The following is a 57,671-nucleotide window of genomic DNA, read 5'->3' as shown; positions in this document are numbered from 1 at the left end:
CCACCCAAGTTTCGTATTTTAACATCCACCTAAACATTGGCAAAGATTTTCCTACCAATAAAGATAGGTTGACCGCCCAACAAACCCCAAAGCGACAACATATCCGTGCTTATCCTATAAGCTATTATCAGTATCCTGTCAATCAGCTCATCAAAAAATTTAAAGACCATGAAAATTCACAATCATTGTTAGCATTGTACGCATTGATTGCCCACTTACCAAAGCCTGACTATTGCCATGCAGGTAATACGGTCATTTTACCCATACCAACGACCCAAGAACGCATGCGTCAGCGTGGATTTGACCCTGTTGCAATCTTGGCCAAATTTTTGGCGTGGCACTGGCAATTACCACTTTGGCAGGGTGTGGCTCGCCATGATGGCAAGCGTCATCAGCGTGGGCTAACTCGTCATGAGCGTTTAGTTAATACTCAAACAGATTTTTATTTATGTCAACAAATTCCCAATCGTCAAATCATTATATTTGATGATGTCATCACCACAGGGGCAACAGTAGCAGCGGTGGCAAATTTATTAATACGGCATCGTCAAGATATTCGACTGATTGCAATTTGTATGGCACATGGTTCTGCTGATTTCGGTTTTGATACTCATGACAGATAATAATCCATCCACCGCTTTGATAACGACTAATGAAGGTGGTTTTGGGCTGATTGAGGTATTGATCTCACTTTTATTGTTATCCGTGGTGGCACTTGGACTAATCACAGTACAGGGACGACTGCTTGTGCAAACTAAGCATGCTGATCTTCGTTTACAAGCAGTTCAGCTGATGGCAAATGACTACCATGCAGTTCGGTCATTTACGCCAGAGCAAAAGCAGATTTATATCCAAACACTTCAAAGGATCGCACAAACAGCACAAAGCCGCTCAGAATCAGACATGAATAGTTATCGTATCGCAGCTTATGCTACCACTATCCGTTGTCGCCCAGAGTGCCATTTGAATGAACAAGCCCAATCTTTGGCGATACAATCAGCACAAGCTGCTGCACGGGCAAATATCATACTGTCGGTCACCGATTGTCAGTTGGGTCATTGCTGGGTCGCTGGATGGGGTATGCAAGCTTTTGAATTAATCAAAACTTGTTCTAACGATGAGCTTGGGTTAAATATTAGCTCATTAGACTGTGCCATCATGGATGGTCTATGAAACCAATATTGACAAATCAGCAAGGCATGACTTTGATGGAGCTGGTGGTTGCCTTAGGTTTGGGTTCATTCATTGTTTTGATGGCAGTGAATTTTTATGCTTTATCAGCCAAAAATAGTGCCTATACGCACAGTATTGCACAATTTATAGATCGTGAGACTTTGGGCATCACGGCCATGACCGAGCAGCTTAGACTGGCAGGCATTGGCATCATAGATATGCCAGCTGTGCTTGTTCATAAAGAACAGTTACTTGGCATCAGTAGCAGCCAAAGTATTAATCTTAATCATCAGCTATCCCAAACAGGTGGCTTACCAAGCCACTATCCTAAATCCTCCGATCAGCTTACCATACATTATATTGCGCCTGCGGATATGTGGGATTGTGAAGGGAGTGTTGTTCTTGGACCCCGTCCAGCTCGCCTAAAAAATGGTAAGATGGCTATGGTAGATGGTCAAGTTGTTATCGAAAGATATTTTGTACAAACAGAAACAGACGGTTCTTTATCCTTACGCTGTGATGCAGGGCGATACATCACCGATGAAATCATGCGTGATGGCACTCGAAATCGACACGGTATCAGCGCACCTTATATAACTGCAGTGATTGATGCTCAGGTCAATAAGCGATTTGGCACCGATAAACCAAACCATATTCGTGGGCTTGGTAAAGGAGATGTGATACTGTCAGATATTGAAGGTTTTTGGGTGAGACTGATCGTGGCTGATGGATCAACCAGACATAGCATGACGATTGAAAATTATCAAACACATTGGTATGGTTATCCCATTATTGGTGTACAGCTTGCTATACTCAGCCGCAGTTCACCTGCACCACATGCAAGCCAGACACACAACTTTTTAATTTTTGATGAAAGCATCTCGCCGCCGAATGATGGTTTACCAAGAAGATTACATACGATGAATGTCAATTTTGTCAATGCTTCTTTGAATCAGACCAAGATGAACCAAAATAACGCCAAAATCATCCATGAATAAATCCACCAACCAATTTAATCATTTAAAAGTATTATCAATAAAAACTTATGATAAATTGCAATCAGGCTTTGTATTGTTAGTCGTTTTGGTTGTGCTACTTTTCATCAGTGGGCTGACGGCACTCATGATGAGCCAAAATTCTGTGGATGTACGCAGTGTACTTTATCACCAAAATCAATACAAGCTTTTTATCGCAGCTGATAAGGCGGTGATGAATCTATGGCAGTTGTCTCCCAAACATCTTGTTCATATGGCTCAGACTGATACATGGCTTGCCTCACTATTATCCGATAAGAATGATTTGACAAAAATTTATACAGCTCAAAGCTGTAATGACTGGCAAACATTTAGTATCAGTACGCTTGACGATCCGCCAATACAATGCCATCACACTGCACCTATTGTAAGTTGGCAAGCTACTTATATAGAGCCAATTGGTGCCAATCATTATCTAAATACATTGCTCCAAAATACACTGTCAAAAAAATCAGCCCATGATATTCAAAACCCCGATCAACAAGCAGTGAATGATGACACAGCTCACTATGAAATTTTTCACTTAAGATTATATGCCATCGCCGCTCAAAATTCACAAGATATCATCCAGTGTCAAGAACCGCTATATCAAACACGCATCACCACTTGCCTAAATGACCACGGGATTATTCATAAAATCAGCGTTGCTGAATGGTTAATTTGGCGTCAAAAAATTCAAAAGACCGATTCATCTGCCGAAGCGGCCAATGCTATTCGTATCATGCCTTTGCGAACCTATGATATACGCTCAATGCGTGAATAGATTTAGAAGAACTGATGGTTCACAAAAAATTACCGTAGCCACTGTAATTTTTATTTGGCTGTGGTAAAATAGTCAAGATTTTTTGTGGATTTGTTGATGTTGCTATAATTGTAAAATATTGTAACAATACTAACGCATTTCTATCATATAATAGATAGCTAATACAATTTTGACCTATTTATTTACATAAACGCATAGAAATACCATAAAAATAGGGGTGGCATTAAGCGATTAATCGTATTAAAATGTAACCATTAATAACTTAGATATGCCTTTAGGTTGTTCGGTGTATCGATTTTAGGAGAAAGTGATGAAAGCTATTAAATTATCTGTAGTTTCTGCTGCAGTTCTACTGTCAACTTCTGCAATGGCAAATGTTGTTACCAATACTGGTGCGACCGTTGTTGACGGTACTCGTACCATCTTTAGCACACTGGTTAAACCTGCAGCTGTGAGTGCTGAGGTTGGTACTTTGGGTTATGGTGCTAACATTGGCTGGGCAGTGAATGATACTGTTGAGCTACAAGCAGGTTGGGCTGGTGGCAATATCGCAAAATCTATCAATGATAACTTTAATGCCAATGGCGTTAACTATCAACTTGAAACTGATTTTTCTAACCCATACTTGGGTGCTCAAGTGCGTCCTGCTGCCAACTGGTTCACCGTTGGGACAGGTATCATCGTACCTAAGAACGACATCAAAGTCCGCTCAAATAACACAACCGATGGTGTTTTCCGTGTTGATGGTAAAGACTACAAACAAAGTGATGTAGGTCAGCTTACTGGTAAGCTTGAGCATCGTAACAAATTAGCACCTTATTTGACACTGGGTTTCCGCCCAAATCTACACAGTAACTGGGGTGTATTTGGTGAAGTTGGTGCTGCCTATTTGGGTAAAGTAGATGCTACTGTTGATGCACAAAATCCAACCAAATCAGTAACTGCTACTGATAGCAAGACCCAAGCGACTGTCATTAAAATTGCAAAACAAGCAGAGCGTGACATCGAAGATAAAAAATATGCCAACTGGTTCCCAATCGCTAAAGTTGGTGTTACTTACCGTTTCTAATTTAAGCTTAGGCTTGAATCAAAAAGGCAGTGCTTATGCATTGCCTTTTTATTCGCTGAAATTAAAATAGAGCAGTTAGCTTGAGCTTAGGGTGGTTATAAAAGTAATCGTCATTATTTTTTATTAAATTGATTGAATTGGGCCGAATGTCAGTCAGATAACATGACATATCCGCACCCATGCCAGTATACAGCTGATCTTGAATCAGTTTGATTCGGCACTCTTTTAATCGCCATAAGATATTAATAAGCTGTTGCCTATCAGTAGAGCTAAATTGAGTAAGTAGATAAATTTCATTGGGATGAAAGTATCGTTCAACCACACTGTATTTAATATCGTTAACTTCTATGTCAATGGCACAAGGTGTTAAGCTGATGATGAGAGCGACTTGATTATCTGAATGGCTAAAGCTGACAAAGTAGCGTATTTTATTTGAGTTAATATAATAAGGGTGTGCATGGTCATGAAATTCACCAACAATGTCAAAGCGGTGCATGGTGATTTGTAAAAGTGAACGCACACACGCAGATTGAGCCTTTTTTTGTTTAAGTCGCTGACGGCTTGTTTGTACCATTTTTGCAAATGCGATGATGACTTGTGGTGCAGGTTGTAAAAAAATGGTAGAGTGAATCTTAAGCATGATGATCAAAAAATAAAAAGCTCAAAACAGGCTGACCCTGATTTGAGCTTGCTTGACTGGTTATCATTAATAAGACAGTTCAGCACGACGATTTTGTGACCATGCTTCTTCATTTGTGCCAAATGCGATAGGGCGTTCTTCACCAAAACTGATAATCTCAACGCTGGCTTGATTAATGCCTTTACCAAGCAAATAGTTGCGTACCGCCACCGCACGGCGTTCCCCCAGTGACATATTATACTCACGACTACCACGCTCATCGGTATGACCTGCAACCAAAACACGAGCTGTTTGATTGGTGGTTAAAAATTGTGCTTGTTCGTCTAAGATGGCAGCAGCTTGCGGTTTAATCTCATCAGAATCAAAGTCAAAATAAACCAAACTGGGTAGCGTGCTTGCCAGAGCCTTAACGGTCTCATCATTATCTACCAAAGGTGCAACACCAGTGTAGATAACGCCAGTGTAACCTGTGGGTGCATTAGGAGCAACCATAACTTGACTTGTTGATTTATTGGCACAGCCTGTCATAAAAGTTAGTACCGATAAAGCGGCGGCAGCGGCGGCAATTTGAATATGTAACATCATAAGGATACCAGATTTTGGCTTGTCAATTATTGTAACGGTTTATAGTGATTGTCAATTAATAAGGGCAAAAAAGTACTTATCAAGTAATAATCTTTCTTATATGTGAATATAATGACAAATTTATCACATTTTTACAAGGATTTTTTATCAAGATTAGGATATGTCCCAGCTTAATTATTAGTGATAAGAGCATGGATTATTTGGTCATTGTTAAATTTATGAGTCCTAAAATTGCCAAATGATTAAAATTTTGCTAACATGATAGCCCCTTTGGTAGGCTTTATTTGGTATTGATGAGCAATAATAATATACCGAGTTAAATGGAATACCGAGTTAAATGGATTAACTTAACATACGCCAAAAACTTAACAACGAAAAGTAGATGATTATGACAGATACAGCACAGTCCCCCAAAAAAGTTTATCTAAAAGACTACACGCCGCCAGTATATGCAGTTGATAAAGTGGATTTGGATATCCGCTTGTTTGATGATCATGCTGTCGTTGGTGCCAAACTTAAAATGACACGAGCACACGCAGGCGAGCTTCGGCTTCTTGGGCGAGATTTAAAGCTTAAAAGCATTCACCTAAATGGTCAGGAATTAGGGTCGCAGGCGTATCATCTTGATAAGGAAGGCTTAACAATTTTAGATGCACCAGATGTCGCAGTGATTGAGACATTGGTTGAGATTTCACCACAAACCAACACAACACTTGAAGGGCTATATCAAGCAGGAACAGGTGATGATAAGATGTTTGTGACACAATGCGAACCTGAGGGTTTTCGCAAAATCACCTTTTTCCCTGACCGCCCTGATGTGTTGACAGAATACACCACACGCCTAGAAGCACCAAAGCATTTTAAAACCTTGCTTGCCAATGGTAATTTGGTTGAGTCAGGAGATGTGGATGAAAATCGCCATTATACCATTTGGCATGATCCTACCAAAAAACCCAGCTATCTATTCGCCGCTGTCATTGCCAATCTAGAAGTGCTTCAAGACCACTATACAACCATTGAAGGTCGAGAAGTTTTGCTTGAGGTGTATGCCGATGCTCAAGATATTGATAAATGTCATGTTGGTATGCAAGCGCTAAAAGATGCGATGAAGTGGGATGAAGATAATTATGGTCGTGCTTATGATTTAGATCGCTATATGATTGTGGCGACAGGTCAGTTTAATATGGGTGCGATGGAAAATAAGGGCTTAAATATCTTTAACACCAGTTGTGTATTATCAAGCCCCGAAACAACAACTGACGAACGCAGTTTTTTGGTTAAATCGGTGATCGCTCATGAGTACTTTCATAACTGGACGGGCAACCGCATTACTTGCCGTGATTGGTTCCAGTTATGCCTAAAAGAAGGATTTACTGTATTTCGTGACCAAAGTTTTTCAGGTGATTTTCGCTCAAAAGCGGTTCAGCGTATCGAAGATGTTGCTGTATTACGGGCAGCACAGTTTGCTGAAGATGCAGGTTCGTTAGCACACCCTGTTCGCCCTGAGAGCTTTGTTGAAATTAATAACTTTTATACAATGACCATCTATGAAAAAGGTGCAGAGATTGTCCGTATGATTGCCAATTTCTTGGGTAAAGAGAAATTTCGCCAAGGTTCGGATGAATATTTTGCTCGCTATGATGGTCAAGCGGTAACCGTTGAAGATTTCTTATCTGCGATGTCAGTGGCAGATGCTCGAGTGATGGATTTTTTAGCGTGGTATCGTCAGCCAGGCACACCAGTTGTATCAGGTGGCTATCGTGTTCTTGGCGATAAAGTTATTATTAATTTATCCCAAAAAATCCGCCATGTACCTAATTATGATGCACCCGTTGCACTACCAATCCCCGTAGATACGGCAATTTTTGATAGCCTAACAGGTGAGATGTTGGCAAGCAGAATGTTGCTTTTGACAACAGATAATGCACAATTTGAATTTGATCACATTCAGCTGTCTGATGGTGCTCATCCTGTGGTATCAGTGTTGCGTAATTTTTCAGCACCTGTCAAGATTGACTTTGATTATACAGATGAAGATTTGGCAAGTTTGGTGGCGTTTGAAAGTGAGGGATTCAACCGTTGGCAAGCACTGCAAATACTGATGAATCGATGGTTATCCGGTAGCGTAGAGGACGCCACTTTAATCATTTCAGTTATCCAAAAAGCTGTTGATGAATTGATTGAAGATGATCCTATGCTGGCAGCACGATTATTTGATATTCCAAGCCAAAAAGAGCTTGCGATGGCTTATGATGAAAATTATGACCCTATCAGTGTTAAAGCTCGCCGAGATGAATTGATTGGCAAAATTGCTGATGGTTTGCTAGAAAATGCCAAGCTTTGGTATCAAAAATTACCATTACAAGCGTATGAAGACACACCGCAGGCACGAGGTCGCCGTTTATTGCGTAATGTTTTATTGAATTTGCGTTTGACGGCAGGCGATGAGATGGCTCATCAAGATGCTTATCATCAATACGATAATGCGTCTTGCATGAGTGAGCGACTGGGTGCTTTGATGGCAATGATTGAGCATAATTTGGATAAAAAAGACAGCTATCTTGATGATTTTTATGCCAAATTTAGCCATGAAGATTTGGTGATTGATGCTTGGTTTGTCGCACAAGCAACGCCAGATAGTACCAGTGTCTCTCAAATAGCCTCACTCATGGAGCGTACCGATTATGATTGGAACACACCAAATCGTGTACGCACGACCTTAAGTGCTTTGGCTGCCAAACCTGTGCAACTTTGGACAGCTGAGGGTCTTGATTTGTATTTGTCATCGGTTGTACGCTTAGATGGTAGCAATCCGCAGTTGGCGGCACGCTTGCTTTCTGCGTTGGCTCGTTGGAATACTTTGACAGCTGATAAAAAAGCGATGGCTCAAGAAAAACTGGCTGCAGTTACCTCTCAGGTTTCATCAAAAAATGTGCTTGAATTTTTGCAAAATATGCAAACGGTAGCATAAGTATCAGTCATTTTAATTCGGGCAGGTAACCGCTTGCCCGTTTTATTATTTGATGATTTTTATTCTCATCAGGATAGTCTTTTATTAACTTAACTAAACAAATATTAACTCAACAAAGAATGCAATCTTATCTTAGTCATAAAATCACTTGATAGCCATGTCTGATACCCATGCTGTTCGACCGCCGTTATATTATCGTTTGGCAACCGTGATGCTTGCACCCATTTATCGGCAAATGGTTATCAAAAAATCCAAAAATAAGCCAACGCTTAAGCGGGAGTTAAATGAGCGTTTTGCTAAGCACTATCAGCCGCCACCTGTTGGCAGGCTAGGCGTTATTTGGTGTCATGCCGTTTCTTTGGGTGAGCTAAATACAGTATACCCATTATTGCTTAAGCTTTTGAATCACGGTTATGGGCTGTGGGTAACGAGTACCACCCAAACAGGTTTTGAGCGTGCGGCTAAATTATTTGATAATGAAATCCGATTGGGGCGTGTGGCACATAGTTTTGTACCTGTAGATACGCCTTCGGTGATTGATACTTTTTTAACGCATGTCAAGCCCGTTGCAGCATTGTTCATTGAAACAGAGCTTTGGGCTAATACTTTATATGCCTGCCGAAAACATGGCATCAAAACATTAATGATTAACGCACGCTTAACCCAAAAATCTTATCTAGGATATGCCAAAATTGCCAAAGTAAGCCAAACGATGATGGCAAATCTTGATGGTATCATTGCTCAAGATGCCAGCTCTGCAAAGCGATTTGGACAGCTGGGCAGGGTTTATATTGTCCAAAGTGATTCGTTAAAATGGACAAGTGTCAGTACGCTAAGCGATGCCCAGTTGGCAGCCGTTAACACCCTAACAAGGCAGCTTAATCAAGCATGTAAAACATACATTTGGGTGATGGCAAGTTCGCATGATGGTGAGGAGTGCATTGCCCTAAAGGCACATCAGCAATTTTTACAAAAATTCCCCAATGCACTACTCATCCTTGTGCCAAGACATCCTGAGCGATTTGAAGTCGTCCACCAAATGTGTTTACAAGGTGGTTTTTTGACTGCTCGCCGTTCAATGGGTGAAACCATTAGCTCAAAGACGCAAATTTATCTTGCCGATACGATGGGGGAGCTACTTTCTTGGTATCAAGTCGCTCAGATTGCGGTAGTTGGCGGCTCGTTTGTGCCAATTGGAGGGCATAATCCCATTGAACCTGCCAGCCTTGCCACACCTGTTATTATGGGTGCTTATGATGATAATTGTAAGGATTTGGTTGAAGCACTAAAACAGGTTGGTGCATTGGTACAACTGCCAGATGAGCCTAATATTTCAGAGCAATTATTTAAAAGCTTATTGCAGGCATCTTTATCTCAATGGACGGGCAAATCAGGTGCTGTATTGGTACAACAAAAACAGCGTGCTTTACAAGAGCAGTTTTTATTTGTGCTGCGTATGATTTAGCCATATGTTATGCAAAAATAATCATGTTATTTTTTAAACCATCTAAATGATATAGTGTGTAATCAGGGTAGGCATCTCCTAAGACATCTTAAGACTTTACCGAATTGGATGGGTGTGATTTGATTATTAAAGCTGTGCTAAACTTGAACCAACATCGACGACTATCTTAATCACATATCATCACTCATGAATATTATTTTATTAAACGATAACGATTTTATCACCGCCGACAGTGCCGTTATTCATAATCAGTCAACCATTGTACATCTAAAAACGGTATTAAATGTACACCATGGCGATTTTATAAAGTTGGGAAAGCTGGGGGGCAATATGGGTCATGGCAGGATTGTCCATATGGATGAAAATCAGGTGATATTATCAGAGATTACTTTGACCAAGTCGCCACCTTGTAAACTTAATCTTGTGGTTGTTTTGGCACTACCACGCCCAAAAGTTTTAAGAAGGCTGGTGATGGATATGACAGCAGCAGGTGTTCGCCATATGGTCTTTATTAACAGTTATCGTACGGATAAGTCCTATTGGAGTTCACCATTACTGTCACGATTGGATGAATTTGTCATCGAGGGTCTGCAACAAGGCATAGATACAATAGCTCCACAGATAACACTTGCCAAACGGTTTAAGCCATTTGTGCAAGATGACTTGCCAAGCCTTATCGGTGATGGCGGTGCAATTGTGGCACACCCTTATGCCGAAGAACACTTTGGTAAACTCACCCAAAACCAGTTACCACAAGTTTTGGTTGTGGGGGCAGAAGGTGGATTTATTCCTTATGAAATTCAGCTTCTGGACAGTGTAGGCGTTCAAGCTGCCAGTTTGGGCAAGCGAATTTTACGCACTGAAGCTGCGGTCAATGCGTTACTGGGTAGATGGCTATAATCAATCACTAAAGTATCATTAACGGTGCTATTTTTGATAAAAAGTGCGTGTTGTTGATAAAGATGGTGCAATTGATATGGGTGATGGGGATATCATCTGTGGCGGTGGTGTTAAGTGTGAAGATGAATTTAATGCAGACAATGAGATAATGTCATCAGCCATTTGCCTGCCCAATTGTTGATAACCTAAATGGGTAAAATGTACCCCATCTTTGGTAGCTTTGCCACTTTTCATCCACTGCTTCATTGAGCAGCTGCCACCCATGGCCGATTGCCAATCCCAAAAAAGCGTGTGTTTATTTTGGGCAGTTTGACGCTGCACTTCTTGAATGGCATGTAAAGTTGGTGGGCGTACACCGCAGCTGCCTGCTGTATTTTTTAGCACCTCAGGCGACGAGACAATCATAATCGCTGAATGTGGCGATGCTTGACGAATTTGTTCAATACGCTCATCTAATACGGTAGCGATGCGTTCGGCACTAAGATTGTTATAAGCTTCATTTGTGCCATAGGCAAGTATGATTAGCTCAGGTGCAATGGTTGCCAACTCTTGTTGCCATGCGTTTTGATTCCAGCGGCTCCAATGTGATAGCTCTGCACCATTGATACCAAGTGATGAGACAATGGCACCAAGTTCATGTTTTGACCTACCCCACCAGCCACCAATGGCGGTATTTGTCATACTGCCTTCAGCAGTGAGCGTAAAAGGCAATTTGGCATCAAAAGTTGTGGTTTGCCAAGTATCGTTTTTAATCGGTGCTTCAAGTATCAGATGATTGCCATCTGCATCACTGATTTTAAATAAGCCATCAGTGGCACTTTGGCGAATGCTGACGGTCATTGATTGCATAGGCTCTTGATTTTTTGCTTTAATAGTCAGCGTACTGCCTGAAAAATTTGGCTTAGCGATTAAACCGCCTAATGTATAATCCTCATTTTGATTGCGGCGACTTGAGATGGGTGTCCATTGATAATTATCATAGCCATAGCGTGCCATACGCTGACCGCTAAAATACATCGGCATCGCCCAGCCCATACCACCGTTACCATAGCGACTTTGTAACTGACTACGTAGTGCTTCGGTCATGCTGTCGCCTGCAGTATGTGAGTCGCCCAGCTGTACGATATGAATGCGGTTATTATTGAGAGCTTGAATGAGCTGATCGGTATTTGGATCTTGATAATTGGTTAAATAATTTGCCGATGTGCTCATTGACATGGCTAACACAGATAACGCAAAAAATTGTTTCATAAATTTGCCTAATAGATATTATGGTATGATGGTGATTTGATCTTGTACAGCTTGGGCGATTAACTTTTGTCCTTTGACACTAAAATGAATACCATCAGCGGTACGCATTTTAACGCTTTTTCCATCTTGTATCAGATAATCATTATAAATATCATCGCTTGTGCCTAATAGCTTGCGTGAATCAATGATAAGTACATGATGGCGTTTTAGTTCATCTTGCATAATCTGATTTAGATAAATCATCTGCTTATTGAGCTTTTGTTTTTTCATATTTGGCGGTGTGATCCAAATGACTTGCGTATTGTGATTTTTGGCACTGTCCAAAATATCCATCATACGCTGACGGTAGCCCATCTCCCATTCTGGCGTTTGGAATTTTAATTGACCGCCATTGACCAAATCAGGCATATCCCAAGGGTCATTAGGCCCCAAAAATACAACCAAAATTTTGATATTGGCATTGATGGACAGTGTCTCTTTGATGGTTTTTGGCCAATTAAATAGGCTTGGATAAGCCAAACCTGTACTTTGTTTGGCAAGATTGACGGATTTGATGTTGTAATTTTTTTGAAGATATTGCTGGATATGCGGTGCGACGCCTTGCATCATTGAGTCGCCAGCAAAAAAAATCTCATCACCTGAATGTATTACATAAGGATTGTCAGGTTTGGCCTCTGATACGCCAACATTATCCATCTGTACAGCGGGCGTAGATTCAAGGCTTTTTGCCATCATTGCCTGATATTTGGGGGTATAAGCCAAATTGTCATTAAAATAATCAACAATTTGCTGATTTTTCTGGTTAATAGCACTGGTTAAATCACCATGCCAAGCATACAGTTTATTGCCGATATCACCACCCATTTTCCAAGCAGGATAACGATCAAGTAAGCTTAAAGGGCTGCTTTTGTGATAAGTTTGTAGATAATATGCATTAATGGAATTTTGCATTATCCATGCACCAAGTGTGGCAAATAAGCACAGCACTATCAGCAAATAGCTGTAACTTTTGCCGTGAAAATAAGGCTTGGGGCGCAGCTTTAGCCGAATATGCTTAGGCTCAGGGTATTGCTTGGTTTGGGCGACCTTTGAGATTGGTTGATTAGAAGTTTGCATAAATAAATCCTGGAATGCCTGACGGCGCAAAAATAACAACAATCATCAAACAAACAAATAAAAGACTGATTAGGATAGGCTTGGGCAATAGACTACCAAGGCGAATAATATTAAGAGTTTGGCGTGTGTAGATGGGGTAGATGAACCAAGCTATCATAAAAAGTGCCAGTATAAACAGCGGATTACCACTCCAAGCAATGTTGGTATGGTTGTATGCCAATGCCTCAAAAATTTGTATTGCCTCACTCCAGCTGGTTGCACGAAAAAACACAAAACAAAATGCCACAAAATGAATGGTCACAAAAATCCCAATCACTTTACCTAGCCAACTGTGGCGATATAGTGCATTGCGTGCATGTTTGGCGTCGACAGCATAAATATTTTGGTAGAGTTTATCGGTACAATTTAACCAAATGATGGCAAGCCCATGCAACACGCCCCAAAGTAGAAAATTCACACTAGAGCCATGCCAAATGCCTGATAATGCCATGGCAATTAATAAATTGACTTGGGTTTTTATAAAGCCCTGGCGACTGCCCCCTAAGGGAATATAGATATAATCACGAATCCATGTAGATAAACTAATGTGCCACCTATCCCAAAAAACACGAATATTATGTGCGATTAATGGTGCTTTAAAGTTGACAGGCAAGCGAAAACCAATCAATAAACCAAATGCTACCATCATCTCACTGTACCCCGAAAAGTCCAAAAATAGCTGTAGCGTATAGCCATAAATTGCGACTAATACCTCTAAGCTATGATATTGCATGGGATTGGCAAAGATGGGATTGACCCAATGGTCAGCCAACCAGCCTGCCAGCCACCATTTTTTAATGAGTGCTAATAAAATCAGGCAAAGTGCGATGGTGGGAAATAAAATACGGCGTGGATTTTGGCTGATGATTTGTTCGCTCATACCACAAGGATTGCCCTCAATATCAGTCAGTCCTGATACCGACTTGGTGCGTGCGATAGGACCTGCACTGATTGTCCCAAAAAAGGATAAGTGGTGCAACAGTGCCATAAAACTTAACTGAGGTACATCATATTCATCATAATAACGACTGACCATATAACTGATGGCTTGGAATGAATAATAAGAAATACCGAGCGGAAAAATGATATTTGCCATCACCCCTGATGAATCCAGCTGCATGGCATCAAGGCTGTACTTAATCCCTTCTCGGAAAAAATCATAATATTTAAAAATGCTCAACTGAATCAGTGTGATGGCAATCCCTAAAATCAGCCAAAATTTCTTGATTTTAGAGCCATTCATCATCTTTGTGATGAAAAATACAAATATTGTATAGCCAAATAAAATCTCTGTCGCAAGCGTACCTGCCATTAGATAAATGACCGTATAGCTAAATAGGATAATGAGAAAATTTTGGAATTTTGGTGTTTGGCGAAACAGCCAATAAATTGCCAAAAAACCAATGAACATTAAAGTAAATTCTAAAGACAGAAAAGAAAACATGGCTCAATTCTATAAAAACCAAGAAAATCACTTATTTTAACACATTATGATTTTATGATTCATACATTTAAATATGCTTGCTAAGTCTGATATCAAGCAGGATTTTTGAAGGCGATGATATGCAGATATCGCCCCATGGCACGAAAAGGCAGCTGGCGTGAGTATTCAAGTTCCATCGCAACCACATCGTCGGGGTTATTTAGGCCACCACGCTTCAGGGGTGCATAATCTGAAAATACCCGAATACCTGAGCGAATACTGATTTTATAATAATGAGCAATTAGCCATGCTTCGACGGTATCGGGGGCGACAGGGTGATTGGGCGTTAAACTTTTATCATCAGCAGGGCGAGGCGTATTAAGCTGATAAAAATTTCCCATGATTAAATTACGATAAATTTTACTGGCAGGATTATAAAAACACAAAGACAGCATGCCACCATCTGCCAAATACTGATCAAAAAAAGTCATGATTTTTTCAGGCTCGCCCAACCACTCAAGTAGTGCATGACATAAGATAATATCAAACTGCTCACCTGCCAAATGATTTGACAATGCCTGATAAGGGCAAGTGATAAACCGTACTTGATCATATACCCCAAGCGATTTGGCATGATCTTTTGCCATATCTAGCATATTGGTTGAAATGTCATTGACCGTTACATGATGATCTGATGCCAAAGATAGGCTAATCTGAGCCAGTCCTGCGCCCACATCTAAGATGCGTAAAGGGCGATTGAGCATAAGCTGATCCATCGCTTCGCTTAAATCTTGCTGAAGCACGGCTAAGCGAATGCGTCCTTTAAGACCGCCATATACTTTTTTGGCAAAGTGTTCGCTAATGGCATCAAAATTTCTATCGTTGGTGATGGTCATAGTTAATTGATAAATAAAATAAAGCAACCAAATGTAAAGGTTGGTGTGCGTGATTTGTTGATGAATTGTGTTATAATAAGGGCATTTTCGCCAATCAAGTATTATAGCACAGCGTGCTTTTCTTCGATAAATTTTATAAATTGGCTTTTGAGTGATGAGCATCTTTATGAAAAAATCTACCATCCAATATTTAAGCTTACCAACTGCTGCACTATTAACGCTGGCTGGTTGTAGTCATGACAACCACCGTGATGATGAGATGGCGGTGGCTGAGCCTGTCGTTCAGCAGATTGATGACATTTGCCAAGCACCAGCCATGCAAGCAAATCTACAAAATGGTATCAAGCAGTCCATTCTTGATGCCGTGATGAGCCAAATGACGGATGCAGACCCCAACCAACGCCTCGCCATACAAAATACCATTGGTCAGCAGCTGAATACTTTACAAATCACCACCCAAAATGCCACGAATTTTGCCGATAGCTGTATGGCGGATGTACATATAACGGTAAACCCCCAAGATTTGGCGAATGCAGAATTTGCTTTTGCTCGTTCAGGGGTAACTTTATTACAGCGTGCTAGCCAAGATCAAGTTGAGTTTTATAATGGCACAATTGTCGCCAAACAAATAACTTATCAAATGGTCAATGGTAATGTGGTGATGTATGGCAACAATCATAATGCCATTCTTCTGATTGCCGATATTTTGGCAGCTTCTACAAGCAGTTTGCCACAAGTATCCATACAATCTGATGTTACCGCACGACCACAAGCAATTGAGCGACTGCCAGAGGCACCAATAGCTATGCCATCAAATCCTCAAGAAGATTCTAGTGTAACGACGTACATTGAACAAAAGCCAGCACCTAACGCACAGGTGTCATCTCGCCCACGCAGCGAGATGTCTTCAAATAATTCAGCACAGACACCCACACAAAACTCGGTAGGGCAATCTTCTGCAGCTGGTAGCACCCCTCGTGTGGATCGTGATAGTCAAGCCAAAGCCAATACCGAGCGTACCACCGAGCGTTCTGCAAATAAGACATCTCAAGACTTACCACACCCACAGCCACCAACGGCGAATGCCAGTAGTGATGGCAAAACAAGTATCAGTATCGTTGAGTCAAACGAAACCTATTGATTGCCGTTTGACCCTGAAATCAAAAAACCCTTTTGACCATCAAAAAGGGTTTTTTGATGGCTATAACGGCTTGGATGAGCTGTTGAAATGGATACGCAATCTATAAAATTTATGTTACAATCAATGAGATTTTTAAGTTTTTATTTTATCACAATCAACATATAATGGAGAGATTTATGACCTTGGCTCGAAATAAGTTTGCTCAAGTCATGCCAAAGTTTGCCGCTATAGCCATCGCAGCTTTGGCGGTTGGCTGTAGTCAACCCACCCAAACAATCTCACAAGCACCTGCCGATACCTCAAATACATCCACCGAAAAAATCCCCAAAACCATTGCGATTACCGCCATCGTTGAGCATCCGTCATTGGATGATATTCGCTTGGGTGTGGTGGATGGTTTGGCAAGCTTAGGTTATAAAGACGGTGAAAATTTGACCGTTAATTTCCAATCTGCCCAAGGTAATATGGCGACTGTCGGGCAGATTGCCAAGCAGTTTGTGGCGGATACACCTGATGCCATCGTAGCTATTACCACACCGAGCGCCCAAAGCTTGGCGGCAGCGACTACAAGCATTCCGCTGATTTATACGGCTGTCTCTGACCCTGTGGCTGCCAAATTATTAAATAACAATCATCAAGCTACCCAGCCTAACATTACAGGTTTATCCAGTCAGCTGCCCATTGAGCCACAAGTTGAATTATTTCAAAAAATCAAGCCTGAAGCCAAACGCATTGGCTTTGTTTTTAGCCCTGGTGAAGCCAATTCTGTTGCCGTCAAAAATAAGTTAATTGAAATTTTACCAAAATATGGCATGACTTTGGTGGAAGTGCCCGCCAATCGATCAAGCGATGTGGGCGATGCGACGCGTTCATTGGCTGGCAAGGTGGATTTACTTTATACATCACTAGATAATGGTGTGGCATCAGCGATGGAAGCGATGGTTTTGGCTGCTAATGAGTTACAAATACCTGTGATTACCTCAGATGAATTTTCGGTACGCCGTGGTGCGACAGCTGCTTTGGGTGTGAACGATTATGATTTTGGCTTGACAACCGCAAAATTGGTCGCTCAAGTGTTAGATGGTAAATCCCCAAATGAAATTAAACCTGAAGTGATGAATACTTTGACCTTATTTATCAGCCCAAAACACGCAGCCAATCAAGGCGTAACGGTGGATTTGACAACACTGGGTGAGAGTATCAATGTTGACACCACGCCAGCGCGTCAGCCGAATAAATAGCATGTTCTTAGCCAAAATATGCGGCATTGGGTGTGAGTCTATGGGTCGGTGTATTTTATAAAGTATGATTGATAAATTCTTAAATGAGAAAGTTTTAAACAGTAAAGTAGCTGACATGGATTATCTATAATTTGTTAATCCCATGTAAATAAATCTTACCAAATATCTTGGCAGGATAATCTGCAGTGTGATAAACTGCATAAACGCTTAATTGAAATGATTTAAATTAAGCGACTTGGCATGACAGGAGTTGCTATGAATAACTTTTTAAAAACGACCCTTTGGGCAAGTTTGGTGGCACTAACCTTGGCGGCATGTGGTGGTGATAAGCCTACCGCTCAAGCTGATTTGGCTACCAGCCAAGCCAAAACAGTGGCAATCACCGCCATTGTTGAGCACCCTGCTTTAGATGCCGCTCGCCAAGGTGCGTTAGATCAATTGACTAAGGAAGGTTTTAAGGAAGGTGAAAATCTGACCGTAAATTTCCAATCTGCCCAAGGCAATATGGCAACGGCAGGTCAAATTGCCAGACAGTTCACCTCGGATAATCCCGACCTTATTTATGCCATTGCCACACCGTCAGCACAGGCTATTGCAGCGGCAACCCAGGATATTCCTGTGGTATTTTCGGCTGTCACTGATCCGATCGAAGCTCGGTTGGTTGCAAACCTAGAAAACTCAGGTAATAACATCACGGGCGCGTCAGATGCGCTGCCTTATGAACCCCAAATTGCCTTAATCCAAGAGCTTGTGCCAACTGTTAAAAATGTTGGTTATGTTTTTAGCCCAGGCGAGGTAAACTCAACTGTGGTACTTAAAACGCTCAAAGAAAAATTAGCACCGCTTGGTATCAATGTCATCGAAGCACCTGCCCAAAAATCTAGCGATATTACTCAAGCTGCCAACTCATTGGTTGGGCGTGTTGATGTGATTTATACTTCAACAGATAATAATGTCATTAATGCTTATGAAGCGTTATATCAAGTTGCAAAAACCGCCAAAATTCCATTAATTTCAGCAGATACCAGTACTGTTGAGCGTGGTGCTGTGGCTGCACTGGGCGTCAATTATACCGATCTTGGCAAAGAAGCTGGTAAAATCATTGCACGCATCTTAAAGGGTGAAAAACCTGCTGATATTCCTGTTCATATCTCTGAAAATCTAGACTTGTATATCAGCAAAAAACATGCGGCTGAGCAAGGTATCATTTTACCACAAGCGGTCATTGATCGAGCTACCAAAGTGGTTGAATAAGGTTTTTTGATAATAACCAGTTTGGCAAAAAGATGCTAATGATGCTTGATGTCATAAGCCAAAGTAGCCATTTTTTAAACCCAAGCCGATTGATAGACTGCCACGCTTGGGTTTGTTTTTTTGGTGAATTTAATCCTACAATAACTTGGACTTTGTTATAATAGGCATTTTAACTTTTTGGGCGGATATGGCTGATGAATTTGATTGCTTTTTTTGGAGCACTGGAGAGTGGTCTGATTTATGCTTTGATGGCACTGGGTGTGCTGATTTCCTTTCGCATTTTAGATTTCCCTGATCTAACCGCCGATGGCAGCTTTCCGTTGGGCGGTGCGGTTGCAGGGATTTGCATTGTCGCAGGCATTAATCCTTGGCTGGCTTGTGTTTTTGGTATGATGGCAGGTATGGTAGCAGGTATGATGACAGCTTGGCTGCATGTTAAGTTGGGTATTTTACACCTACTTGCTGGTATTTTGATGATGACCGCCTTGTATTCGATTAATCTGCGAATTATGAATGCCCCAAACCTGCCGCTACTTGGACAGCCGACAGTATTTACACCATTGATTGATGGTGGTAATGGATTTTGGGTGCGTGTGGCAGTCATTGCAGGGGTTGTATTGGTGGTAAAGCTGGCTTTAGATTGGTTTTTTATCACCGAAATGGGTCTGTCAATGCGTGCGACAGGTTCAAATCTGCGTATGGCACAAGCTCAGGGCATTAATACGCCATGGATTATCATTCTTGGCATGGCGATTTCAAACGGTTTGATTGCACTATCGGGTGCTTTGTTTGTGCAGACCCAAGGATTTGCTGATGTTTCTATGGGTATTGGTACGATTGTGATTGGATTGGCTGCGGTCATTATTGGCGAGGCGGTTTTATCTGCCAAGCGAATTTTTTGGATGACTTTGGCGGTGGTGATTGGTGCGATTTTATACCGTTTATTTATCCAAATTGCACTTTCTAGTGAGCTATTGCGTGGCATCGGCTTTAAATCTCAAGATTTAAATTTAGTGACAGCATTTTTGGTGATCATTGTCTTGATGTTGCCAAAAATTAAAGCCAAGCTATCACCAAAAAAACACTAAGGAGTGTACCATGTTACAAGCTACCGATCTTCGCCTAACCTTTAATCTTGGTACGCCCATCGAAAATCCTGCACTGCGCGGACTGTCGTTATCAATTGCTGATGGCGAGTTTGTGACAGTGATTGGTACCAATGGTGCTGGTAAATCCACTTTCTTAAACGCCATCAGTGGGGCGGTGCGTGTCGATAGCGGCAGCATCAAAATTAATGGTCAAGATGTCACTCGCTTAAAGACGCATCAGCGTGCCAAACAAGTGGCGCGTGTTTTTCAAGACCCCATGGCAGGTACTTGTGAGGCACTCACCATTGAGGAGAATATGGCACTGGCTTACAAGCGTGGCGGTATGCGTGGCTTAGCAGGTGCGTTAAATCACAAAAATCGTGAGTTATTTCGTGAAAAGCTATCCATCTTAAAACTTGGGTTGGAAAATCGCCTAACTGATCGTATGGGACTTTTGTCAGGCGGTCAGCGTCAGGCGGTCAGCCTGTTGATGGCAAGCCTACAGCCCTCAAAAATTTTGCTGCTAGATGAGCATACGGCGGCACTCGATCCAAAAACCGCTGCTTTTGTTTTGGATTTGACTGATAAAATTGTCAGTGAAGGGCGTCTGACTACGATGATGGTGACGCATTCCATGCAACAAGCACTCACGCATGGCACTCGTACTGTCATGCTCCACCAAGGTCAAGTGATGCTGGATGTATCAGGGGATAAAAGGCAGGGCATGAATGTTCAAGACTTATTAAATATGTTTGAAAAAACTCGTGGTGAAAAGGTGGAAGATGATCGCTTGATTTTGGGCTGAGAGTTGTATGGATTTAGTTTGTATAAGCTTGGTTTATCGTCTGATAAGTAAACCTTTAAAGCAAAACGAATTGATATCACCACACATGACATCAATGATCATGATTATGATAACAGGGTAAGCCATTAACCCTGTTTTTTTATTGTTAAGAAAATATATTTTTATTCATCCGATGAATATCATAGGGCGATACTTTTGTGATTTAGACTATCTGATTAAAAAATTATTATATGAGTAAAATCAATAATTTATAAAAATAGTTGTGGATAACTTTAGCCCACTATTGAAAAATCTAGCACTATCTACCATATAATAGCCAATAATGCAATGTATATTTATTGATATTTTGTCATTAATAAATCTTAATGAATATATAGTGCCAATGATTATATTTAAGGATAATTATATGAATTTTGAGAAATATACTCGAACACTGCAAGAGGTTATTCGTGGGGCACAGCAAAGCAGTCTTGGGCATCATCATACTGCAATTGCCCCTGTGCATTTGCTGAGTGCTGTGGCTGATAATCATACTGCACTGTCCATCATTGAGGCGAGCGGTGCAAATTTAGCACGGCTACAAGATGAGATTAAGACACTGCTTTCTTATCAAGCGGTGATCAATCAGCCCACAGGACAAGTGAATTTATCACCTGAAACTATCAAGGTCTTACAGGCAACAGAAAATTATGCGGCCAAAGCAGGCGATGAGTTTGTACCGATTGAATGGCTGATTTTGGCACTATTTGAGAATAAATCACTCAATAAAGCCTTTGTATCATCAGGTGTGACCGCCCAAAATTTACAAACAATTATGAAAAATATTCGAGGAGATGAGGCTGTGACCAATCAAAATAGTGAACAAAATCGACAAGCATTAGATAAATATACCATCAATCTTACTGAGCGTGCGATGGCAGGTAAGCTTGACCCTGTGATTGGGCGTGATGATGAAATTCGCCGTACTGTACAGGTGTTATCTCGCCGTACCAAAAATAATCCAGTGCTTATCGGTGAAGCAGGTGTTGGTAAAACTGCCATCGTTGAAGGGCTTGCTCAGCGTATCGTTAATGGTGAAGTGCCTGAAAGCCTAAGAAATAAAAGCGTGCTATCGCTGGATATGGGTTCTTTGATTGCTGGTGCGAAATATCATGGTGAGTTTGAGGAGCGACTAAAAGCGGTGCTAAATGAGCTTGCCAAACAAGACGGCAATATCATTTTATTTATTGATGAGCTACATACCATGGTGGGTGCTGGTAAGACCAGTGGTGCAATGGATGCTGGCAATATGCTTAAGCCTGCACTTGCTCGTGGTGAGTTACGCTGTGTGGGTGCAACAACTTTGGATGAGTATCGTCAATATATTGAAAAAGATCCAGCACTTGAGCGTCGTTTCCAAAAAGTCTTGGTAGATGAGCCGACTGTTGAAGATACCATCGCCATTTTGCGTGGTCTAAAAGAGCGTTATGAGCTACACCATGGTGTCAAAATTATGGATTCGGCCATCATTGCTGCCGCTAAGATGAGCCACCGCTATATCACCGATCGTCAGCTGCCAGATAAGGCAATTGATTTGATTGATGAAGCTGCCAGCCGTATCAAAATGGAGCTTGATAGTAAGCCTGAAAGTTTGGATAAGCTAGATCGTCGTATCATTCAGCTAAAAATGCAGCTAGAAGCTGTAAAAAATGAAGAAGATGCTGGTGCAAAATCACAAGTCAAATCACTTGAGCAGCAAATTGATGACGCACAAAAACAGTATAGTGAGCTTGAAGAGGTTTGGAAAGCTGAAAAAGTAGGTGTTGAAAAAAGTAAACAGCTTCAAGCCAAGCTAGATACCGCACGCATCACCTTAGAAAAAGCATTGCGTGAAGGGGATTATGCTCGTGCTTCACAGCTACAATATGGTGAAATCATTGCACTTGAAAAGCAATTGGCAGAAGAGCAGACAGATGAGCCAGAACATGCACCCAAGCTACTTCGTAATAAAGTGACTGATAACGAAATCGCTGAGGTTGTGTCGCATGCCACAGGCATTCCTGTTGCCAAAATGCTTCAAGGTGAGCGTAATAAACTGTTGGCGATGGAAGATGTATTACATGAGCGTGTCATCGGTCAAAATGAGGCAGTGGCGGCGGTCGCAAATGCGGTACGACGCAGCCGTTCGGGCTTGTCAGATCCTAATAAGCCAAGCGGTTCTTTCTTATTTTTGGGACCGACGGGCGTGGGTAAAACTGAGCTGACTAAGGCATTGGCAAATTTCTTATTTGACTCTGAAGATGCGATGGTTCGTATCGATATGAGTGAGTACATGGAAAAGCACAGTGTTTCACGCTTGGTGGGTGCACCTCCAGGTTATGTCGGTTATGAAGAAGGAGGTGTGCTGACCGAAGCGGTACGCCGTAAGCCGTACAGCGTTGTACTCTTTGATGAAGTTGAAAAAGCACATCCAGATGTCTTTAATATCTTACTGCAGGTGCTTGATGATGGTCGATTGACTGACAGTCAAGGTCGTGTGGTGAACTTTAAAAATACTGTCATCATTATGACCAGTAACTTAGGCAGTCATGCGATCCATGAGATGACAGACTCGCCTTATGAAGACATCAAGACTGCGGTAATGGCGTCGGTCACTGGACATTTTAGACCAGAATTTATCAACCGTATCGATGAGATTGTTGTCTTTCATGGTTTGGGTGCAGATCAAATGACGGGCATTGCTGAAATTCAGCTTGATCGTTTGCGTACACGCCTTAAAGAGCGTGAGCTTGGCCTTAGTGTGAGTGATGAGGCGATGAATCATTTGGTATCGGTGGGTTATGATCCTGTCTTTGGTGCTCGCCCATTGAAGCGTGCGATTCAGCAAGAGATTGAAAATCCATTAGCACAACTTTTATTATCTGGTGAGTTCACCACGGGAGATACCATCTTTGTTGAGTGGTTGAATGATCAATTCACCTTTAATAAGCTGCGTTATAGCTGATTTGTTGATCTAGCCTATCATCAAAAACCATCGGCAAACTGTCGATGGTTTTTTATTTGTATTGTAAATGACCAGACCAAGAAAATATTTGACCCATATGCTTACCCTGTTGCTGTTTTTCTTGCCAAGTCAGATGATGATTTTGAAGACACAGTAAATTTGAAACCCGTGTACCATAATTTGAGCTTTGAATAAAAATACTGGATAATAACCGCTCCAAATATAGATCAACACCTGTATTGGGCAATTGATTATCCTTGGCTTTTTGTGTATCTTCAAGCACTTGCCACACCGCTTGGCTTAACTTTGGCGTGATGATCAAACCATCAAAATCAAGGTTTTGCCTGACTAAAGGTAGAATTTCTTGATAAAAATGCATTCTTAAATGTGTGCATTTAAACCATTCATCACTGATAAGACCATGTGATAAGGTATACACGCCATGCCAGTAAGGTTGGTGCTACGCCTTTGTTGCTCATGTAGGCAGCTTGAGTGCGATCACCGACAATGAGATTAAATCCTGCATAATCTGTTTGTGATGGTTTTAAGCATGTCAAAAATTGTAATGGTGTCATTTGTGAGTCAAGATAATTTTGCACCAATGTGCCATGCGAGGTGGCGTACAATTTTTTATCCTGTCCATCACGAAAATTGGTCAAAACTGCCCAGCGACCTGATAGATTCACACCCATCCAAGTGCCACCCGCCTGCTTGTCTCGCCCTGCAATAATACCATCACAGGCGTGCAGCGGTAAGGTTGGACGCGCATAAAATTCATCTCGATTTGAGATTAATAACAGTGGTGTCTTAGGTAACACCTGTCAAGCCAAAGCAACAATGCACATTGGCTAGTCCAATACTCTGAGCGTTGAGCCTTTTAAAGTTGGTCGATCTTCATCGGTTTTGGGCGATTGATGATTGGCATATTCGCCAGGATCAAAAAATGCACCATGCTTGGGGTCTTCTTTGGCATATATTGCCATCAAGGCTGCCATGGGTATCCAAATATCAGAAGAGACACCGCCAAATCTGGCAGTAAAACTAATGGCATCATTATGAATTTGTAGATTGTGCGTGGCTTGATAAGAAGCGGCTAGCACCAAGCGACCATCTTGGGCATACTCAAGCGGTGCAACAACATCGTCATGTGTCGCATCAATCATCAGATAGGGGGTAAAATCGTTATCCTCTATCCATTCATGAAAAGCACGTACGATATAAGGGCGTTTTGGGGTCATAATCATTCCTTAAAAGAAATACTATTAATAAAGCTTGGTCTGGCAAATTGCTGTTCTTGATAGTGTATTAACGGGCGTATGAGATGTGTCGGAAGATGAACGCCCATTTTATTTAGTCGCCAAAGTAGTGGCAGTAATAACACATCACACCATCCAAAAGTATCCGACATAAAATACGGTTTATGCCCAAACAGCGGTGCGATTGTTACCAGTGAATCGCTTAATGACTTTCTGGCGGCTGTCGCAGCCTGAATATCAAAGCTGTCAGAATGGGTCAGTAGAGTATAGCCGTGCTTTAGCCAGTCTTTTTGTAGTCGCCACGCCAGTTGACGCACTTTGGCTCGCTCACTTGGTGCATCAGGCATCAGCCGTGGGACTCGGTGGCGTTCTTCAAGATACTCAAAGATGACATTATGTTCATATAGTGAAATGTCTCGATTGACCAATATGGGCAGGGTGTGATAAGGATTTAGCTCAATCAGCTCTTCAGGGCGCTCCTCACCAATGAACACAGTTTCATAATTTAAGTGTTTTTCTTCAAGCAATAGCCGTACGATATGGCTATTAATTCCATGATCAGCATAAAGAATAAATTGTGTTAAAGAAAGATGAGGTAAATTTGCCATGTGTAGCGATGATATAAATGAGCCTCTTAGTGTATCAAAATTTTTGCTTTAAGTGTGAAATTATGTGCTTAGACCTAACATCATTATTTGTATAAAAATAAAAAAGACCGAATATTTTCGGTCTTTTTTGGCAGATTTTATTTGACATCTTTCCAGAATTCTTTATTGAGCAGATAAACTGGAATTAATAAAATTAATAAGAATAAAATAACAAAAGCACCATAAATCTTACGGTCATGGCGAACAGGTTCAGCCATCCATGCCATGAAGTTGACCAAATCGCCAACACGCGCTTCATATTCTTCTTTGCCAAGTTCTTCTTGTAGATTATGAAGAACATGAGGCATGGCTGCATTTGCAAGTACTAGGTTATTAGCCCCCCAAGGACGGCTTGGGTCTTCATAGAATGACAGTAAATAAGTATAGACCCAGTCATCACCACGCAGGCGAGTCTCTAAAGACAAATCAGGCGGTGCAGCACCAAACCATTGGCTTTGTAGTTCTGGGTCAATCCCTGCATTAATATGGTCACCAATGGCATCACCTGTGACAAGCAAATATTTTTCAACCAATTCAGGTGGGATGTTTAAATCTTGAGCCAATCTTGAATGACGCACATATTGGGCTGAGTGGCAACCTGCACAATAATTCATAAACATGGCAGCACCGCGTTGCAGTGAGCCTTTGTTGGTTAAATCAATTGGAGCTTTGCTACATTCTAAGGTAACAACCGTACCATCAGCTTCGGTATATTCACCACAACCATGACCACCAGAGGCTAGGGCGTTGGTACTGGCAAAAGCACCAACCGTTGCCAATACCGCACCTGCACCAAATTTGATCAGTGAATTAAGTACTTTCATCAGTGGCCTCCGGTAACGCGTTCTGGTGGTTGTTTACACTTCTCAATCGATGTATAAAATGGCATCAATAAGAAATATAGGAAGTAGAGTATGGTACAAATACGACCAATAATTGTTGCAGTTGGGGTTGAAGCTGTACCACCCAGATAGCCTAGAGTAACAAAGCTGACAACAAAGATTGCTAATGCAATTTTTGATAACATGCCTTTATAACGAATAGAGCGTACTGGTGAGCGATCTAACCATGGTAGAACAAACAATACGGCAATAGCAGCACCCATAGCGATAACACCACCAAGTTTATGAGGTACTGCACGCAAGATGGCATAAAATGGCATATAGTACCATACAGGTGCAATGTGTGGCGGTGTTTTTAGTGCATTTGCAACCTCAAAGTTTGGCTTTTCTAGGAAGTAGCCGCCCCCCTCAGGTACAAAAAATACAACAGCAAAGAAACAGATAAAGAAGACAACAATACCGACCATGTCATGCACAGTATAGTATGGATGGAATGGAACGCCATCAAGCGGTACACCATTTTTGTCTTTGAGTTTTTTGATATCAATACCATCTGGGTTGTTTGATCCAACATGGTGCAATGCCACTAAGTGCATGAATACCAAACCAACCAAAACTAAAGGAATGGCGATAACATGCAAGGCAAAGAAGCGGTTTAGAGTGATACCAGAGATCAGATAGTCACCACGAACCCATTCAGCCAAAGCATCACCGATAAACGGAATGGCAGCAGGTAAATTCAAGATAACCTGAGCACCCCAATAAGACATATTACCCCAAGGGAGTAAATAACCAAAAAAGCCTTCAGCCATCAAGCATAGGTAGATGCCCATACCGATCAGCCAAACCAGCTCACGCGGTTTTTTATATGAGCCGTACAATAAACCACGGAACATATGCAAATAAACAACGATAAAGAATGCAGATGCACCTGTTGAATGCATATAGCGAATTAGCCAACCACCTTTAACATCACGCATGATATATTCAAGCGATGCAAATGCGCCTTCAGCACTTGGGTTAAACATCATGGTTAACCAAATACCTGTTACCAATTGGTTCACCAAGACGACCATTGACAAGACACCAAAAAAATACCAAAAGTTGAAATTTTTTGGTGCATAGTATTTGGACATATGGTATTCATAAGTTTCTGTGGCAGGATAGCGTGCATCTACCCAGCTCATGAACTTCTTAGCAATACTCATGATTAAGCCTCCCCAACGGTCAAGATTGAGCCATCGATACTATAAATTGGCACAGGTAGGTTTGTAGGGGCAGGTACGCCATTATAAACACGCCCGGCTAAATCATACAAAGATCCATGGCAAGGACAGAAGAAACCACCAAACCAATCAGCACCGCCTAAATCCGCTGCACCAACTTCAGGGCGGTAGGTTGGTGCACAGCCAAGATGTGTACACACACCTTCGACCACCAAAAGCTCAGGTTGTAGCGAACGCGTCTCATTTTTACACGCTTCAGGCTGAACTGAAGCCTCAGAATTGGGATCGCTTAATTTTGGGGTTACTTTGCTAAGATTTGCTACCATCTCTTCGGTGCGTTTGACAACAAAGATGGGTTTGCCACGATATTTAACGGTGATCATTTGACCGTTCTCGATGCCTGAAATGTCTTGAACGACAGCAGCACCTGCAGCTTCTGCTTTGGCACTCGGATACCAAGATCGCACAAACGGGGTGGCAATCGCTCCAACACCAACTGCTCCAATGGCAGCGGTGGTTGCAATCAGGACTCTACGGCGTTTAATATTCACGCCTTCGGCATGGCTCATTAAAACTTCCTCCAGAAAAAGAATGGGAATATTCCCATACTGGGTGTGTGGCTATAATAAAACACTTTTATTAAATTTGCCACATTTGCTGTGCCTATTTTTGCTAAATATGACTATTTTAAGCTATTTTTGTAATAAAATAAATTACTCTTTTACAAACTTATCAAAAAAGTCAAAAAAAAATTGAGTGATTGAACGAAAATGTATCTTTATCACATATTAGCTGGTTAAAAGGGTTTGAAAAAACTAATATACTTAAAATTTTCGTAAAAGATTATCTCTATAATGTTACCATATTTTAAAAATTTTTTCTGCATTAAAGCTGATAAAATACGCAGAAATTGCAAATATTTAACTCAAAATTGAGAAATTTAGCACTTGCAATAACTGTCATTAAACCAATAAGACTGATAGGTATTTTTGACTTACCACGATAATTTGATTAATGAGCTGATGAAAAATAAGTGTAAAAAAACTCTCGATAAATCGAGAGCTTTTTTGAAACGATAAGTGTGAATTAGCGTTTTGAAAATTGTGGGCGTTTACGAGCTTTGCGTAGACCCAATTTTTTACGCTCAACTTCACGAGCATCACGAGTTACAAAGCCAGCTGCTTTAAGTGCAGGCTTGTGGCTTTCATCAGATTCAATCAATGCACGAGTAATACCGTGACGGATTGCACCTGCTTGACCATTGATACCACCGCCAACAACAGTGATATAAAGATCGACGCTGTCAGTAAGCTCAAGTAGCTCTAGAGGCTGACGAACAACCATGCGTGAAGTTTCACGACCAAAATATTCGTCCAATGATTTGCCATTAACAACAATGTTACCTGTGCCTTTTGACAAGAAGACACGAGCGGTAGAAGTTTTGCGGCGACCAGTGCCGTAATTGCGTTCCATAATGTCTCCTTAGATGTCTAATGCTTTAGGTTGCTGAGCTGTATGTGGATGTTCGGTGCCTGCATACAGTTTTAGCTTTTTAATCATCGCATAGCCCAAAGGACCCTTTGGAAGCATGCCTTTAACAGCTTTAAACAACACATCTTCAGGCTTGTGTGCAAGAAGTTTAGTGAAGTTAGTTTCTTTAATACCGCCTGGATAGCCAGTATGACGATAGTATTTTTTATCCTGAGCTTTTTTGCCAGTAACAGCAATTTTGTCAGCATTGATAACAACGATATAATCGCCTGTATCAACATGTGGAGTGTACGATGGCTTATGCTTGCCACGAAGACGAGAAGCAATCTCAGAAGCTAGGCGACCCAGAGTTTTGCCTTCAGCGTCCACGACATACCAGTCATGTACAACTTCAGCGGGTTTGGCACTGATAGTAGTAGTCATATAAAACCTATTTAGTTGAGTTTGAGAGTAATACAAATAAAAATGTCAAGCCTAAGCTTGATTTTACTTGTTTTTAGATTTGGGGAAACGAAGGGCTCTCAAAAAACAGTTGCGATTATATCAAATCATTATGGCGTTATGCAAGCGTTATTTTGAGAGTTTTTAGCCGATGACATGGTTATTTTTTCTTATCTTTTTTATCGTTACTATCATTTGGAATGATTGCTTTACCGATGGCAACAGTACCTTTTACAACAACTTTGGTTGTTTTATAGGCAATTTTGGCAGGTACAGTGACAACTTTATGAACACAAGCACTCAGTAGGGTGCAAGTCATAAATATGGCTAAAACAGAAAAAAGTTTCATAGGCTTACATAATTATATTAAATATTTCGGTTGTATTAGTCGGTTTTGGTAAAGGTTATTTGGTTAATTTAAGCAAATTTTGACAGTTAAACAAAATTTAAACGACTTAAAAATGACTTAGTGTTATTGAATTTTATGAAATTATCGCACAGATTATGTTAAAATAGCAAGTTTTTATAAAATTAAAATTACTGATTTGGCCTATTAAGCAAGTCTATTGGAAACAATCCATGAATGCAATCTCTTATACTCATCCCAAAACATTTGATGTCATCGTCATCGGCGGTGGTCATGCAGGCACAGAAGCATGCCTTGCCGCCGCTCGCATGGGTGCTAATACCCTACTTATCACGCATAACATTGAGACGCTCGGACAGATGAGCTGTAATCCTGCCATTGGCGGTATTGGCAAATCGCATTTGGTGCGTGAGGTGGATGCACTTGGTGGGGCGATGGCATTGGCAACCGATAAGGCAGGCATTCAGTTTCGGGTGCTAAACAGCCGTAAAGGGGCAGCAGTGCGAGCCACACGCGCCCAAGCTGACCGTATTTTGTACAAGGCAGCCATTCGCCACACGCTTGAAAATCAGCCAAACCTGACAATTTTTCAGCAATCTGTGGATGACATCATTGTTGAAAATACTCGTGCGGTGGCGGTGGTAACAGCCACAGGCATTCGTCTAAATACTCGTGCGGTGGTGCTGACATCAGGGACATTTTTGGGCGGAGTGATTCATGTGGGCTTAGACCATCAAAGTGGTGGCAGAGCAGGCGACATGCCCGCCATTCGTCTTGCTGACCGTTTGCGTGAATTAAAACTGCCTGTTGGACGCCTAAAAACAGGCACACCTGCTCGCATTGATGCTCGTACGGTGGATTTCTCCGTGATGACCGTGCAGTCAGGCGATACACCTTTGCCTGTCATGAGTTATATGGGTGATGTTGCCATGCACCCACGCCAAATCAACTGTTATATCACCCACACCAACGAACGCACGCATGAGATTATCCGTGCCAATCTTGACCGCTCCCCCATGTTTAGTGGTAAGATTGAGGGGGTTGGGCCACGCTATTGCCCGAGTATTGAAGATAAGATTCATCGTTTTGCTGACAAAGACAGCCATCAGATTTTTATTGAACCTGAGGGGCTAACAACCCATGAATTGTATCCCAATGGCATCTCAACAAGCCTGCCTTTTGATGTTCAGCTTGAATTCATCCATAGCATGAAAGGGCTTGAAAACGCCCACATTACCCGTCCAGGTTATGCCATTGAATACGACTATTTTGACCCACAAAATCTAAAACCGACTTTAGAGACTAAATCTATTGATGCCTTGTATTTTGCAGGGCAAATCAATGGCACAACAGGCTATGAAGAGGCAGCAGCACAGGGGTTATTGGCAGGTCTTAATGCCGCACGCATGGCACTTGATGAGCCATCATGGGTACCACAAAGACACGAGGCTTATCTGGGTGTGCTTGTTGATGACTTGATTACCCATGGTACCAAAGAGCCATACCGTATGTTCACAAGCCGTGCCGAGCATCGCCTGATTTTGCGTGAGGATAATGCTGATGCACGCTTGACCGCCATCGGACGAGAGCTTGGGTTGGTGGACGATGAACGCTGGGCGAGATTTAGTCAAAAAATGGAGTCTATTGCCAGCGAAACCGCCCGCCTAAAAGACATTTGGGCGACCCCAAACAATGCCATTGGTCAAGATTTTATGGCAAACACAGGTGAGATTTTGACCAAAGAGAATTCGTTACTGGATTTATTAAAACGCCCAAATATCACCTTTGACGACATTGCCAAAGTGTCAGACAGTACAGTGAGTGCTAAGGTGGGTGAACAGATTGAGATAAGTGTTAAATATCAAGGTTATATTGAGCGTCAAAATGATGAGATTGAGCAAATGAAACGCCTTGAAAATACGCTCTTACCGCTTGATTTTGACTATAAAAGTGTGTCTGGTTTATCCAATGAGATTGTCCAAAAATTAAGCCAAATCCGTCCGACAACGCTTGGGCAGGCAAGTCGCATCAGTGGCGTCACCCCTGCGGCGGTCAGTCTTTTGGCGATGACGATAAAGAAACTTAAAAAAACGCAAGCAGTGATGACATGATTGAGCGTGATATGAAGCAAATATCTTTTGAGTTTGGGCAAAATCAACCCCCCCAAATTCACTTAAAAGCCATTGATTTATTTGCAGGGATTTTTTTAACAACTTAAGATTTCTGTTAGCGATGCCAAGCCTATCAGCAAGTTGGTAATAGCTTGCTGTAGCTGTTTTATGCTTTGGTAAAAGAGATTTATAAGCAGTTTGATGAGTGGTATGATGAATTTATCTAAGCAGATTTTAGCATTGAAAAATCATTTTGGAACCCAATCAAATCAACAGTTCATCAAAACAGTTCAAATGACCTCTTGGGTAGATTAAGGAATGTGATGTTACAAGCCATTGGCTTTGCCTTTTCAATTGTCTTGCCAAATCTTTTTTTGATGGCTTTGGGTTATGATATGAAAAGGCGTTCAGCACTCAATGCTGAATTTATCGAGGTAGCGTCAAGCATTGTGTTTAATTATTGTCTGCCTTGTTTATTATTTTTTAGTGTCCTAAAAAGTGATGTGCAGATTTTGGCACAATCTAAGCTTTTGCTGGCAGGATTTATCACAACTTTTACATTGTTTTTTTTGGCAGAGATTTACGCTAAGTTTTTTATCAGCGAGCTTAAAGATAAGGGCGTGTTTGTGCAAGGGGTGTTTCGCTCAAACATGGCAATTGTTAGTCTTGCGACCGTTTTTAATGCATACGGTAGCGAAGGCTTGGGTGTGGGTGCAATTTATATGGGGGTTATCACCATTTTATATAATGTTTTGGCGGTCATCACCTTATCACGTACCACCCAAAAAGCGGACAGCGTATTTATGCAAGCCAAAAGTATCTTGGTTAAAATCATCAAAAACCCACTGATCATCGCTTTGGTGTCTGCCTTCGTTTATAAAGCACTTGATTTGCCCATGTTGCCAGAATTTATTAATAAAACAGGCGGATTATTAGGGGCGGTCGCATTGCCACTTGCACTGATTTGTGCTGGTGCTACTTTGAATATCAAATCCATGATAAGCTTATCAGGATTGTCCATGCAGGCAAGCATTGGGCGTATTGTCATTGCACCACTCTTAGCGGTGGTGGTGGGTGTGGCATTTGCCTTAGAACCTTTGCAATTTGGCGTGTTATTTTTGATGGTAGCAAGCCCAGCAGCTGCCGCAAGTTATGTCATGGCAAAGGCGATGGGCGGTAATGATATACTGGCAGCAAACATTTTGGGGTTTACGACAGTCTTTGGGATGATTGGCATGGCGGTGGGCATGGCATTGTTAAGGGTGCTTGGCTGGGCTTAACCTCTATTATTTTTTTGTGTATACAAACTGTAGCACAAACACAACAAATGATTAGTGGTAAATTTTGGCTAAATTGTTATTATAAGAATAATCCAATGAAAGATGGTTAAGCCATTAAAATTCATTAAAATTCATTAAAATTTTTTATACACTTAGCTGATACCGTTTGGTATTAAGCCAAATAATGATAAGGATGCTATGATGAGCCAACAAGATATTTTCCAAGCCCTAACCGAATCACATGATAGACAGCGTAAATTGTGTGATAAGATTGAATCGCTGATGGATTCTGACCTTGATGCTGCCAAAAAAGTCTACCCTGAGCTTGAGATTGAGCTACAGGCACATGCTGCCGCCGAAGAGCGTCATCTGTATGCACCTGTCATGGAATATGATGATGGGCTGGATTTATCTCGTCATGCCATTGCTGAACATCATGAAATGGATGAGATGATGCATAAATTAAATGATGGGCGTATCAGTGATGATACTTGGAAAGAAACTTGCCATGCCCTAATCCATGAGCTACGACATCATCTAAAAGAAGAAGAAAAGAAGTTTTTTATCCAAGCTAAAAAATTATTGGATGAAGAACAGCAAGAAAGATTAGGTGCACTTTATGAAGTGGAACATAACCATTTTGAGCGTAATAATAATGAGTAATCGTTACACATTAAAATAGTAGCGATTTCATAAAAACCTTGTTATGGCTAACAAGGTTTTTTATTGTTAAAATTGATTTGATTTAAGAAAGGTTTTTGACACCAGCACCATGTAAGGTGCTATATCCGCCTGCATGTTTTTCAACGATAATTTGGGTATCAATGCGTTCTTTTAGACTGGCGACATGGCTAATAATACCAATGCTTTTACCGCTTTGCTGTAGTTCAAATAAGGTATTAAGTGCCAAATCTAAAGCGGTTTCATCCAGTGTACCAAAGCCTTCATCCAAAAATAGTGATTCAATTTGTATATTTTGGCTATTGATCTGCGACAAACCGAGCGCTAAAGCCAGCGAGATGATAAAACTTTCACCACCTGATAAATTTTTACTGCTGCGTACCGCATCGCCTTGGTGAAGATCTGTCACTAAGATTTCAAGTGTCCTTGAGCTGTCTGCATCAAAGGTCAACAAGTAGCGATCGTTCATTTTTGCCAAAATTTGATTGGCATGATGTAGCACCAAATCCAGTGTTAAACCCTGCACAAAGTTTCGGTATTTTTTACCATCTGCTGAGCCAATCAGCATATCAAGTTTTGCCCAAATTGCATTTTCTTGTTCTTGGCGTTGGATGTCTTTAAGAATCTGTGTATGCCGCTGACGGTTTTGAAGCTCACTATTTTTGATGGCGTTAAGTTCGCCAATAGATTGGTTGACACTCTCTAGCTGTTGTTGCAGATTGATGAGCTCTGTGTGTAAATCTTCAAGCTTGAATTGATGAACATTGGGATTTGATTTGATTAAATTATCAAGTTTTTCTTGACAGTTATTGATTGATATTGTCGTTTGGCTTAGTTGATTAATGAGAGTATCATGAGCGGTTTTTAGCTCGATTAACTCATCTTCTAAGATTAATGCCGCCAAAAACTCCGCTTGAGTATCAAACGCTGATGCCATCAGTGCTTGCTCAAAGCTTACCTTGCTTTGGCTGAGTTTATTGGCCAGTTCTTTTATGGTTAGATTTAGGCTCTCAATGGTTGCTTTTTGGGCATGTAAGTCGGCAATATCATCATGTACATTTTTAGTGGCATTTTCTAACTGCTGTCTTATCTGTGTTAGCTTATCTTGATAATTGTTTTCAGTATGATCAGGATTTTTATCACCCAATAAAGTGATGCGTTCGTTGGTTTGTGTTTTAATTTCAAGCACTTTATTAGCCATCGTATGCTCAAGCTCAGCAATAACAGGTGTGAGTTCTTGGATTTTTTTGGTATGTGCGTTGATTTGAGCGTCTAGGTGAATCAGCTTGGTTTGCTTATTGATATAATCTTCATTGAGTGCGGTGGCTTGATTGGCTTGATTTTCAAGCATTTGCTTGGTTTGTGATAACACATACTGAACTTTGCCAAACTCTTCTTCCTTGAGCGTTAACGGGCTAGGGTTGAATGCTTCAGCTTCTGGTAGAACATCGCCTTGGGTGTGATGTGTGATATTATCGTACCAAGTGGTGATTTTAGACAAATGCTGTTTAATGGCGTTAAGCTCATTTGGCAGGCTGATGGTATTTTGTGCTTGGATGAGCTGATAAAATGCAGATAATAGTTGATCGCAAAAATGTACTTTACCATCATATATCTCACGCATCAGCACCAAAGCATCATCACGAAGCTTTAGACCATTGATTTTCAAGTTTTCTTTTTCGATCATTTGTCTATCTTTTTGAGCAATCAGCTGATTAAGTTCATGCAATAGCCGATTGCTCAGCTGATAAGACTCTTCTAGATTTTTAATTTTATCTTGACTGTTTTTAATAAATTTTCCAATAGTATTTCGGCTTGGTAGGGTATTTGCATGTTCTAGGCTGCATTCACTGGCGATCGTTTGCCATAGGGCATTAAGATCATGATAAAGAGAGTTACTTGTATTTTGTGCAGTATTTAGATGCTCTTGATGATCATCCAAAGCCATCTGCAGTTTGTGTAATGTGGTCGTGTGCTGAGTAGCGGTGTGATTGAGTTCGTTAAGCTGATTTTCGCAGAATACTAATTTTTCTTTGGCTTGTTTGGCATGTTCATCGTCCAAATGATGGGGCTGTAATTTAAAAGGATGCTCGGTACTGCCACAAAGTGGACAAGGACTACCATCTTGCAGTTGGTCAAAGTGCATTTTCATGTATAAAATTTGCTTGTGTAGCTCATAATTTTCCAAGATGGCTTTGTGGGTTTGGCTTGCTTGATGGATATTTTGAGAAACTGTCTCTAAGATATCCTGAATTTTGATTTTTTCTTCTTGTAGGTTGATAATCTTACGGTTTGTATCGCTGATGTCAGATTGAATGCGTGCATATTGCTCATAATCTTTCAAGATTCGCTCTAGCGTATATAAATGATGTGATTGCTGCTTGATTTTTTCGTACTGATCTTCTATATTTTTTTGTAAAATATCTACATTAATATCATCTTTTTTTGTTAAGTTTAAATTATCAATAATTTTTATATTTATAGTGCCAATTTGATTATCTATAGACTGTAGATTTAGATTAACAGACTTAAAATGCTCTCGCTTATCTTTGAGTTCATGAAGATGATTGCTAAATACATTGATACGCCAAAGCTGCTGTTGATGGGCGTGTGTTATTGCTTGAATGAGTGTATCGTATTGTGAGATATGATTATCGCATAATTTTAAGTTTTTCTTTAAATTTTCACTGTCAATGCCTTTAATTTTTTGTTGAATGGTGTCAATATCTTGTACCAAATTTGACTGATTTGACTGAGTTTCTTTGAGTAAATTTTGTGTAGATGTATAGTCCTGCTTTGTTTTTTCAAGGGTTTGGATCATGCTTTGATGCTCTTTACGCAAAGAGGCAATATGTTGGTCAAGCCTGCGAACCGCTTGCAAAGTTGGCTTTAAATTTTCATAATCATTAGTTATTTTGTTAAATTTTTCTTTAATCTCACTGTGTGTTTGGCTACGCTTTTGATGGCTTAATTGGATTTCATTTAAGCGATGATTTAGTATAATCAATTGATCTTGTTTATTGTTATACTCAAGATGGTACTCATGAAATGCTGTATAAAGCGGCTGCAAATTTTTGGCATCATGAGCGTGTTTCATGCGCTGTATATTTGGCTCAAAGTTTGTTAAGGCTTCTTGATGCTCGATCAGTTTTGCTTGATAATGAGCCATTTCCTGATTTAAAGTTTGGTATTCATTGGCAATTTTCTGGCGATCGCTCATCAGCTTAATTTGTGTTTCAAGCAAGTTTTTTTGTTGCGTGATTTCGCTAATTTTCTTAATTAATCCATCATATTCTTCTGTATTTAATAAATTGACTTCTCCTAATTTAATTTGTAGATTTTTTAATAAATTAAGCTGTTCTTTGTGCTTTTCAAAGGCCGCTTGACCAATTTTGGCATAGATGTGTGTGCCTGTAATCTGCTCAAGAATTTGACCACGCTCAGTGGCGTCTGACTGTAAAAACGCTGCAAATTCACCTTGCACAAGCATGACCGACCGAGTGAATTGGACTTTATTCATGCCCAAAATACGCTCAACTTCCTTATTAACTAAGCTTGCTTTTTCTTCAAGAATTTTTCCATGCGTGTCGTCGGCATGCTGAAGTAAGCTGATTTCTCGGCTGACGGCTTGTAAATTGCCATCGGTTTTTTGTTTGGCTCTACGCTGTGACCAACTGACCTGATAAATTTTGTCATTAGCACGAAAAATCACGCTACTGGCTGCAAAAGCAGTACCAATACTCATCAGCTCATTTTGTGTGGCAGAAATACTCAGACGGGGCGTCTCACCATACAACGCCAAACAAATAGCATCTAAAATCGTTGTTTTGCCAGCACCTGTGGGGCCTGTGATGGCAAATAGAGCATGGTGATAAAAAGCGGCATCTTCAAAATCTATTTGCCATTTGCCTTTTAAGGAGTTGATATTTTCAAAGCTGAGTTTTAAGATTTTCATTTTGATTTAACCCTTAAAATTAGACGGCTTTATGATCAGTTTCTTGGATGGCTTTGATTAACTCTTGATAAGCACCAATGAGATCATTTTTTTCATCTTGATTTAAGTTTTCCTTATCAAGCCGCTGATAAAAAATATCCATTTCATCAAGTGTTTCTAAATTTAGGGTAGGGGTGTGCAATTTTAGGCTACCTTGATGGATGGCTTTATTTTTGATACTAATTGCAGCGATGTTTGAGCCTTCCAGCAGATTGGAAATGTGCTGTTTTAAATTAGCGACTAAGGTGTCGCCAACATATTCAATCTCAAGCCAAATAGGCTCATCATGTGTTTTTAGTGTATCGATGGCGTTGGTAATAAACGCCATATCGCCACAGATTTTAGCAAGGCTATGAAAAATTGGCACAGGTAGGCTATGGATTGATATGGCATTGTTATCTTGATTTTCGCCATGCAAATCATCATTCTTTGGCAACTTTGATATCGGTACACTTTTATTGAGTGGTAAATCAACAATCAGCACTTGTTTATGGCGTCCAATTTCCCCAAATCCCATCGCAATTGGCGAGCCGCTGTAGCGGATGTGGTTTTTTTGACCAACTTTTTGGGCAGCGTGAATATGACCAAGTGCCACATAATCAATGGCATCATCAAAAATCTGGCTACTGATCTGACCAAGTGTTCCAATCTGAATATCACGCATGCCATCATCGGTGGATGAGACAGCAGCACCAGCAGCATAAAGATGCCCTGTGGCAATGATGGGGATGGTTTTTTGGTGAGTGTGATAAACAGCTTGCTGCTTATCCTTGGCAAGATTGGTTAAAGAGTGATAATATTCGGCCACACCCTCCAGTAAGAGCTGATTTTTTTGGTGGATTGAGTTGGCATCAATCCCACTTCTGACATCACGATCACGAATATAAGGCACTGCCATCACGATGGCACTTGGGATGCCTACATCATCTGTTAGAACGATGAGCTCATCAGATTTGTCTTGGCTGACACTGCCAATCACATGGGTATTTAGCACGCCGAGTACTTCTTTGGTTTTTTGTAGGCTGGTGGGAGAGTCATGATTGCCTGCGACAATGATGATGTGCTGAATGTGATTTTTAAAGGCGGAGGCAAGAAAGTGATGGTAAAGGTATTCTGCACGGTTGCTTGGCGTCATGGTATCAAAGATATCGCCAGCAATAATTAAAATATCCACCTGATGTAATATCAAAGCCTCAATCAGCCAATCTAAAAATTTAGCAAATTCATCATAGCGTGACTGATTGTATAAAAGCTTGCCTAAATGCCAATCAGATGTATGTAATAGCCGCAGCGAATCCTTGGGCTTGGGTAGGGCAGGCACAATGGGGCTTTGATGGGTTAGATGTGTTTTAAATATCGTCATGACAGTTGCCAAATTATCAAAAAAAGACCGCAAACAGCGGTCTTGGGTCAAACAGCGGTACGCACAGTTGCAGCTTTATCCAAAGCGGTATACAAGCGATTGACTTGATCGGAATCGGTTAAATACAAATTCACGCGTACAGAATGAAAGCGACCTGTGCGAGATGGACGAACCTGCATGGTCGCTGCATCAAATTCAGGAAAAATTTCTGCTAAAATTAGTTTGACTTCATTGATCAATGTTTCATGATGTCCTTCGTGTCCGATGATGCTCATGGGATAATCCATAGGAAAATTCCAAAGCTCAGGCGTTTGAATTTCGGTGCGTGTTGGGGTTTTTGGCGTATTGGTCATAAGTTATCCTAAATGATTTTGGTGTAGAGATAAGATGGGGGAATTTTGTCAAAATTAAAGTAGTATCATCAAAAGCTAGCCGATTAAAAATTCCATCACTGCCTTTGAGCCGACAAAACCGATCGCCAGCAATAAAAATCCATATACCGCAAAATTTGCGGCACGCTTACCCCGCCAGCCGTAGCGATAATGACCAGCAATCAAAAGCCCATATAATAGCCAGCTCAGCAAGCTAAATACCATCTTATGTGCCAAATGTTGATCTAAGATGTCATAAGTTGCAACCAGACCAAACCCAAGTGCGATACTCAAAATCACAAATCCAGTCAGCACCATATCAAACAAAAGACTCTCCATACTCTGTAAAGATGGCAGGCGACTGACCCAAAATCGATGAATGGTTTTGCGTTTAAGCTCACGAATTTGTAAGCGTAATAGCACCCCTTGAACGGCTGCCATCAGTAGCACACAATATGCAGCAAATGATAGCAAAATGTGAATTTGTAGAGTGTTTGATAAATCCGTGAGTGGCTTATAAGCTACTTGACCAAAATAGCCCAAACTCACCCCAGCCGCTGCCATCGGTACCGCCAAAATCCCTAAGCTTAAAATTGGGCGATACAGACCAAATAATACATAAAATAGTACAAAAAATAGGCTAGTTAAGCTTAGCGTGTTAAATAAGTTAAAGTTTAGTCCGTAGAGCGTGATGATTTCAGGTGTCAACACCCAACCATGTAATAAGATGGCAAAAATCAATATGCCAAGCACCAACCGATGAATCGGTGTATCTTGAAATAAGGCATATGCCAAATAAAGACCTGATCCTATATAAAGTATCAGACACAGTAAAAAAATAACAAGCACGGCTACCCCTTTGTTGATGTCTGATTAATCATTTGGATAATATCGGTAAAAGAATTTTGCTCCAAATCCTAACAATCAGCATAAATCGTGCAATTAAATTGGAATATTTACCTAATTTAGCATAAAATAGCAGGTATTTGTAGCAATACTTTTATGGATATCCAAATGATGACAGATAAATCTTAAGCGATGTCCAAACTTTGAAATAACACATTGGAAAAATTATGTTTGATACTTTAACTGAACGACTCTCTGGTAGTTTGCGTCATATCGCAGGTACAGGACAGCTGACCGAAGACAACATCAAAGATACTCTAAGAGAAGTACGCATGGCACTGCTTGAAGCAGATGTTGCATTACCAGTTGCACGCAACTTTGTCGCACGCGTCAAGGAACAAGCACTTGGTCAAGAAGTACTCAAAGAACTCGCCCCAGGGCAAGCGTTTGTTAAAATCGTTTATGATGAACTCACTGAGATGATGGGCAGTGCCAATCAGACGCTTGAGATGACGGGCAAGCCGCCTTTGGTGTATCTGCTGGCAGGTTTGCAGGGTGCAGGTAAGACGACTACTGCAGGTAAGCTTGCTAAGTTTTTGCAAGACAAACAAAATAAAAAGGTCATGCTGGTATCAGCTGATATATATCGTCCAGCAGCCATCAAGCAGCTTGAACAGGTGGCAGCACAAGTCGGTGCAAGCTTTGTACCTTCAACAACCGATGAAAACCCAATTGATATCGCACGCCGAGCCATCGATGAGGCTAAACTTCAGTATCAAGATATTTTGATCATTGATACCGCAGGTCGTCTGCATATTGATGATGAGATGATGAGTGAAATCAAGGAGTTAACCAAGGCAGTCAATCCTGTGGAGACGCTGTTTGTGGTGGATTCGATGACAGGTCAGGATGCGGCCAATACTGCCAAAGCATTTAATGATGCACTGCCTTTGACGGGTGTGATTTTAACCAAAACCGATGGCGATGCGCGTGGCGGTGCAGCACTTTCAGTGCGTGCAATTACAGGTAAGCCGATTAAGTTTTTGGGTCGTGGTGAAAAACTAGAAGCGCTTGAGTTGTTCCACCCAGAGCGTATTGCTCAGCGTATTTTAGGTATGGGTGATGTGCTGTCTTTGGTCGAGGAAGTTGAACAAAAAATTGACCGTGAAAAAGCCGAAAAAATGGCAAAAAAAATTCAAAAAGGTGGCGAGTTTGATTTAGAAGACTTACTGACCCAGTTCCAGCAGATGAAAAACTTAGGTGGGATGGCAGGCTTTTTGGATAAGATGCCAGGCTTGGGCGGTGCTGATATCCAAAAAGCCATGGAAGAAGCTCGTCCTGAAGAAAAAGTCAAAGAAATGGAAGCACTCATCCACTCAATGACACCGTTTGAACGCCAAAATCCAGATAAAATCACACCAAGTCGCAAACGCCGTATCGCTGCAGGCTCAGGTAGGCAGATTCAAGATGTTAATCGCCTGCTCAAGCAGCACAAACAAATGGCAAAAATGATGAAAATGATCAGCCGCCCTGATGGGATTGGTAAAATGATGAAAGCGGTGCAGGGTCTGGCTCGTGGTATGTCAGGTGGTGGCCCTTTATTTGGTAATAAAGACGCTAATCAAGCAGGTACGCCCAATATGCAAGACATGCAAAAATCCATGCAAGATTTGGGTCTCAAGCCAGAAGATATGCCCAGCATGGAAGAGATGCAAAAAAAGATGCAAGAAATGCAAAGTCAGCTTCCACCAAACTTTAAAAAGCGTTTTTGATGGGTGGTGGCTGTTATGTCAAATTTAATGGCATTTGATACGGTATTTGAGCAATGTTCGATTGCACTTTTGGCAGATGGTACTGTAATTTATGAACAGACTGTGCCAGGTGGTCGTGGTCAAACCGAGATTATCTTATCTTTGGTGGATGAAGCGTTGTCTCAGACGAATATTAAGTTATCAAACATAGACTGTTTGGCGTTTAATCGTGGTCCTGGTGCATTTAGTGGCATTCGCATTAATACCGCAGTGGTACAAGCTTTATCGGTGGCACATGAAACTTTGTGCGTAGGTGTTTCAAGTTTGACTGCACTGGCAGACACGGCACATCAGATACACCGATTTGCAGAATCATCGTACATCACGGCGGTTATGGATGCACGCCAAAATCAAGTCTATGCTGGTAATTTTATGATCAAACATGATAATATTCAGCCAATCGTAGATATCAGCAATGTCTATGGCAACGAATTTTTGGTAGATTATGGCAGTACCATGCCTGCTGATATTATCGTTGGTGATGGCGTATCTTTAATTAACACAAATGCCAATATTAAACTAAAACTTCAACCAACAGCAAGCGATATCGCTCGATTGGCTTGGGGTGAATATCAACAAGGTCATGCAGTGCGTGCAGAACACGCTTTACCTGTTTATCTTAGAGATAATGCTTGGAAAACTTTGGCTGAGCAAGGCAAATAACGACGATTGACCACTTTATCGTGATGTATTTGGTCAATGGTAGTATTTAATTTAACAGCCAATCAAGCCTTATTGGGCTGATGGTGTTCAAGTTGGTTGAAGCGGTGGCGTGTCTATTTTTTTATTTTTGAGATGATTGATGGATATTTTGCTGATTATCAAAGCGATCATAATGGGCGTGGTGGAAGGCATTGCTGAATTTTTGCCCATTTCAAGCACAGGGTATCTGATTTTGTCTGCAGATATCATGAATTTTTTAAGTGGTGAATTTCGCAATTTATTCATTGTATTTATTCAATTGGGTGCAATCTTAGCGGTCATTTATGATTATTGGGGCAGGCTTTGGGGTGCGTTCATAGGATTGGTGACAGGGCATTCACCAGATCTTACCAAGCCAAGACAGCTTGGCTTTTCTTTGATGATTGCAAGTTTGCCTGTGGTTGTGGTTGGTTTTACGATGGCGGATTTTATCACCAATGCACTGTTTCATCCTTTGGTGGTGGCAACCATGCTCATTTTAGGTGCATTGATTATCATTTATGCTGAAAAAAACCCTCGTCCAATCCACGCACCAGAAGCTGAAAATATCAGCTTTAAAACAGCACTTGGTATTGGTCTGTGTCAGTGCTTAGCCTTAATTCCAGGGACGAGTCGTTCAGGTTCGACGATTATCGGAGCGCTGCTTTTGGGGACATCTCGCAAGGCGGCGACGGAGTTTTCTTTTTTCTTAGGTATTCCTGTAATTATTGGTGCTGCATTGCTTGATTTAATTAAGCATTTTGATGCAATACAGACCTTAACTGATTGGCTGATCTTGCTGATTGGGACGGGGGTGTCTTTTGTTATCGCACTTTTGTGCATTCGATTGATGGTGGCTTGGGTGAGCCAAAAAGACTTTATGATTTTTGCTTGGTTGCGAATTGCGACAGGTGTTTTGGTGTTGATTGCATTTTTTGGGTTTAATTATCAAATCCAAGCTTGAGTCATCCTTTTAAGTAATAAACTGACATTTTAGAGAGCGATTGTGCGATTATCATTGATTTATGACAAGCCAAATACCGTAGTAGATGAGCTTTTGTCTATCTGTCAGGCGTATGATTTGCCACTTGACTGGGCAGTACACCGGCACAATAAGCTCAATGATAAGCAAATTTTACAGTTGAAACAAACTGGCGATACACCCATCATCGCCATCTTAAAAAACACACCAACATTAATCAAAGTCGAAGACAAAACAATCATCAAATCTACACTAAATTGGTCAGCACTTCAGCATCGCATTGTGACAGCAGGGCGTAAATCAGAGCTAATTTTGCAGGCATGTAAACCTCAAGCAGGTATGACGGTACTAGATGGCACAGCAGGTTTTGGTCATGATGCACTAATTTTGGCAAGTAGTGGTGCTCATGTGACTTTGTGCGAGAGCAATCCTGTGATGGCATTACTACTCTATTATGAATATCAGGCAATGGTTCAAGTGGCAAATTGGCAAGGACTTTTGGGTCGTATGGATATTATTTACAAAGATACCAGTGAGATGACAGGGGAATTTGACTGTGTGTATTTAGATCCGATGTTTCCCAAAGATAGCTATAAAGCCAAGGTAAATAAGCAGATGCAAGCGTTGCATGAATTGGCAGCACCGCCAACGCAGTCAGAAGCACGCCAGATTTTTTGTCGGTCGATGAACATGATTAAACCAAATGGCAGACTGATTATCAAAAGACCAATCGGCGCACCATATTTTGTTCAACAACCACCAAATCACAGCATTCAAAACGACGCATTAAGATTTGATCGCTATGATAAAAACGGATACTCAGCCTTACATCTGGGGTAATGATCATTTATCAATAGGCTGGTTATGAAAACCTATTTATTTGGGAGAATTTAAAATGGATGGCTGGATCATATGGGCATACCTTGCCTTAAATGTTTTGATATTAATACAAAATTTCACACAAAAAACTCGTATCCGAAAACTTGAAGATGCGTTGTTTGTCTATAAAAAACAAGAATGGCTTGAGTACGCACAATCGCAAGCAAATTTACCACAAATCAAAGCCATCAAAGCCATTCGTGCCAAATTTCCAGAAATTAGCTTAAGGCAAGCTGTGCAGTTGTATGTTATGGTAAGCCCACCAAAGAATCACTCATGAAAAATCTTAAGACCCACGCACCCATGACGGTTAACGAAAAGTTCATTGCATGGTTGCAACTGACACGCTTTGATAAACCTGTTGGCACTGAGCTGTTATTACATCCCACGCTTTGGGCATTATTTTTGGTCTATGCAAGTAAAAATGCATTACCAAATTTTTGGCATATTGTGATTTTTGCCTTGGGAGCGATTTTGATGCGTGCTGCTGGCTGTGCCATCAATGATTTTGCTGACCGAAAGGTGGATGGACAAGTCAAACGCACCCATGCAAGACCTTTGGCAGACGGCCGGTTATCACCAAAAACGGCAGTACTCACTTTTATTGGCTTATCATTATTGGCGGCGTGCTTGCTGTTTTTTTTACCCAAATCAGTTTTTTATTGGTCTTTGGGTGCGGTATTATTGGCATTTGTTTACCCCTTTATGAAGCGATTTACCAATATGCCGCAGTTGGTGTTGGCAGCGGCATTTGGCTGGGCAATTCCGATGGCATTTGTCGCTGTACAGGGCGTGCCTGATCTATGGACTTGGGTGCTATTTATTGCCTATATGTGCTGGACGGTTGCTTATGATACTGAGTACGCCATGTGTGACCGAGATGACGATCTTAAAATTGGTGTAAAATCAACCGCCATACTCTTTGGTAGATATGATGTCACAATTATCATAGGTTTGAACCTTATCTTTACGGTGCTGATGAGTGTTTCATTTTGGCATTATTTTGATGATTTGCCCAAATGGCTGTGCATTATGACATTTATGCCTGTGCTTGCGATGTTTTTTCGGCAATATCAGCTTATCGCCAATCGTGAACGCTTAGCGTGCTTTATCGCCTTTAAAGAAAATGTTTGGGTGGGGCGGTATATTTTGACCATGACGGTGATTTTTTGTTTGATTTATTTTAGATAATCTTATCATGTTATAAATTTATAAAAATTGACTGTCTATTATTTTCTGTTATTTTAAAGAAACTTTTTGGCATTTTGCTAAATTGTCATCAAATTGTCATAAACCAAATTTATAATTTGTACAGCTTAAGTAACTAAGCCACTGCATAAAAACCTTGGAAACTTAGGTTGTTTGAAGTGGTTTTTTCGTTTATCTTTGGTGAATTTATGGTAAATTCTACAAAACAAGCCACGCCGATAGCAGTCAATCTATTTTTTGGTTTGCTATTGGCTGGAATGAGTATCTATTTTATCCAATGGGGCTTGGTCTACACAATGCATCAGCAGGTGCTATTGTTTATGATTGCAAGTTTCTTTGGTATTTTTATGGCATTCAACATTGGCGGTAACGATGTTGCCAACTCATTTGGCACATCCGTGGGTGCAGGTACGCTATCAGTCACTCAGGCGTTGGCAGTTGCGGCAATTTTTGAGGTATCAGGTGCCGTTTTGGCGGGTGCAGCGGTCACAGATACGATTCGTAGCGGCATTGTTGATATCGGTCAATTGGGCGTTTCCCCAAATCAGTTTATTTACTTGATGCTTTCAGCACTCGTTGCAGCGGCATTTTGGCTATTATTTGCAACGAAGCGTGGTCTACCAGTATCAACCACACATGCCATTATTGGTGGTATTGTGGGCAGTTCAATCGTGCTTGGCATTAGTATCGGTGGGGTTGATTTTGCATTTTCAACGGTCAAATGGTCAAAGATTCGTGATATTGCACTTTCTTGGGTGATATCACCTGTGTTAGGCGGGGCATTATCATATTTATTATACAGTATTATTAAAAAAAATATATTGGCATATAATGATAAAGCGGAATTGGTCGTTAAGACCATTAAAGCCAAAAAAAAGGCACTTAAGCGTGAACAAAAAGAGTATTTTGAGACACTTGATGATAAAGAAAAGTTGCCATATACCAATGCGTTGCTGCGTGACCAAGAGGCTTTTAAAGACGGTGATTGTCAGCGTGATGATTTAGAAACCCAATATTACCGTGCCATTTTTGACCTTGAACGCCGCCGTGACAATCTTGATACACTAAAGGCTTTAAAGACATGGGTGCCACTCATTGCCGCTTTGGGTGCGGTGATTATGACAGCGATGGTTGTATTTAAGGGTTTGGCAAATACAGGTTTACAATTATCCATTCTCCAAGCTGGTTTGGTGATGGGTATGCTGGGTGCTTTGGTATGGTTGACCGCTTTTATTTATACCAAAACCATTCGTGGTAAACATAAAGAAGCCTTAGGTAAAGCGACTTTTGTTATGTTCAGCTGGATGCAGGTATTTACAGCATGTGCCTTTGCTTTTAGCCATGGTTCCAACGATATTGCCAATGCAGTCGGTCCTTTTGTTGCCATTATGGATGTGATTAAAAATAACGCAGTTGAGGCTCAGGCAACGGTGCCAGCACCTGTCATGCTAACCTTTGGCGTTTCACTGATTGTAGGTTTATGGTTTATTGGTAAAGAGGTTATTCAAACAGTTGGTACCAACCTTACCGAAATGCATCCAGCTTCAGGTTTTTCAGCAGAGCTTGCAGCAGCTGCAGTTGTCATGGGTGCTTCTAGCTTGGGCATTCCTGTTTCAAGTACGCACATTTTGGTGGGCGCTGTGCTTGGTATTGGTTTGGTGAATAAAAATACCAATTGGCGTTTGATGAAACCTATTGGTTTGGCTTGGGTTATTACCTTACCAGCAGCAGCAACTATCAGCGCTATTTCATTCCTATTGCTTACATATTTTCTTTGATTGACAGCACAAAACGGTTATTTTATAGGCTTGTGTTAATCTTAAGCCGCTAAATCCCTTTGGATCTGATATTTAAAGGGATAATGTTTTTTATTTTTATGATTTAATTTTTATGATAAAATCAAATGTAAATATATAAAATAATAATAAATTTTAATAAAATTAAATAAATTAAATCTAAAAATAGATAAATACAATCGCTAAAAGGGTTGATATTGATAATCTTTGCCCTTAAATTGTTGCTTGGTTTTTCTTAATGATATAATTTCTATATTTGTCATTAAGTCTTATAAATGATCGTTTATCGCATCAATGAATTGCCTTATAATTCATTAATAATCAATACCTTTGGAGAAAATGATGAAAACCGTCTTTCATGCCGCTGATTCTCGTGGTGATGCCGAACATGGTTGGCTAAAAAGTCGTCATACCTTTAGCTTTGCAGAGTATTATGATCCACAGCGTATGGGCTTTGGTGTGCTTCGTGTCATTAATGATGATTGTGTTGAAGGCGGAATGGGCTTTGGCAGACATCCGCATCAAGATATGGAAATTATTTCACTGCCTTTGAGTGGTGATTTGGCACACAAAGACAGCATGGGTAATGGCAGTATCATTAAAAATGGTGATATCCAAGTTATGTCTGCTGGTACAGGCATTACTCACAGCGAAATGAATGCTAACGCTGATAAGCCAGTGAAGTTTTTACAAATTTGGGTCTTAGCTCGTAAAAATGGCATAAAACCACGCTATCAACAAGTCACCATTGCCGATCAAGCCAAGCCAAATGATTTTCAACAAATTTTATCGCCAAATGCAGATGATGATGGGGTATGGATTCATCAAGATGCTTGGTTTTCATTAGCCAACTTTGATAAAGACACCAGTCGCTACTATCAAATCAAAAAGTCAGGCAATGGTGTTTATGTATTTGTGATCAAAGGTAGTGCAAACATTGGCGATCGACAACTTGGCGAGCGTGATGGTTTGGGTATTTGGGATGTGGATGGTTTTGAATTGACTGCGACCAGCGACGCCCAAATCTTATTGATGGATGTGCCAATGGATATTGCACCCAATACCAATCAGCCTTAATTCATTTATTCATTAAGGTAAGGTTTTATTGATGCCGTTGGTATGATTATGATTGTTGTCAAATAAAAATTAAGCATAAAAAACACGCCCAGTAATTTACTGAGCGTGTTAAAATATTGGCATCCCATAGGGGATTCGAACCCCTGTTACCGCCGTGAAAGGGCGGTGTCCTAGGCCTCTAGACGAATGGGACACAGTTTACAAAGCCTAACCTTTGCTGAATTTCGGTGCTTTCACCATTGATCCGAAATTGGTTGCCATTATATCATGATATTTTTAATCGTCAATCATTTTATATGAAAATTCTGATAAAAATTACTAAGTCATTGATTTTTAATAAAATAATTTGGTCTACTAGTCTTTAAAATTATTAAATTGTAAAGGCACCCCAAATGTCTTTTCTTTTAAAAAGGCCATAGCAAGTTGCAGATTATCTTTTTTCTTATCACTGATTCTAATTTTATCGCCTTGGATACTGGCAGATACTTTTAAATCAGATTCTTTGAGTGTTTTTGAGATTTTTTTGGCGGTATCGCTGTCTAAGCCATCTTTTAGATGGATGATTTGCTTGGTTTGTTTCCCTGATTGGCTTTTATCTTGTGGGTCAAGTGATTGTAAATCAACGCCTCGTTTAATCAATTGTTTTTCAAAAATCGCATATACATTATCTGATTGTAATTCATTATCAGTGGTAATGGTGACCGTTTTGGCTTTTTCATTCAGTTGAATACTGATATCGCTGCCTTTAAAATCAAAGCGGTTGGCAACTTCTTTTTCGGTATTTTGAACTGCGTGCTTAACCTCAAAAACTTGTAATTCTGAAACCACATCAAAAGATGGCATGATAATTCTCCTTATAATTGGTTTTAAGTAATTTTTAAATTTATCCATCAAGTCAGCGATGGCGTCTGATGGGGGCTGGTTGGCGTGTCATTTTGAGTTAAATTGGCATGATTGGTTGATAAAAGTGTATTTTGATTGACAATATGGCAAAACAGTTCAGCAGTTTTTTGGGCATCGTATAGTGCTGAATGTGCATGTTGATTATCAAATTCAAGCCCAGCAATCATACAAGTTTTTGCCAAAACGGTATGACCATAAGTCAATGCAGCAAAACTCACCGTATCTAATACACTAAAAGTATGAAAGGGTGAATGGTTTTTGCTATTGGTTCGTGCAATGGCAGCATTTAAAAATCCCAAATCAAAATGTGCATTATGCCCAACCAAAATACACTGACGGCAACCATGTTCTTTTTTTAGGGCTTTTAATGCTTTAAAAATACGACGCAAGGCGGTTTTTTCATCTTCGCTGATGGCTTTTCTAAAGGGGCTATCAGGATTAATGCCAGTGAATTTTAGAGCAGCTGGCTCAAGATTGGCACCATCAAATGGCTCAATGTGTGCATTTAATGGCTCACCTTGATAAAGATTCCCATCATTATCCATCAAAATCGGCACACAAGCAATTTCAAGCAATGCATCGGTGGCAGCATTAAATCCAGCAGTCTCCACATCAATCACGACTGGCAAAAATCCACGAAATCGTTCAGCGATGAGAGTTTTGGTTGGTTTGACTATCTTGCTCATATACCAACCACTTGCCAAGGTAAAACTTCACCTGCCAACAACGGTGTCAGCGTCTTATTGCCTAAATAATGAAAACTCTCAGGTATGGTCTGTGGTTGTTTTATTAGGGTGATTTGAGTGGTGTTGATTGCTAAGCCATAAAATTGTGCACCATATCGGCTGGCAAAGTTTTCAAGTTTATCAAGTGCATTGACACTTTCAAATGCCATGGCGTAGAGTGGTAGAGCGTGCAAGGCACTATAACAACCTGCACAGCCACACGATGATTCTTTCGTGTGTGTGGCATGAGGGGCGGAATCTGTCCCTAAGAAAAACTTAGGATTGCCACTGGTTGCCACTTCAAGCAAACGCTTTTGGTGTGCAGCACGCTTTAAAATGGGCAAACAATAATAGTGCGGCTTAATACCGCCAACCAGCAGATGATTGCGATTAAATAAAAGATGCTGCGGGGTAATTGTCGCTGCGATGTGATTGCCTTGAGCAAGACAAAAATCCGCTGCATCGGCGGTAGTGATATGCTCCATGACAATTTTTAAATTCGGAAATTGTGTGATAATTTTATTTAGCACATCATCCAAAAATCGTTTTTCACGATCAAAGATATCAATGTTGCTATCGGTAATTTCACCATGCACCAGTAGCGGTATGCCATGCTTTTGCATGGCCTCAAATACCAAGCTGCGTGCCAAAATATCAGTTACACCATCAGCTGAATTGGTGGTTGCTCCAGCAGGATATAGCTTAACTGCCGATACAATGCCTGTTTGTGCGGCATCGTCAATATCTTTGGCAGTGGTTTGGTCGGTTAAATAAAGCACCATGCGTGGATCGAAACTATCTTTGCGAGTGGCTGGTAAATCACTGTCTTTTAATGCCTTTAAGATGCGTTCACGATAAGCGATGGCTTGATTGGCAGTTTTAACAGGTGGCACCAAATTAGGCATACAAATCACACGGTTAAAACTGGCTGCCGCATGCCGAACGGTGGTTGCCAGAGCTTCACCATCACGTAGATGGATATGCCAGTCATCTGGCTGAATGAGAGTTAATGTCTTTGTCATCATCTACTTTGGTCTAAAAGTATACAAAAAATTCATTATTGTAGGGATTGGTATTTTTGTCAAGGCTTAAGAGCAAATTTGATAAAAATGACAGCTGATATCCAAATTTAGGCTGCTTATATCACTAAGTGGAGATATCAAAAACTCCCAATTGCTTGATTGGGAGTTTTTTAAGATTAGTGTTTATCTTGATGGTCAAGCTGTGGTACAGCATTGCCACCACCGAAGCCTAATAATCCTGATTGGACATACAGCCCCAATTTTTGGCGTGTATCTGCAATATCTAGATTACGCATGGTGAGTTGACCGATACGATCAAGCGATGTGAAGGCAGCATCTTCAACTTTTTCCATAGATAAGCGATCAGCTTCATAGGTTAGATTTGGTGATTTGGTATTTAAAATGCTATAATCATTGCCACGGCGTAGCTCAAGCGTGACTTCACCTGTGATGGCTTTGGCAACCCATCGTTGAGCGGTTTCACGAAGCATAAGTGCTTGTGAATCAAACCAACGCCCTTGATAAAGCAGACGGCCCAAACGCAAGCCATTAATACGGTACTGCTCAATGGTGTCTTCATTGTGAATGCCTGTCAGCAGTCGTTCATAAGCGATGTGCAACAATGCCATACCGGGAGCTTCATAAATACCACGAGATTTTGCTTCAATGATGCGATTTTCGATTTGGTCAGTCATGCCAAGCCCATGACGACCGCCAATCTCATTTGCCTTTAACATCAAATCAACAGGGCTATCAAAATGCTCGCCATTTAACGCTGTTGGCACACCTTCTTTAAAACTGACTGTAACCGTCTCGGTAGCAACTCTGACACTGTCATCCCAAAAACGCACCCCCATGATTGGCTCAACGATGTGCATGCTGGCATCTAAAAACTCCAAATCTTTGGCTTCATGCGTTGCACCAAGCATGTTAGAATCCGTTGAATAGGCTTTTTCAGCAGACATTTTATAATCAAAGCCATTATCAATCAAAAACTGACTCATCTCAGTCCGACCACCTAGCTCATCAATGAATGTTTGGTCAAGCCAAGGTTTATAGATTTTTAGTTCAGGATTGGCAAGCAAACCATAGCGATAAAATCGCTCAATGTCATTGCCTTTATAGGTTGAACCATCACCCCAAATATGAACATCATCTTCTTTCATGGCAGTAACCAGCATCGTCCCTGTCACCGCACGACCCAATGGCGTGGTGTTAAAATAAGGCATGCCACCTGTGGTTACATGAAATGCCCCACACTGAATGGCAGCAATGCCTTCTTGAACAAGCTGTAAACGGCAATCTACCAACCGTGCCTTGACCGCACCATATTGTTTAGCTTTGGTAGGAATGGCATTGTAGTCATCTTCGTCTGGCTGGCCCAAATTGGCCGTGTAAGCATAAGGCAGCGCCCCTTTTTGCTTCATCCAAAGCAGGGCAGCTGAGGTATCCAAACCACCCGAAAAAGCGATGCCGACTTTTTTACCGATAGGCAGATGCTGCAAAATAGTTGCGTTGCTCATATGAATATCCTTGATATATGGCTAAATAAAATTATCAATAAATTATAACATTTTTTATGATGATTGGATATGAAACCTAAGATAATTTGCTTTTTGTTGTAAAAATATGAGTTTTATAACACTTTATTATGCCAAATATGCGATGCTTTTGTTATACTATCATTTTAAAAAATGATAGCTATTATTTAGGAATTAATTATGGTTTAGGAGTTAATCATGACTATAGATCGGCGTATCGTGATTGACACCCAATCACAGTGCTTAACTTTGTATCAAGGTAATATTTTGTTGCGTCAATTTGCCGTTTCAACCGCAAAAAACGGCACAGGTCAGCTAGAGGGTACAGGTTGCACACCACTTGGTGAACATGTCATCGGTCAAAAGATTGGCGGTGGCTTGCCTCCCAATGCCGTGTTTGTTGCAAGGCAATTTACTGGCGAGCTTTATGATGTACAGTTGGGTCAAAATTTCCCTAATCGAGATTGGATACTTGGGCGGATATTGTGGCTTGAAGGTCAAATCAATGGCTATAATCATGGCGTGGATAAGACAGGGGCATTGGTTGATACTAAGTTACGGTATATCTATATTCACGGAACGCCCGACACAGAGCCTATGGGTCGGCCGATGTCACACGGCTGTGTCAGAATGCGTATTGATGAGATTGTTTGGTTATTTGATAAGGTTGAGGTTGGGGATTTGGTACTGATTCAATGATACACCATCTTAATACGATGACTTGATACCACAAAGATGGCATTTGCCAAAGTAAAAGTAATTGACGGTTGTCAGATATCATCATTGCAAGAAAAATAATTTTTGTTGATCGCACCAATTGATTAAAGCACCACCTAAAGGTAGTTGTATGAATTTACAAAAAGTTGACCTAAATTTATTATTTTATTTAGATGTCTTATTACGAGAAAAAAATGTCACTCGTGCAGCTGAACAGCTTGGCATCACGCAGCCTGCAATGAGCAATATTCTACGCCGACTACGCTCATTATTTAATGACCCACTTTTGGTGCGTTCATCTGAGGGCATGACACCAACTGAACGAGCTTTTGAGTTACAGCCACGCATTCGTGAGGTATTGTTAGACATCACAACATTACTTGAGCCACGCACCGAGTTTCGTCCATATAGTACTTCTCGAGTGTTTCGCATTATGACCAGTGATTATGCAGAAGCAACACTGGTACCTCGTTTGGTGAAAGCGCTGCGTAGCGAAGCACCTAATGTTATCTTGGATTTTTTGACGCCATCAGATGTCTCTTATCGAGACATGGAGCAAGGGCGGGTGGATTTGGCGATTAATCGCTTTAATGAGATACCACAAAGCTTTCATCAAGTTTTGGTTTGGAGAGATACATTCAGCTGCCTTTTATCGGCAGACAGTTCCTATGCCAATCGTTTTAATTTAAAAAATTACCTAAAAGCACACCATATTTGGGTATCAAAGACAGGTATGGGCGTGGGATTTGGTGTCAATCCTGAAAAGTCAGGTGGTCTTGGCTCCATTGACCAAGCACTCCAAAGACTTGGTCAAAAGCGGCAAATCAGTGTATTTACTAGGCATTATCAGATGCCTGCAATGCTTGTTGCGAATAAAGATTTAATTGCAACACTGCCCACACGAGTCGCTCGCTTACAAGCAGATAATCATCCTAATATTATCATCAAAGAACCGCCATTTTTTATTCCCGAGTTTGAGCTGACCATGGCATGGTCACCGCTTCTTCAGCATCATCCTGCTCATCGCTGGTTACGCCAGTTAATTTTGCATGTGGCACGACAAGTCATTGCTGAAGAAAATCAAGTCATCAAAGCATAGCAGCCATCTAAGGTGTCTTTAAGCCATATTTTATGGTTTGGCAGAAGGGCGTTTATTGCGTTGGTCGGGCAATATGCGACGCTCCTCATCAAAACTTGACAGCGGTAAGAAGATAATATTGCTTTTTGGTAAATTTTCGTGCTGAATTAATCGCCAGTTCTGTGGCTTGGGGCTACTGATTTGCAAGTAATATTTGGCAGGGGTGTCATCAAGTTGCACTTTGCCAACATAGACATTATCTTTTTGATGGATAAGGGTAAAATCACGATCTTTTGTATCATCAGTGGCATGCGAGATATGCACCGATAACTCATCTGGGTAGGTTAATGGTGTATCATTATGAAAGTTTTGGGTTGAAAGATTTTGGGTGGGATAATTTAATTCAAAGCGTATATCGGTTGTATTGGCATGCCAAGATAGTCGCATGACACCAAAAACGCCCAAATCATGTGCTAATTGATCACGAGATGAGTCTTGGTATAAGGTTTTGCCATCCATATACCAATCATCACGGACGGTTGAGTCTTGAATTTTTATGGAATAAAAAATAAAAAATAAACAAATCACTACAACCAACACAGGCAATCCAATGACAAAAATTAAAACCATATAGTTTTTGTACCAAATATTTGCCTGTTTATTGGGTTTGGGTGTCAGTTTCATGATATTTGCCAATGATTGTCATCAAAGTAGGTTGAGCTAAAATGGGTCTTATTGTAGCACAGTCAGACCCATTTAGGTGAAAAACCAAGCTTGGTTGTTAAGGTTAGTTATTTGGGCTGCTTGGATTTTTTTGGTTCGTAAATAAAGACATCTTGAGCTGATGCACTGTATTGACCATCTTTACTATATACAGTGATGGTTACAGGTGTGCTGCCAGGCTTGATGATATTTGGGTCGCCGATGATGCTGACAGGCAAATCGTACAGCTCACTGGCTTGCAATGGTAATTCTTTAAAGCGTGAGCGTAAAGTCATGCCAGCTGCATTCTCTGCATCTAAACGAACTTGATAAACTTGGCGTTCATTGGTTTTGTTGACAATTTTTAAGACATAGCTATTTTCAACCATGCCATCACGCCTAATGGTTGAGAGTTGTTTACGGTCATGGCGGATTTCCATCTCAAGGGGTGCACGACTAACCAATACCATCGTTGCAGCAATGATACAAGCCAAAAGTACACCAGTATAAGCAAAAATACGCCATCCGATAATTTTGGTCTTTTGTTTTTCAACCAATTGGCGTTCGGTTGTATAACGAATCAAACCCCGTGGGTAACCAACTTTGTCCATGATTTCGTTGCATGCATCAATACAAGCGGCGCATTGGATACATTCAACCTGAAGCCCATTTCGGATATCAATGCCTGTGGGGCATACCTGAACACACATGGTGCAATCAACACAATCACCATAGCCTGCAGGTGTGGTATCTTTCTTACGCGCACCACGAGGCTCACCACGCTCATAATCATATGAAACAATCAATGTGTCTTTGTCAAACATGACAGATTGGAAGCGACCATAGGGGCAAATGTACACGCACATATGCTCTCGCATATAGCCTGCGTTGGTTTGGGTAACAAAGACAATCAGAATAAAAAATATCCATGTCATCTTACCCCAACCCATAAAAAATAAAGGGTGTCCATTAAAAAATAAATAGTCTGTACCAACAATAAATGCAATAAAAGTTACCGCAGTAATCGCAGAAAAAACACCCCAAATGGTATGAATAAGGGCAGTTTTGATAATTTTTTCGGCATTCCAAGGCATTTTATCAAATTTAATACGCTTGTTACGCTCACCAAGAATCCATTTTTCTACATGCTGATACAGATGCACATAAATGGTTTGTGGGCAAGCGTAACCACACCAAACCCGCCCAGCATAGACAGTTACCATAAATAGCATTAAAGCGGCAATGATAAACACAAATGCAAAGAAGTAAAAATCTTGAGGCATAAAAGTTGCCCCAAAAATATAAAACTTAGGTTCGATAACATCAAATAAAAGTGCTTGTCTACCATCCCAACGAAGCCAAGGTGCGATTAAAAATCCCAGTAAAATCAAATACATGCTAATTAGGCGAATGTTGGTATATTTGCCCTTAGCAAAGCGTGGATGCACACGGTGCTTGGTTGCATCCATATCTTTGGAGGTGGGAATGATTTTTTCAGGGGCAGGGCGGGGTTTTTTCTTTGGTTTTTGTTCTTCTGACATAACAGATACCTTGGCTTATGGCCCAAATGAATTAAAAATCGCTTTACTTGCTAGAAGCATTTTTGTTAAGGCATGGCTTGGTAAATAAAAAACACCAAAACGGATAGTTGGTAACTTATCTTATATTACCATTTTTTGTAGGGTTTTTGTATGATATTTTGACATTTTATAAAAATATGCAAGTTATATTTTTGAATAAAGATATTCTTAAATGATAAAAATAAGTATTTATGACATACTTACCTAAATCAAAA

The 57,671-nt window shown here is 40.8% G+C and carries 51 protein-coding genes, 1 tRNA gene and 1 pseudogene (1 of these 53 only partly in view); 27 read left to right on the top strand and 26 right to left on the bottom strand.

Going from position 1 to position 57,671, the window contains the following annotated elements:
• The 5 genes from A4U55_RS02860 to A4U55_RS02840 form a co-directional block, all read left to right on the top strand.
• Positions 1-623, top strand: partial view of a ComF family protein gene (locus A4U55_RS02860; RefSeq protein ID WP_013108106.1) — the 3' portion only. 226 nt of this gene lie to the left of the window's left edge; the window shows 623 of its 849 coding nt (coding positions 227-849); the start codon falls outside the window, past its left edge; it ends in the stop codon at positions 621-623.
• The gene (locus A4U55_RS02855) at positions 613-1,173 is read left to right on the top strand and encodes a prepilin-type N-terminal cleavage/methylation domain-containing protein (RefSeq protein WP_003665674.1); all 561 of its coding nucleotides are present in this window, start codon (positions 613-615) and stop codon (positions 1,171-1,173) included. Before A4U55_RS02860 ends, A4U55_RS02855 begins: the two co-directional genes overlap by 11 nt.
• On the top strand, positions 1,170-2,171 hold the full coding sequence (locus A4U55_RS02850) for a PilW family protein (protein WP_003657600.1): 1,002 nt from the start codon (positions 1,170-1,172) through the stop codon (positions 2,169-2,171). Before A4U55_RS02855 ends, A4U55_RS02850 begins: the two co-directional genes overlap by 4 nt.
• The gene (locus tag A4U55_RS02845) at positions 2,164-2,970 is read left to right on the top strand and encodes a hypothetical protein (RefSeq protein ID WP_003657599.1); all 807 of its coding nucleotides are present in this window, start codon (positions 2,164-2,166) and stop codon (positions 2,968-2,970) included. The genes A4U55_RS02850 and A4U55_RS02845 overlap by 8 nt, the downstream gene beginning before the upstream one ends.
• 310 nt (positions 2,971-3,280) lie before the next feature.
• Positions 3,281-4,039 carry a hypothetical protein gene (locus tag A4U55_RS02840; RefSeq protein WP_003660336.1) on the top strand — a complete coding sequence of 253 codons (759 nt, stop codon included), beginning with the start codon at positions 3,281-3,283 and terminating at the stop codon, positions 4,037-4,039.
• Between the two features lie 61 nt (positions 4,040-4,100).
• Here the strand turns inward: A4U55_RS02840 and A4U55_RS02835 are convergent, their stop codons facing one another.
• On the bottom strand, positions 4,101-4,679 hold the full coding sequence (locus A4U55_RS02835) for a 4'-phosphopantetheinyl transferase family protein (protein ID WP_063453983.1): 579 nt from the start codon (positions 4,677-4,679) through the stop codon (positions 4,101-4,103).
• A 66-nt stretch (positions 4,680-4,745) separates the two neighbouring features.
• Entirely contained in the window at positions 4,746-5,261 is a 516-nt protein-coding gene (gene pal / locus A4U55_RS02830; RefSeq protein ID WP_003657595.1) for a peptidoglycan-associated lipoprotein Pal, read from the bottom strand.
• A gap of 385 nt (positions 5,262-5,646) precedes the next feature.
• On the opposite strand from pal, the gene pepN reads away from it, so the two are divergent.
• From pepN to A4U55_RS02815, 3 genes are all read left to right on the top strand, one after another.
• The gene (gene pepN / locus A4U55_RS02825) at positions 5,647-8,235 is read left to right on the top strand and encodes an aminopeptidase N (protein WP_063453982.1); all 2,589 of its coding nucleotides are present in this window, start codon (positions 5,647-5,649) and stop codon (positions 8,233-8,235) included.
• Between the two features lie 157 nt (positions 8,236-8,392).
• Positions 8,393-9,700, top strand: coding sequence for a 3-deoxy-D-manno-octulosonic acid transferase (locus tag A4U55_RS02820; RefSeq protein ID WP_063453981.1), 1,308 nt, complete (start codon positions 8,393-8,395; stop codon positions 9,698-9,700).
• A gap of 186 nt (positions 9,701-9,886) precedes the next feature.
• Entirely contained in the window at positions 9,887-10,600 is a 714-nt protein-coding gene (locus tag A4U55_RS02815) for a 16S rRNA (uracil(1498)-N(3))-methyltransferase (protein ID WP_003657592.1), read from the top strand.
• A 27-nt stretch (positions 10,601-10,627) separates the two neighbouring features.
• Here A4U55_RS02815 and A4U55_RS02810 read toward each other — a convergent pair whose 3' ends face one another.
• The 4 genes from A4U55_RS02810 to A4U55_RS02795 all read right to left on the bottom strand — a co-directional run bounded on the left by A4U55_RS02810 (position 10,628) and on the right by A4U55_RS02795 (position 15,487).
• The gene (locus tag A4U55_RS02810) at positions 10,628-11,851 is read right to left on the bottom strand and encodes a GDSL-type esterase/lipase family protein (protein WP_003660331.1); all 1,224 of its coding nucleotides are present in this window, start codon (positions 11,849-11,851) and stop codon (positions 10,628-10,630) included.
• Between the two features lie 18 nt (positions 11,852-11,869).
• Positions 11,870-12,967, bottom strand: a complete 1,098-nt coding sequence (locus A4U55_RS02805) for an SGNH/GDSL hydrolase family protein (RefSeq protein WP_042510414.1) — start codon at positions 12,965-12,967, stop codon at positions 11,870-11,872.
• Positions 12,954-14,450, bottom strand: a complete 1,497-nt coding sequence (locus tag A4U55_RS02800; protein ID WP_003673321.1) for an MBOAT family O-acyltransferase — start codon at positions 14,448-14,450, stop codon at positions 12,954-12,956. Before A4U55_RS02800 ends, A4U55_RS02805 begins: the two co-directional genes overlap by 14 nt.
• A gap of 92 nt (positions 14,451-14,542) precedes the next feature.
• Positions 14,543-15,487 (bottom strand): methyltransferase domain-containing protein, encoded by a 945-nt coding sequence (locus A4U55_RS02795; RefSeq protein ID WP_003660328.1) that lies wholly within the window; start codon positions 15,485-15,487, stop codon positions 14,543-14,545.
• Between the two features lie 4 nt (positions 15,488-15,491).
• Between A4U55_RS02795 and A4U55_RS02790 the strand changes: the two genes are divergently transcribed.
• From A4U55_RS02790 to clpB, 6 genes are all read left to right on the top strand, one after another.
• Entirely contained in the window at positions 15,492-16,466 is a 975-nt protein-coding gene (locus tag A4U55_RS02790) for a hypothetical protein (RefSeq protein ID WP_003660327.1), read from the top strand.
• A 176-nt stretch (positions 16,467-16,642) separates the two neighbouring features.
• Positions 16,643-17,707, top strand: a complete 1,065-nt coding sequence (locus tag A4U55_RS02785; protein ID WP_063453980.1) for an ABC transporter substrate-binding protein — start codon at positions 16,643-16,645, stop codon at positions 17,705-17,707.
• Between the two features lie 255 nt (positions 17,708-17,962).
• The gene (locus A4U55_RS02780; RefSeq protein WP_003657583.1) at positions 17,963-18,961 is read left to right on the top strand and encodes an ABC transporter substrate-binding protein; all 999 of its coding nucleotides are present in this window, start codon (positions 17,963-17,965) and stop codon (positions 18,959-18,961) included.
• 194 nt (positions 18,962-19,155) lie between these two features.
• The gene (locus tag A4U55_RS02775) at positions 19,156-20,049 is read left to right on the top strand and encodes an ABC transporter permease (protein WP_003660326.1); all 894 of its coding nucleotides are present in this window, start codon (positions 19,156-19,158) and stop codon (positions 20,047-20,049) included.
• A gap of 10 nt (positions 20,050-20,059) precedes the next feature.
• Entirely contained in the window at positions 20,060-20,854 is a 795-nt protein-coding gene (locus A4U55_RS02770) for an ABC transporter ATP-binding protein (RefSeq protein WP_003657581.1), read from the top strand.
• 406 nt (positions 20,855-21,260) lie between these two features.
• Positions 21,261-23,837 carry an ATP-dependent chaperone ClpB gene (gene clpB / locus A4U55_RS02765; RefSeq protein WP_003663086.1) on the top strand — a complete coding sequence of 859 codons (2,577 nt, stop codon included), beginning with the start codon at positions 21,261-21,263 and terminating at the stop codon, positions 23,835-23,837.
• Positions 23,838-23,889: 52 nt separating this feature from the next.
• Here clpB and A4U55_RS02760 read toward each other — a convergent pair.
• The 9 genes and pseudogenes from A4U55_RS02760 to A4U55_RS02720 form a co-directional block, all read right to left on the bottom strand.
• Positions 23,890-24,655: pseudogene (locus A4U55_RS02760) on the bottom strand (NRDE family protein).
• 30 nt (positions 24,656-24,685) lie between these two features.
• Positions 24,686-25,075 carry a stringent starvation protein B gene (locus A4U55_RS02755; RefSeq protein ID WP_003657579.1) on the bottom strand — a complete coding sequence of 130 codons (390 nt, stop codon included), beginning with the start codon at positions 25,073-25,075 and terminating at the stop codon, positions 24,686-24,688.
• Between the two features lie 2 nt (positions 25,076-25,077).
• Entirely contained in the window at positions 25,078-25,701 is a 624-nt protein-coding gene (locus A4U55_RS02750; RefSeq protein ID WP_003657578.1) for a glutathione S-transferase N-terminal domain-containing protein, read from the bottom strand.
• Between the two features lie 137 nt (positions 25,702-25,838).
• Positions 25,839-26,564 (bottom strand): cytochrome c1, encoded by a 726-nt coding sequence (locus A4U55_RS02745; RefSeq protein ID WP_003657577.1) that lies wholly within the window; start codon positions 26,562-26,564, stop codon positions 25,839-25,841.
• Entirely contained in the window at positions 26,564-27,769 is a 1,206-nt protein-coding gene (locus A4U55_RS02740; RefSeq protein ID WP_003657576.1) for a cytochrome b, read from the bottom strand. Before A4U55_RS02740 ends, A4U55_RS02745 begins: the two co-directional genes overlap by 1 nt.
• A 23-nt stretch (positions 27,770-27,792) precedes the next feature.
• On the bottom strand, positions 27,793-28,377 hold the full coding sequence (gene petA, locus A4U55_RS02735; RefSeq protein ID WP_003657575.1) for a ubiquinol-cytochrome c reductase iron-sulfur subunit: 585 nt from the start codon (positions 28,375-28,377) through the stop codon (positions 27,793-27,795).
• Between the two features lie 517 nt (positions 28,378-28,894).
• Positions 28,895-29,281, bottom strand: a complete 387-nt coding sequence (rpsI, locus tag A4U55_RS02730; RefSeq protein ID WP_003657574.1) for a 30S ribosomal protein S9 — start codon at positions 29,279-29,281, stop codon at positions 28,895-28,897.
• Between the two features lie 9 nt (positions 29,282-29,290).
• Positions 29,291-29,722: a 50S ribosomal protein L13 gene (rplM, locus tag A4U55_RS02725; protein ID WP_003657573.1), complete on the bottom strand. Its 432-nt coding sequence runs from the start codon at positions 29,720-29,722 to the stop codon at positions 29,291-29,293.
• Between the two features lie 178 nt (positions 29,723-29,900).
• A complete protein-coding gene (locus A4U55_RS02720; RefSeq protein WP_003657571.1) occupies positions 29,901-30,089 on the bottom strand; it encodes an NF038104 family lipoprotein in 189 nt (62 codons plus the stop codon).
• Between the two features lie 230 nt (positions 30,090-30,319).
• On the opposite strand from A4U55_RS02720, the gene mnmG reads away from it, so the two are divergent.
• The 3 genes from mnmG to A4U55_RS02705 all read left to right on the top strand — a co-directional run bounded on the left by mnmG (position 30,320) and on the right by A4U55_RS02705 (position 34,161).
• Positions 30,320-32,218, top strand: coding sequence for a tRNA uridine-5-carboxymethylaminomethyl(34) synthesis enzyme MnmG (gene mnmG, locus A4U55_RS02715; protein WP_003665636.1), 1,899 nt, complete (start codon positions 30,320-30,322; stop codon positions 32,216-32,218).
• Between the two features lie 323 nt (positions 32,219-32,541).
• Positions 32,542-33,498 (top strand): AEC family transporter, encoded by a 957-nt coding sequence (locus A4U55_RS02710; RefSeq protein ID WP_003660320.1) that lies wholly within the window; start codon positions 32,542-32,544, stop codon positions 33,496-33,498.
• Positions 33,499-33,699: 201 nt separating this feature from the next.
• Entirely contained in the window at positions 33,700-34,161 is a 462-nt protein-coding gene (locus tag A4U55_RS02705; RefSeq protein ID WP_003657567.1) for a hemerythrin domain-containing protein, read from the top strand.
• An 82-nt stretch (positions 34,162-34,243) separates the two neighbouring features.
• Here the strand turns inward: A4U55_RS02705 and A4U55_RS02700 are convergent, their stop codons facing one another.
• The 4 genes from A4U55_RS02700 to A4U55_RS02685 all read right to left on the bottom strand — a co-directional run bounded on the left by A4U55_RS02700 (position 34,244) and on the right by A4U55_RS02685 (position 40,756).
• Complete coding sequence (locus tag A4U55_RS02700; protein ID WP_003673316.1) at positions 34,244-38,134, bottom strand: AAA family ATPase; 3,891 nt, start codon at positions 38,132-38,134, stop codon at positions 34,244-34,246.
• Between the two features lie 19 nt (positions 38,135-38,153).
• Positions 38,154-39,587 carry an exonuclease SbcCD subunit D C-terminal domain-containing protein gene (locus A4U55_RS02695; protein ID WP_003660318.1) on the bottom strand — a complete coding sequence of 478 codons (1,434 nt, stop codon included), beginning with the start codon at positions 39,585-39,587 and terminating at the stop codon, positions 38,154-38,156.
• A complete protein-coding gene (locus A4U55_RS02690; RefSeq protein WP_063453979.1) occupies positions 39,584-39,889 on the bottom strand; it encodes a YbeD family protein in 306 nt (101 codons plus the stop codon). The genes A4U55_RS02695 and A4U55_RS02690 overlap by 4 nt, the downstream gene beginning before the upstream one ends.
• A gap of 75 nt (positions 39,890-39,964) precedes the next feature.
• Positions 39,965-40,756 carry a cytochrome C assembly family protein gene (locus A4U55_RS02685; protein ID WP_003657562.1) on the bottom strand — a complete coding sequence of 264 codons (792 nt, stop codon included), beginning with the start codon at positions 40,754-40,756 and terminating at the stop codon, positions 39,965-39,967.
• A 224-nt stretch (positions 40,757-40,980) separates the two neighbouring features.
• Between A4U55_RS02685 and ffh the strand changes: the two genes are divergently transcribed.
• The 8 genes from ffh (at position 40,981) to A4U55_RS02645 (ending at position 49,188) form a co-directional block, all read left to right on the top strand.
• Complete coding sequence (ffh, locus tag A4U55_RS02680; protein ID WP_003657561.1) at positions 40,981-42,525, top strand: signal recognition particle protein; 1,545 nt, start codon at positions 40,981-40,983, stop codon at positions 42,523-42,525.
• A gap of 15 nt (positions 42,526-42,540) precedes the next feature.
• The gene (gene tsaB / locus A4U55_RS02675) at positions 42,541-43,227 is read left to right on the top strand and encodes a tRNA (adenosine(37)-N6)-threonylcarbamoyltransferase complex dimerization subunit type 1 TsaB (protein ID WP_003671714.1); all 687 of its coding nucleotides are present in this window, start codon (positions 42,541-42,543) and stop codon (positions 43,225-43,227) included.
• 139 nt (positions 43,228-43,366) lie between these two features.
• Positions 43,367-44,209: an undecaprenyl-diphosphate phosphatase gene (locus A4U55_RS02670; RefSeq protein ID WP_003657559.1), complete on the top strand. Its 843-nt coding sequence runs from the start codon at positions 43,367-43,369 to the stop codon at positions 44,207-44,209.
• Between the two features lie 42 nt (positions 44,210-44,251).
• Positions 44,252-45,067 carry a class I SAM-dependent methyltransferase gene (locus A4U55_RS02665; RefSeq protein ID WP_038519225.1) on the top strand — a complete coding sequence of 272 codons (816 nt, stop codon included), beginning with the start codon at positions 44,252-44,254 and terminating at the stop codon, positions 45,065-45,067.
• A 55-nt stretch (positions 45,068-45,122) separates the two neighbouring features.
• Positions 45,123-45,386 (top strand): hypothetical protein, encoded by a 264-nt coding sequence (locus tag A4U55_RS02660; RefSeq protein ID WP_003657557.1) that lies wholly within the window; start codon positions 45,123-45,125, stop codon positions 45,384-45,386.
• Positions 45,383-46,297, top strand: a complete 915-nt coding sequence (ubiA, locus tag A4U55_RS02655) for a 4-hydroxybenzoate octaprenyltransferase (protein WP_049148994.1) — start codon at positions 45,383-45,385, stop codon at positions 46,295-46,297. The genes A4U55_RS02660 and ubiA overlap by 4 nt, the downstream gene beginning before the upstream one ends.
• A 167-nt stretch (positions 46,298-46,464) precedes the next feature.
• On the top strand, positions 46,465-48,093 hold the full coding sequence (locus tag A4U55_RS02650) for an inorganic phosphate transporter (protein WP_003660308.1): 1,629 nt from the start codon (positions 46,465-46,467) through the stop codon (positions 48,091-48,093).
• A gap of 360 nt (positions 48,094-48,453) precedes the next feature.
• Entirely contained in the window at positions 48,454-49,188 is a 735-nt protein-coding gene (locus tag A4U55_RS02645) for a pirin family protein (RefSeq protein WP_063453978.1), read from the top strand.
• Positions 49,189-49,305: 117 nt separating this feature from the next.
• Here A4U55_RS02645 and A4U55_RS02640 read toward each other — a convergent pair.
• The 5 genes from A4U55_RS02640 to argG all read right to left on the bottom strand — a co-directional run bounded on the left by A4U55_RS02640 (position 49,306) and on the right by argG (position 53,361).
• Positions 49,306-49,381 (bottom strand) — tRNA-Glu (locus tag A4U55_RS02640).
• 161 nt (positions 49,382-49,542) lie between these two features.
• The gene (locus tag A4U55_RS02635) at positions 49,543-50,031 is read right to left on the bottom strand and encodes a YajQ family cyclic di-GMP-binding protein (protein WP_003657554.1); all 489 of its coding nucleotides are present in this window, start codon (positions 50,029-50,031) and stop codon (positions 49,543-49,545) included.
• Between the two features lie 47 nt (positions 50,032-50,078).
• Complete coding sequence (gene rnt, locus A4U55_RS02630; protein WP_003660306.1) at positions 50,079-50,777, bottom strand: ribonuclease T; 699 nt, start codon at positions 50,775-50,777, stop codon at positions 50,079-50,081.
• Positions 50,774-51,841 (bottom strand): dihydroorotase, encoded by a 1,068-nt coding sequence (pyrC, locus tag A4U55_RS02625; RefSeq protein WP_036335270.1) that lies wholly within the window; start codon positions 51,839-51,841, stop codon positions 50,774-50,776. Before pyrC ends, rnt begins: the two co-directional genes overlap by 4 nt.
• A 173-nt stretch (positions 51,842-52,014) precedes the next feature.
• Positions 52,015-53,361 (bottom strand): argininosuccinate synthase, encoded by a 1,347-nt coding sequence (gene argG, locus A4U55_RS02620; RefSeq protein ID WP_003665615.1) that lies wholly within the window; start codon positions 53,359-53,361, stop codon positions 52,015-52,017.
• Between the two features lie 216 nt (positions 53,362-53,577).
• Here argG and A4U55_RS02615 point away from each other — a divergent pair, with 216 nt between their 5' ends.
• A complete protein-coding gene (locus tag A4U55_RS02615) occupies positions 53,578-54,078 on the top strand; it encodes a L,D-transpeptidase (RefSeq protein ID WP_003657550.1) in 501 nt (166 codons plus the stop codon).
• A gap of 148 nt (positions 54,079-54,226) precedes the next feature.
• Entirely contained in the window at positions 54,227-55,195 is a 969-nt protein-coding gene (locus tag A4U55_RS02610) for a LysR family transcriptional regulator (protein WP_003657549.1), read from the top strand.
• Positions 55,196-55,225: 30 nt separating this feature from the next.
• On the opposite strand, the gene A4U55_RS02605 is transcribed toward A4U55_RS02610, so the two are convergent.
• Together A4U55_RS02605 and ccoG are read right to left on the bottom strand one after the other, a co-directional pair.
• The gene (locus tag A4U55_RS02605) at positions 55,226-55,858 is read right to left on the bottom strand and encodes a FixH family protein (RefSeq protein ID WP_063453977.1); all 633 of its coding nucleotides are present in this window, start codon (positions 55,856-55,858) and stop codon (positions 55,226-55,228) included.
• 107 nt (positions 55,859-55,965) lie between these two features.
• Positions 55,966-57,417, bottom strand: coding sequence for a cytochrome c oxidase accessory protein CcoG (ccoG, locus tag A4U55_RS02600; RefSeq protein ID WP_003663055.1), 1,452 nt, complete (start codon positions 57,415-57,417; stop codon positions 55,966-55,968).
• Positions 57,418-57,671 lie beyond the last annotated feature (254 nt).

Source organism: Moraxella catarrhalis (assembly GCF_001632285.1).
In the GTDB taxonomy this organism is placed as follows: Bacteria; Pseudomonadota; Gammaproteobacteria; order Pseudomonadales; family Moraxellaceae; genus Moraxella; species Moraxella catarrhalis.
The sequence above is the reverse complement of the archived record's forward strand: the minus strand, read 5'-3'. Positions and strand labels throughout refer to the sequence as shown.

Excerpts from the sequence above, each read along its gene's own strand:
- pal (WP_003657595.1), bottom strand. The coding sequence starts at position 5,261 with ATGTTACATATTCAAATTGCCGCCGCTGCCGCCGCTTTATCGGTACTA.
- A4U55_RS02845 (WP_003657599.1), top strand. The coding sequence starts at position 2,164 with ATGAATAAATCCACCAACCAATTTAATCATTTAAAAGTATTATCAATA.
- ubiA (WP_049148994.1), top strand. The coding sequence starts at position 45,383 with ATGAAAAATCTTAAGACCCACGCACCCATGACGGTTAACGAAAAGTTC.
- A4U55_RS02740 (WP_003657576.1), bottom strand. The coding sequence starts at position 27,769 with ATGAGCTGGGTAGATGCACGCTATCCTGCCACAGAAACTTATGAATAC.
- A4U55_RS02660 (WP_003657557.1), top strand. The coding sequence starts at position 45,123 with ATGGATGGCTGGATCATATGGGCATACCTTGCCTTAAATGTTTTGATA.
- A4U55_RS02795 (WP_003660328.1), bottom strand. The coding sequence starts at position 15,487 with ATGCTCATCACTCAAAAGCCAATTTATAAAATTTATCGAAGAAAAGCA.
- A4U55_RS02605 (WP_063453977.1), bottom strand. The coding sequence starts at position 55,858 with ATGAAACTGACACCCAAACCCAATAAACAGGCAAATATTTGGTACAAA.
- A4U55_RS02755 (WP_003657579.1), bottom strand. The coding sequence starts at position 25,075 with ATGACCCCAAAACGCCCTTATATCGTACGTGCTTTTCATGAATGGATA.
- A4U55_RS02745 (WP_003657577.1), bottom strand. The coding sequence starts at position 26,564 with ATGAAAGTACTTAATTCACTGATCAAATTTGGTGCAGGTGCGGTATTG.
- A4U55_RS02820 (WP_063453981.1), top strand. The coding sequence starts at position 8,393 with ATGTCTGATACCCATGCTGTTCGACCGCCGTTATATTATCGTTTGGCA.
- A4U55_RS02810 (WP_003660331.1), bottom strand. The coding sequence starts at position 11,851 with ATGAAACAATTTTTTGCGTTATCTGTGTTAGCCATGTCAATGAGCACA.
- A4U55_RS02850 (WP_003657600.1), top strand. The coding sequence starts at position 1,170 with ATGAAACCAATATTGACAAATCAGCAAGGCATGACTTTGATGGAGCTG.
- pepN (WP_063453982.1), top strand. The coding sequence starts at position 5,647 with ATGATTATGACAGATACAGCACAGTCCCCCAAAAAAGTTTATCTAAAA.
- A4U55_RS02815 (WP_003657592.1), top strand. The coding sequence starts at position 9,887 with ATGAATATTATTTTATTAAACGATAACGATTTTATCACCGCCGACAGT.
- A4U55_RS02840 (WP_003660336.1), top strand. The coding sequence starts at position 3,281 with ATGAAAGCTATTAAATTATCTGTAGTTTCTGCTGCAGTTCTACTGTCA.
- petA (WP_003657575.1), bottom strand. The coding sequence starts at position 28,377 with ATGAGCCATGCCGAAGGCGTGAATATTAAACGCCGTAGAGTCCTGATT.
- A4U55_RS02780 (WP_003657583.1), top strand. The coding sequence starts at position 17,963 with ATGAATAACTTTTTAAAAACGACCCTTTGGGCAAGTTTGGTGGCACTA.
- tsaB (WP_003671714.1), top strand. The coding sequence starts at position 42,541 with ATGTCAAATTTAATGGCATTTGATACGGTATTTGAGCAATGTTCGATT.
- A4U55_RS02800 (WP_003673321.1), bottom strand. The coding sequence starts at position 14,450 with ATGTTTTCTTTTCTGTCTTTAGAATTTACTTTAATGTTCATTGGTTTT.
- A4U55_RS02690 (WP_063453979.1), bottom strand. The coding sequence starts at position 39,889 with ATGACCAATACGCCAAAAACCCCAACACGCACCGAAATTCAAACGCCT.
- A4U55_RS02635 (WP_003657554.1), bottom strand. The coding sequence starts at position 50,031 with ATGCCATCTTTTGATGTGGTTTCAGAATTACAAGTTTTTGAGGTTAAG.
- A4U55_RS02720 (WP_003657571.1), bottom strand. The coding sequence starts at position 30,089 with ATGAAACTTTTTTCTGTTTTAGCCATATTTATGACTTGCACCCTACTG.
- A4U55_RS02645 (WP_063453978.1), top strand. The coding sequence starts at position 48,454 with ATGAAAACCGTCTTTCATGCCGCTGATTCTCGTGGTGATGCCGAACAT.
- A4U55_RS02790 (WP_003660327.1), top strand. The coding sequence starts at position 15,492 with ATGAAAAAATCTACCATCCAATATTTAAGCTTACCAACTGCTGCACTA.
- A4U55_RS02700 (WP_003673316.1), bottom strand. The coding sequence starts at position 38,134 with ATGAAAATCTTAAAACTCAGCTTTGAAAATATCAACTCCTTAAAAGGC.
- A4U55_RS02610 (WP_003657549.1), top strand. The coding sequence starts at position 54,227 with ATGAATTTACAAAAAGTTGACCTAAATTTATTATTTTATTTAGATGTC.
- A4U55_RS02785 (WP_063453980.1), top strand. The coding sequence starts at position 16,643 with ATGACCTTGGCTCGAAATAAGTTTGCTCAAGTCATGCCAAAGTTTGCC.
- A4U55_RS02805 (WP_042510414.1), bottom strand. The coding sequence starts at position 12,967 with ATGCAAACTTCTAATCAACCAATCTCAAAGGTCGCCCAAACCAAGCAA.
- rnt (WP_003660306.1), bottom strand. The coding sequence starts at position 50,777 with ATGAGCAAGATAGTCAAACCAACCAAAACTCTCATCGCTGAACGATTT.
- ffh (WP_003657561.1), top strand. The coding sequence starts at position 40,981 with ATGTTTGATACTTTAACTGAACGACTCTCTGGTAGTTTGCGTCATATC.
- rplM (WP_003657573.1), bottom strand. The coding sequence starts at position 29,722 with ATGACTACTACTATCAGTGCCAAACCCGCTGAAGTTGTACATGACTGG.
- A4U55_RS02705 (WP_003657567.1), top strand. The coding sequence starts at position 33,700 with ATGAGCCAACAAGATATTTTCCAAGCCCTAACCGAATCACATGATAGA.
- A4U55_RS02750 (WP_003657578.1), bottom strand. The coding sequence starts at position 25,701 with ATGGCAAATTTACCTCATCTTTCTTTAACACAATTTATTCTTTATGCT.
- clpB (WP_003663086.1), top strand. The coding sequence starts at position 21,261 with ATGAATTTTGAGAAATATACTCGAACACTGCAAGAGGTTATTCGTGGG.
- A4U55_RS02855 (WP_003665674.1), top strand. The coding sequence starts at position 613 with ATGACAGATAATAATCCATCCACCGCTTTGATAACGACTAATGAAGGT.
- ccoG (WP_003663055.1), bottom strand. The coding sequence starts at position 57,417 with ATGTCAGAAGAACAAAAACCAAAGAAAAAACCCCGCCCTGCCCCTGAA.
- A4U55_RS02670 (WP_003657559.1), top strand. The coding sequence starts at position 43,367 with ATGGATATTTTGCTGATTATCAAAGCGATCATAATGGGCGTGGTGGAA.
- A4U55_RS02835 (WP_063453983.1), bottom strand. The coding sequence starts at position 4,679 with ATGCTTAAGATTCACTCTACCATTTTTTTACAACCTGCACCACAAGTC.
- A4U55_RS02770 (WP_003657581.1), top strand. The coding sequence starts at position 20,060 with ATGTTACAAGCTACCGATCTTCGCCTAACCTTTAATCTTGGTACGCCC.
- rpsI (WP_003657574.1), bottom strand. The coding sequence starts at position 29,281 with ATGGAACGCAATTACGGCACTGGTCGCCGCAAAACTTCTACCGCTCGT.
- A4U55_RS02775 (WP_003660326.1), top strand. The coding sequence starts at position 19,156 with ATGAATTTGATTGCTTTTTTTGGAGCACTGGAGAGTGGTCTGATTTAT.
- A4U55_RS02615 (WP_003657550.1), top strand. The coding sequence starts at position 53,578 with ATGACTATAGATCGGCGTATCGTGATTGACACCCAATCACAGTGCTTA.
- mnmG (WP_003665636.1), top strand. The coding sequence starts at position 30,320 with ATGAATGCAATCTCTTATACTCATCCCAAAACATTTGATGTCATCGTC.
- A4U55_RS02710 (WP_003660320.1), top strand. The coding sequence starts at position 32,542 with ATGTTACAAGCCATTGGCTTTGCCTTTTCAATTGTCTTGCCAAATCTT.
- argG (WP_003665615.1), bottom strand. The coding sequence starts at position 53,361 with ATGAGCAACGCAACTATTTTGCAGCATCTGCCTATCGGTAAAAAAGTC.
- pyrC (WP_036335270.1), bottom strand. The coding sequence starts at position 51,841 with ATGATGACAAAGACATTAACTCTCATTCAGCCAGATGACTGGCATATC.